Source organism: Pseudomonas sp. GW823-FHT04A03 (assembly GCF_058796615.1).
Window position 1 is genome coordinate 1 of record NZ_JBXAIV010000008.1, and the last position, 53131, is coordinate 53131.

Sequence of the window (53131 nt, forward strand, 5' to 3'; positions counted from 1 at the left end):
AAAACCATCGCGATGGAAGACGGTCTGCGTTTCGCAATCCGTGAAGGCGGCCGTACCGTTGGTGCTGGCGTCGTAGCTAAAATCATCGAGTGATCTCTTTATTGAGTCAGCTTTGATGAGTTGAAAAAGCCCCCGCTTAGCGGGGGCTTTTTTATTGGGTTGACACCTATCTGGGGCGTCTATAGAATTGCGCCTCCTTTTAACGGGCGTATTGCGCCCGGTGGGAATAGCAGCCGGAGTCTGAAATCCAATGCAAAATCAGCAAATCCGTATCAGGTTGAAGGCTTTTGACCATCGCCTGATCGACCAATCAACCCAGGAAATCGTGGAAACCGCGAAACGTACTGGTGCTCAAGTGCGTGGTCCAATTCCACTGCCTACCCGTAAAGAGCGGTTCACCGTTCTGGTTTCTCCGCACGTCAACAAAGACGCGCGTGACCAGTACGAGATCCGCACTCATAAGCGCGTTCTGGACATCGTCCAGCCAACGGATAAAACCGTTGATGCACTTATGAAGCTTGATCTTGCGGCCGGTGTGGAAGTGCAGATCAGCCTCGGCTAAGACTCGGTCTTGGTCGTGTAACGCTCTGAAATGGGCGGCCATAGCGGGTGAAAGCCCCGTACACTCATGAGGTTTACAACATGACTATTGGTGTAGTCGGTCGTAAAGCGGGTATGACCCGTATTTTCACCGAAGAAGGTGTCTCCATTCCGGTCACGGTCATTGAGATCGAGCCGAATCGCGTCACCCAGTTCAAAACTGAAGAAACCGATGGCTATCGTGCAGTGCAAGTCACTGTCGGCGAGCGTCGTGCTTCCCGTGTAACAGCTGCTCAGGCTGGCCACTTCGCCAAGGCGAACGTTGCCGCTGGTCGTACCGTAATGGAATTCCGCCTTGAAGAAGGCGAGTACCAGGCCGGCGATCTGATCAACGCTGAAATCTTCGCTGCTGGTCAACTGGTTGATGTAACCGGTCAGTCCAAAGGTAAAGGCTTCCAGGGTACGATCAAGCGTTGGAATTTCCGCGGGCAAGATAACACCCACGGTAACTCCGTATCCCACCGCGTCCCAGGCTCTATCGGCCAGTGCCAGACTCCTGGTCGTGTATTCAAGGGCAAAAAAATGTCCGGTCATATGGGCGCTGAGCGCGTGACCGTGCAGTCCCTGGAAGTAGTGCGCGTGGACGCTGAACGCAATCTGTTGCTGGTCAAGGGTGCTGTTCCTGGCGCTACTGGCGGCAACCTGGTTGTACGTCCAGCAGCCAAGGCTCGCGGTTAAGGGGAAGCTGACATGCAATTAAATGTAAATGACGCTCAAGCGATCGAAGTTTCCGAACTGACATTTGGCGGCGAATTCAACGAGACGCTGGTTCACCAAGCAGTCGTGGCCTACATGGCCGGCGGCCGTCAAGGTAGCAAGCAGCAAAAGACCCGTTCCGACGTTCGTGGTGGCGGTAAGCGCCCATGGCGTCAGAAAGGTACTGGCCGTGCTCGTGCCGGTACTATCCGTAGCCCAATCTGGCGCGGCGGCGGCACCACTTTCGCAGCTCGTCCACAGGATCACTCCCAGAAGCTGAACAAGAAGATGTATCGCGCAGCAATGCGTTCCATCCTTGCTGAGCTGGTGCGTACTGATCGTCTGGTCGTGGTTCAGGATTTCGCAGTTGAAACTCCGAAAACCAAAGACCTGCTGGGCAAACTGAGCAACATGAGCCTGACCGACGTTCTGATCGTGTCGGACGCTGTTGATCAGAACCTGTACCTGGCTGCTCGCAACCTGCCACACGTAGATGTACGTGACGTGCAAGGTTCCGATCCAGTTAGTCTGATCGCATACGACAAGGTGTTGATCACCGTGTCGGCCGTGAAGAAATTCGAGGAGCTGCTGGGATGAACCAGGAACGCGTATTTAAAGTTCTGCTTGGCCCGCACGTTTCCGAGAAGGCTACGGTTCTGGCAGACAAGAAAGGCCAGTTCGTTTTCAAGGTTGCTACTGACGCAACCAAGCTGGAAATCAAGAAGGCCGTCGAAAGCCTGTTCAGCGTGAAAGTTGAGCGTGTTACTACCCTGAACGTTCTGGGTAAGAGCAAGCGCACCGCTCGCGGTCTGGGCAAGCGTAATGACTGGAAGAAGGCAGTTATCTCCCTTCAGCCAGGCCAAGATCTCGATTTCAGCAGCAGTGCTGAGTAAGGAAGGGGTGCATCATGGCAATCGTTAAATGCAAACCGACTTCCCCTGGCCGCCGTTTTGTGGTCAAGGTGGTCAACCAGGAGCTGCATAAAGGCGCTCCTCACGCACCGCTGCTCGAGAAAAAATCGAAGTCTGGTGGTCGTAACAATAATGGCCGTATTACCACTCGTCACATCGGTGGTGGTCATAAGCAGCATTACCGTATGGTCGATTTCCGTCGCAACGACAAAGATGGCATCGTCGCCACTGTCGAGCGTATCGAATACGATCCAAACCGTACTGCTCACATCGCACTGCTCTGCTACGCAGACGGCGAACGCCGCTACATCATCGCCCCTAAAGGCGTGAGTGCTGGCGACACGCTGATCGCGGGTGCCCTGGCTCCAATCAAGCCAGGTAACGCTCTGCAACTGCGCAACATTCCAGTCGGTTCTACCGTACACGGCATCGAACTGAAGCCAGGTAAAGGCGCACAGATCGCTCGTTCCGCTGGTGCTTCGGCTCAGCTGATCGCTCGTGAAGGCGTTTACGTGACCCTGCGTCTGCGTTCCGGTGAAATGCGTAAAGTACTGGCTGAGTGCCGTGCGACCCTGGGCGAAGTCTCGAACTCCGAGCACAGCCTGCGTTCGCTGGGTAAAGCTGGTGCCAAGCGCTGGCGTGGCGTTCGCCCAACCGTTCGTGGTGTTGCCATGAACCCGGTTGACCACCCACATGGTGGTGGTGAAGGTCGTACCTCTGGTGGTCGTCATCCGGTATCGCCATGGGGCTTCCCGACTAAGGGCGCGAAGACTCGTGGTAATAAGCGTACCGACAAAATGATCGTCCGTCGTCGCAAGTAAATAGAGGGATACGACAGTGCCACGTTCTCTGAAAAAAGGTCCTTTTATTGATCTTCACCTACTGAAGAAGATCGAAGTGGCGGCGGAAAAGAACGATCGCAAACCAATTAAGACTTGGTCGCGTCGTTCGATGATCCTGCCACAAATGGTCGGTCTGACCATCGCTGTACACAACGGTCGTCAGCACGTCCCAGTTCTCGTAAACGAAGACATGGTCGGCCACAAACTGGGCGAGTTCGCCGGTACCCGCACTTATCGCGGGCACGTGGCAGACAAGAAAGCCAAGCGTTAAGGGGTAAGGAAATGGAAGTAGCCGCTAAGTTGTCGGGCGCTCGAATCTCCGCCCAGAAAGCCCGCTTGGTCGCCGACCAGATCCGCGGGAAGAAGGTGGGCGAAGCGCTCAACCTGTTGGCTTTCAGCAGTAAGAAAGCCGCCGAGATCATGAAAAAAGTGCTGGAGTCGGCCGTAGCCAACGCCGAGCATAACGAAGGCGCAGACGTTGATGACCTGAAGGTCAGCACCGTTTTCGTCAACGAAGGGCGTTCGCTGAAGCGCATCATGCCACGTGCCAAAGGCCGTGCTGATCGCATCGTCAAGCGGTCTTGCCATATCACTGTCAAGGTTGCTGACAAGTAACGGAGTCGAAGAGATGGGTCAGAAAGTACATCCCATTGGCATTCGCCTGGGAATCGTCAAGGAGCACACCTCCGTCTGGTACGCAGACGGTCGGACTTATGCGGACTACTTGTTCGCTGATCTGAAGGTGCGTGAATACCTCCAAGACAAACTAAAAAGCGCGTCCGTAAGCCGTATCGATATCCATCGTCCGGCCCAAACTGCACGCATCACCATCCACACCGCTCGTCCAGGTATCGTTATCGGGAAGAAAGGTGAAGATGTTGAGAAACTGCGTCAGGACCTGACCAAGCAAATGGGTGTGCCTGTGCACATCAATATCGAAGAGATCCGCAAGCCGGAACTCGACGGTATGCTGGTTGCGCAGAGCGTAGCTCAGCAGCTGGAGCGTCGTGTAATGTTCCGTCGCGCCATGAAGCGCGCTGTACAGAACGCCATGCGCATTGGTGCCAAAGGCATCAAAATCCAAGTGAGCGGTCGTCTCGGCGGTGCTGAAATCGCACGTACTGAATGGTATCGCGAAGGTCGTGTGCCACTGCACACCCTGCGTGCCGACATCGACTATGCCAACTACGAAGCTCACACCACTTACGGTGTGATCGGTGTAAAGGTTTGGATCTTCAAAGGCGAAGTAATTGGTGGTCGCCAAGAAGAGCTGAAGCCACAAGCACCAGCGCCTCGTAAAAAAGCTGCTAAGTAAGGGGTACGCCAAATGTTGCAACCTAAGCGTACGAAGTTCCGCAAGCAGATGACCGGCCACAACCGTGGTCTGGCACTGCGCGGTAGCAAAGTCAGCTTCGGCGAGTTCGCGCTGAAGTCTGTAGCTCGTGGTCGTCTCACCGCTCGTCAGATCGAGTCAGCGCGTCGTGCTCTGACCCGTCACGTAAAACGTGGCGGCAAGATCTGGATCCGTGTATTCCCGGACAAGCCGATCTCCAAGAAACCTCTCGAGGTTCGTATGGGTAAAGGTAAGGGTAACGTGGAGTACTGGGTTGCCCAGATTCAGCCAGGCAAAGTCCTGTATGAAATCGAGGGTGTTTCTGAAGAGCTGGCGCGTGAGGCTTTCGCCCTGGCTGCTGCAAAGCTGCCGCTCGCCACCTCCTTTGTTAAACGGACGGTGATGTGATGAAAGCGAATGAACTTCGTGAAAAATCCGCACAGCAGCTGAACGAGCAACTGCTCGGCTTGCTGCGCGACCAGTTCAATCTGCGCATGCAGAAAGCAACTGGCCAGTTGGGGCAGTCTCATCTGCTCTCGCAAGTTAAGCGTGACATCGCTCGCGTGAAGACTGTGCTCAACCAGCAGGCAGGTAAGTGATCATGGCTGAAGCCGAAAAAACTGTCCGTACGCTGACTGGCCGTGTTGTCAGCGACAAGATGGACAAAACCATCACCGTTCTGATCGAGCGTCGCGTTAAGCACCCGATCTACGGTAAATACGTTAAGCGTTCGACTAAGCTGCACGCGCACGACGAAACCAATCAGTGCCACATCGGCGACAAAGTCACTATTCGTGAAACTCGTCCGATGGCCAAGACCAAGTCTTGGGCGCTGGTTGATGTTCTCGAACGCGCTGTGGAAGTCTAAGGGCTAGGGGTCGGAGAAATTATATGATTCAGACTCAATCCATGCTCGATGTGGCCGATAACAGCGGCGCTCGCCGCGTTATGTGCATCAAGGTGCTGGGTGGCTCCCATCGTCGTTACGCTGGTATCGGTGACATCATCAAAGTTACCGTGAAGGAAGCAATTCCTCGCGGTAAGGTGAAAAAAGGCCAAGTGATGACTGCTGTTGTAGTCCGCACTCGTCACGGCGTACGTCGTGCTGATGGCTCCATTATCCGCTTTGATGGCAACGCTGCTGTTCTTCTGAACAACAAGCAAGAGCCGATCGGCACCCGTATCTTTGGGCCAGTGACCCGTGAACTTCGTACTGAGAAGTTCATGAAGATCGTCTCGCTCGCCCCAGAAGTGCTGTAAGGAGATCCGACATGCAAAAGATTCGTCGTGACGACGAGATCATCGTGATCGCCGGCAAAGACAAAGGTAAGCGCGGTAAGGTGCTGAAGGTTCTTGCTGACAACCGTCTGGTTGTTGGTGGTCTGAACCTGGTCAAGCGTCATACCAAGCCTAACCCGATGTCGGGCGTACAGGGCGGTATCGTCGAGAAAGAAGCGCCACTGCACGCTTCCAACGTCGCCATCTTCAACGGCGAAACCAACAAGGCTGACCGCGTTGGTTTCAAAGTAGAAGACGGTAAGAAAATTCGTGTCTTCAAGTCGACCCAAAAAGCGGTTGATGCTTGAACACTGCTAGGTAGAAGACCATGGCACGACTAAAAGAGATTTACCGGAAGGAAATCGCTCCGAAACTTAAGGAAGAACTTAAGCTTTCGAACGTGATGGAAGTTCCGCGCGTTACCAAAATCACCCTGAACATGGGTCTGGGCGAAGCGATCGGCGACAAAAAAGTCATCGAGCACGCTGTTGCTGACCTGGAAAAGATCACCGGCCAGAAAGTCGTTGTGACCTACGCTCGCAAATCCATCGCTGGCTTTAAAGTCCGTGAAGGTTGGCCGATCGGCGTCAAAGTGACCCTGCGCCGTGAGCGTATGTACGAGTTCCTGGATCGTCTGCTGTCGATCTCCCTGCCTCGGGTTCGCGACTTCCGCGGCCTGAATGCCAAGTCCTTCGATGGTCGTGGCAACTACAGCATGGGCGTGAAAGAGCAGATCATTTTCCCGGAAATCGACTACGACAAGATCGATGCTCTCCGCGGTCTGGACATTACCCTGACCACCACTGCCAAGAACGATGATGAAGGCCGCGCTCTGCTGCGTGCTTTCAAATTCCCGTTCCGCAACTGATTGGAGTAGGAAAATGGCCAAGAAGAGCATGAAAAACCGTGAGCTGAAGCGTCAGCTCACCGTTGCCAAGTACGCCACCAAGCGTGCAGCGCTGAAAGCTATCATCGTTGATCTGAACGCAAGTCCAGAAGCGCGTTGGGAAGCTACCGTAGCTCTGCAGAAGCAGCCACGTGACGCAAGCGCCTCGCGCATGCGTAACCGCTGCCGCCTGACTGGTCGTCCGCACGGCGTTTACCGCAAGTTCGGCCTCGGCCGTAACAAACTGCGTGAAGCGGCAATGCGTGGTGACGTTCCAGGTCTGGTTAAAGCCAGCTGGTAATTGCTGTCAAAGTCTCGATGGTCGGGTTCGCAAGAACCTGACCATCGGTGGCCTTGAACATGAATCAAGCCCCTTTTGGGGCTTGATTCATTTCTGGGGTGTGTCTAGAATGACCGGCTCGCCTGAGCCCGTGTTTTTGTACCCGGAATTTCTCGGCGACAAGTAGTAGCCGCAAGGCTAATTTTTCTGTATTAGGAGCGTCTAGCCCATGAGTATGCAGGACCCGTTAGCGGACATGCTAACTCGAATCCGTAATGCCCAGATGGCTGAAAAGTCCGTCGTAAGCATGCCGTCTTCCACGTTGAAGGTGGCTGTAGCAAAAGTCCTGAAGGACGAAGGTTACATCGCGGGTTATCAGATCAGCAGCGAAACCAAACCACTGCTGTCCATCGAGCTGAAATACTTCGAAGGCCGTCCGGTCATCGAGGAAGTGAAGCGCGTTAGCCGTCCAGGCCTGCGTCAGTACAAGTCCGTCGAAGAACTGCCAAAAGTACGTGGCGGTCTCGGTGTGTCTATCGTCTCCACCAACAAAGGTGTGATGACTGATCGTGCTGCGCGCGCTGCCGGTGTCGGCGGCGAAGTTCTTTGCACTGTGTTCTAAGGGGGGATAAGCATGTCTCGCGTCGCTAAGAACCCCGTTAAGCTGCCAGCCGGTGTCGAAGTAAAATTCGCAGGCCAACAGCTTTCGGTGAAGGGTGCCAAGGGTACTCTTGAACTGAACGTCCATTCGTCCGTTGAAGTCGTTGAAGAAGCCGGTGAGCTGCGTTTTGCTGCTCGCAATGGCGATCAACAGACTCGCGCAATGGCCGGTACCACTCGTGCGTTGGTAAACAACATGGTCCAGGGCGTAAGCCAAGGCTTCGAGCGCAAGCTCCAGCTGGTTGGTGTTGGTTACAAAGCGCAAGCAAAAGGTCAGGTGCTGAACCTGGCTCTTGGCTTCTCGCACCCAGTGGATTACGAACTGCCGGAAGGCATCACCGCTGAGACTCCTAGCCAGACCGATATCCTGATCAAGGGCATCGACAAGCAGCTGGTAGGTCAAGTGGCCGCCGAGATCCGCGACTTCCGTCCACCAGAGCCGTACAAAGGCAAAGGTGTGCGCTACGCGGACGAAGTCGTCCGTCGTAAAGAAGCCAAGAAGAAGTAGGGCATAGCAAATGACCGACAAAAAAGTTACTCGACTGCGTCGCGCTCGCAAAGCACGCCTGAAAATGCACGAACTCGAAGTCGTGCGTCTCTGCGTGTTCCGCTCTTCGCAGCACATCTACGCCCAGGTCATTTCGGCCGACGGCAACAAAGTCCTGGCAAGCGCCTCGACTTTGGATAAAGAACTGCGTGATGGCGCCACTGGCAACATCGACGCGGCCACTAAGGTTGGCCAGCTGGTCGCTACGCGTGCTAAGGCCGCTGGCGTCTCGCAGGTGGCTTTCGACCGCTCTGGCTTCAAGTACCACGGCCGCGTTAAAGCGCTGGCTGATGCTGCTCGTGAAGCTGGGCTGGAGTTCTAAGTTATGTCAAATAACGACCAAAAGCGCGACGAAGGCTACATCGAGAAGCTGGTTCAAGTTAACCGCGTAGCCAAAACCGTTAAAGGCGGCCGTATCTTCACTTTCACCGCGTTGACCGTGGTTGGTGATGGTAAAGGGCGTGTTGGCTTCGGCCGTGGCAAGTCGCGTGAAGTGCCTGCTGCGATCCAGAAGGCAATGGAAGCTGCTCGCCGCAACATGATCCAGGTTGATCTGAACGGCACCACTCTGCAGTACGCAATGAAGTCTGCCCATGGCGCTTCGAAGGTGTACATGCAGCCTGCTTCTGAAGGTACCGGTATCATCGCTGGCGGCGCTATGCGTGCTGTCCTCGAAGTTGCTGGCGTTCAGAACGTTCTGGCCAAGTGCTACGGCTCGACTAACCCAGTAAACGTGGTTCACGCCACTTTCAAGGGTCTGAAGGCTATGCAGTCTCCTGAATCCATTGCAGCCAAGCGTGGCCTGCGTGTTGAGGAGATCAAGTAATCATGGCTACCGTTAAAGTTACGCTGATCAAAAGCATGACCGGCCGCATCCCTAACCACAAACTGTGCGTTAAGGGTCTGGGTCTGCGTCGCATCGGTCACACTGTAGAAGTCCAGGATACTCCCGAGAATCGCGGGATGATCAACAAGGCTTACTACATGCTGCGTGTCGAGGGTTAATCGATGAAACTCAATGATCTGAGTCCAGCGCCGGGTTCCCGTCGCGAAAAGCATCGTCCGGGCCGTGGTATCGGTAGTGGTTTGGGTAAGACTGGTGGCCGTGGTCACAAAGGTCAGACTTCCCGCTCCGGTGGCACCATTGCTCCAGGCTTTGAAGGCGGTCAACAGCCGCTGCATCGTCGCCTGCCGAAGTTCGGTTTCGTTTCCCTGAAAGCCATGGATCGCGCAGAAGTGCGTCTGTCCGAGCTGGCTAAAGTGGAAGGCGACATCGTCACCGTGCAGTCCCTGAAAGATGCCAACGTGATCAACGTCAACGTACAGCGTGTGAAAATCATGCTGTCCGGTGAAGTGACTCGCGCTGTCACTATCGGCAAGGGAATCGGCGCCACCAAAGGTGCGCGTGCGGCTATCGAAGCAGCTGGCGGCAAGTTCGAGGAATAAATGGCTAAGCAAGGTGCTCTCTCTGCGCTCGGCAAAGGCGGTATGTCTGAACTTTGGGCTCGTCTGCGTTTTCTGTTCCTGGCGATTATCGTCTACCGAATAGGCGCACACATCCCGGTTCCAGGTATCAACCCGGACCGACTCGCAGACCTGTTTCGACAGAATGAGGGGACCATTCTTAGCTTGTTCAACATGTTTTCCGGCGGCGCGCTGGAGCGGATGAGCATCTTTGCACTGGGGATCATGCCGTACATTTCGGCATCGATCATCATGCAGTTGATGACCGCCGTCAGCCCGCAGCTGGAGCAGTTGAAGAAGGAAGGTGAAGCTGGCCGTCGCAAGATCAGCCAGTACACCCGCTACGGCACCGTCGTCCTCGCTCTCGTTCAGGCCATTGGCATGTCCATTGGTCTGGCGGGGCAGGGCGTTGCGTTCACTGGTGACTTTGGCTTCCATTTCGTCGCGGTCTCCACGTTTGTGGCTGGCGCGATGTTCATGATGTGGCTGGGTGAGCAGATTACTGAGCGTGGTGTAGGCAACGGTATCTCGATGTTGATTTTTTCGGGTATCGTCGCCGGTCTTCCGAGAGCAATCGGGCAGTCTTTCGAGTCTGCGCGTCAGGGCGATATCAACATCTTCGCTTTGGTTGCCATCGGTTTGCTGGCAGTAGCGATTATCGGTTTCGTGGTGTTCATTGAGCGTGGTCAGCGTCGTATCGCTGTTCACTACGCCAAGCGTCAGCAGGGCCGCAAGGTTTTTGCTGCGCAGACAAGCCACTTGCCGCTGAAGGTGAACATGGCCGGTGTTATTCCGGCTATTTTCGCGAGCAGCATTTTGCTGTTCCCGGCTTCGTTGGGTGCCTGGTTCGGTCAGTCTGAAGGTATGGGCTGGTTGCAGGACATCTCGCAGTCGATCGCTCCTGGTCAGCCGTTGAATATTCTGCTGTTTAGTGCAGGGATTATTTTCTTCTGCTTCTTCTATACGGCGTTGATGTTCAATCCGAAAGACGTAGCGGAAAACCTGAAGAAGTCCGGTGCCTTTATTCCGGGCATCCGTCCAGGTGAGCAGTCCGCACGCTATATTGATGGCGTTTTGACTCGCTTGACCATGTTCGGTGCTCTTTACATGACGGCCGTGTGCTTGTTGCCCCAGTTCCTGGTGGTTGCAGCAAACGTTCCGTTCTACCTTGGCGGGACCTCGTTGCTGATCGTGGTCGTGGTTGTGATGGACTTCATGTCCCAAGTACAATCGCACCTCGTTTCGCACCAGTACGAATCCCTGATGAAGAAAGCCAACCTGAAGGGTTACGGCAGCGGCATGTTGCGCTGAGTACCCATAAGGTTCGAGGAGTTGGTGATGAAAGTTCGTGCATCGGTGAAAAAGCTGTGCCGTAACTGCAAGATTATTCGCCGCGAAGGTGTTGTTCGAGTAATTTGCAGCGCGGAACCGCGTCACAAACAGCGCCAAGGCTGAGTGTGATTGTGCTTCAAGCCCGGTAGCTAGTGCGCTACCGGGTTGATTATTTGTTATTACAGCGATATTATCTCGCGCCCTATTTCTTGGCTTCCGGGGCGTAGGTAGCTGTCAATTGGAGTCCCACTGAATGGCCCGTATTGCAGGCGTTAACATTCCAGATAACAAGCATACTGTTATCTCGCTGACCTACATCTATGGTGTTGGTCGCACTACTGCACAGAAGATCTGTGCAGAGACTGGGGTAAACCCAGCCGCAAAGATCAAGGATCTGAGCGACGAGCAGATTGAACAGCTGCGTGGCGAAGTGGCGAAGTTCACCACTGAAGGTGACCTGCGTCGCGAAATCAACATGAAAATCAAGCGCTTGATGGACCTCGGTTGCTATCGCGGTCTGCGTCATCGTCGTGGTCTGCCAGTACGCGGTCAGCGTACCAAGACCAACGCGCGTACCCGTAAAGGTCCGCGTAAGCCGATCCGCAAGTAATCGCCCCAGCGAATCGACAGGAATTTAATCATGGCAAAACCTGCTGCTCGTCCTCGTAAAAAAGTTAAAAAGACAGTGGTTGATGGCATCGCCCACATCCATGCTTCTTTTAACAACACCATCGTGACCATCACCGACCGTCAAGGTAACGCTCTTTCCTGGGCTACCTCCGGTGGTTCGGGTTTCCGCGGTTCCCGCAAGTCCACCCCGTTCGCTGCTCAAGTAGCTGCTGAGCGTGCTGGTCAAGCTGCGCTGGAATACGGCCTGAAAAACCTCGACGTGAACGTCAAGGGTCCAGGTCCAGGTCGTGAATCCGCAGTCCGCGCTTTGAACGGCTGTGGCTACAAGATCGCCAGCATCACCGACGTGACGCCAATCCCGCACAACGGGTGCCGTCCGCCGAAGAAGCGCCGCGTGTAATCCAGGAGATTGTAAAGAATGGCTCGTTACATTGGTCCAAAATGCAAACTCGCTCGTCGCGAAGGCACCGATCTCTTCCTGAAGAGCGGCGTGCGCGCGATCGAATCGAAGTGCAACATTGAAGCAGCACCTGGTATCCACGGCCAACGCCGCGGTCGCCAGTCCGACTACGGCACCCAGCTGCGTGAAAAGCAGAAGGTCCGTCGTATCTACGGCGTTCTCGAGCGTCAGTTCAGCGGCTACTACAAAGAAGCTGCTGGCAAGAAAGGTGCAACCGGTGAAAACCTGCTGCAACTGCTCGAATGCCGTCTGGACAACGTTGTATACCGTATGGGCTTTGGTTCGACTCGTGCCGAATCCCGTCAGCTGGTATCGCACAAGTCGATCAGCGTTAACGGTCAGACCGTAAACGTTCCGTCCTACCAGGTTCGTGCTGGTGACGTGGTTGCTGTTCGCGAGAAAGCAAAAAACCAACTTCGCATTGTCCAAGCTCTCGATCTGTGTGCCCAACGTGGCCGCGTAGAATGGGTAGAAGTAGACACTGAGAAGAAGTCGGGCGTTTTCAAGAACGTTCCTGCTCGCAGTGATCTGTCCGCCGACATCAACGAAAGCCTGATTGTCGAGCTCTACTCCAAGTAAGGGCTAGAAAATAGGTGCATCCATGCAGATTTCGGTAAATGAGTTCCTGACACCCCGCCACATTGATGTGCAGGTTGTCAGTCCAACCCGCGCCAAGATCACTCTCGAGCCTCTCGAGCGTGGTTTTGGCCACACCCTGGGCAACGCGCTGCGCCGCATCCTGTTGTCCTCAATGCCCGGCTGCGCAGTAGTCGAGGCCGAGATTGACGGTGTGCTCCACGAGTACAGCGCCATCGAAGGTGTACAGGAAGACGTAATTGAAATCCTGTTGAACCTTAAAGGTCTGGCCATCAAGCTGCACGGTCGTGACGAAGTTACGCTGACCTTGTCGAAGAAGGGTTCGGGGGTGGTTACCGCTGCCGATATTCAGCTGGATCATGATGTCGAGATCGTTAATCCCGATCACGTAATCGCTAACCTGGCGTCTAACGGCGCCCTGAACATGAAGCTCACCGTAGCTCGTGGTCGTGGTTATGAACCAGCAGACTCGCGTCAGAGCGATGAAGACGAAAGCCGCAGCATCGGTCGCTTGCAGCTCGACTCTTCGTTCAGCCCGGTTCGCCGTATCGCATACGTGGTGGAAAACGCCCGTGTCGAGCAGCGTACCAACCTGGACAAGCTGGTTATTGATCTGGAAACCAACGGTACTCTGGATCCTGAAGAGGCTATCCGCCGCGCTGCAACCATTCTGCAACAGCAGTTGGCTGCGTTCGTCGACCTCAAGGGTGACAGTGAGCCAGTGGTTGTCGAGCAGGAAGACGAGATCGATCCGATCCTGCTTCGCCCGGTTGACGATCTGGAACTGACTGTACGTTCGGCTAACTGCCTTAAGGCGGAAAACATCTACTACATCGGCGACCTGATTCAGCGTACCGAAGTAGAGCTGTTGAAGACTCCGAACCTGGGCAAGAAATCCTTGACTGAAATCAAGGACGTTCTGGCCTCCCGCGGTCTGTCCCTCGGCATGCGCCTCGACAACTGGCCGCCTGCAAGTCTTAAGAAGGACGACAAGGCGACTGCCTGATCGTCGTAATCACCGAACGTAGTGTTTGGTAAGGAATGAACCATGCGTCATCGTAAAAGTGGGCGTCACCTGAGCCGCACCAGCTCGCACCGCAAGGCCATGTTCCAGAACATGGCGGTGTCGCTGTTCGAGCACGAGCTGATCAAAACTACTCTGCCAAAAGCCAAAGAACTGCGCCGCGTTGCCGAGCCGCTGATCACTCTGGCCAAGACAGACAGCGTTGCTAACCGTCGTCTGGCTTTCGACCGTACTCGTTCGAAAGCTATCGTTGGTAAGCTCTTCAACGACCTGGGCAAGCGTTACGCTACCCGTGAGGGTGGCTACCTGCGCATCCTCAAGTGCGGTTTCCGCGCTGGCGACAACGCGCCTATGGCGTACGTCGAACTGGTTGATCGTGCTGTCGGCGGTGAAGCTGTATCCGCTGAGTAAGACATCAGTCTGAAACAAGGAACCGGGCCTAGTGCCCGGTTTTTTGTGCCTGTAAGAAATGCGCGGTTCGTACAAGCTTCTACCCTGTTTGGTCCTGCACTATGTGCGGGGATTCGTCGTTAGTTTTTTTCTATTGATGACCATAAGTTAATGAATTTGTGGCTGTCATATTGATGATCGATACTCCCCAGCAAGCCGATTAGCCGGCAGTTCAAGACCGATAGAGGATGAAGATCGCATGAGCCAGAACAAGACGCTTACGACCGCCAGTGGCGCACCTGTCGCTGATAACCAGAACTCTCGCTCCGCCGGCCCTCGTGGTCCGTTGCTGCTCGATGATTTCCACCTGATCGAGAAGCTTGCTCACTTCAACCGGGAAAACATTCCCGAGCGTCGAGTTCACGCTAAAGGTTCCGGCGCATACGGCACTTTCACGGTCACTCGCGACATTACGCAGTACACCAGCGCCAAGCTGTTCTCTGCTGTCGGCAAGCAGACCCCGACCTTCCTGCGTTTTTCAACGGTGGGTGGCGAGCGTGGCTCGGCCGACACCGAGCGCGATCCGCGTGGCTTCGCCCTCAAGTTCTACACCGAAGAAGGCAACTGGGACATCGTCGGCAACAACACGCCGGTGTTCTTCATTCGCGATCCGCTGAAATTTCCTGACTTTATCCACACCCAGAAACGCCTGCCGCAAAGCAACCTGAAAAGCGCGCAGATGATGTGGGACTTCTGGTCGCATTCGCCTGAAGCGCTGCACCAGGTCACGATCCTGTTCTCCGATCGCGGCATTCCGGACGGCTATCGCCACATGCACGGTTTCGGCAGCCACACCTACAGCCTGATCAGCGCTCAAGGCGAGCGTCACTGGGTGAAGTGGCACTACAAGACCAAGCAAGGGATCAAGAACCTCGCGCCGGCAGACGCGGCACGTTTGGCGGGCACAGATCCCGATTACGCTCAGCGCGATCTGTTCGAAGCCATCGAGCGTGGTGACTTCCCGAAATGGAGCGTGTGTATCCAGATCATGACCGAGGCCCAGGCCGCTGCTCACTACGAGAACCCATTCGACGTGACCAAAACCTGGTCGCAGAAGGAGTTTCCACTGATTGAAGTGGGTGAGCTGGAACTGAACCGCAATCCGCTCAACTACTTTGCCGAAGTCGAGCAAGCTGCGTTCGGTCCAAGCAACATGGTGCCTGGCGTAGGTCTGTCGCCGGATCGCATGCTGCAAGGTCGAGTCTTCGCATACGCCGATGCCCACCGCTACCGCGTAGGCACCAACCACCAGCAACTGCCGGTGAACGCTCCGCGCAGCCCGGTGAATACTTACCAGCGCGACGGTTCGATGGCATTCGGCAGCAACGGTGGGGCCGCGCCGAACTACGAGCCGAACAGCTACGTAGCGTCGCCGAAACAAGCGCCGCACTATGCCGAACCTGCACTGGCGTTGAGTGGCGCGGCTGATCGCTACGATCACCGCGAAGACACCGACTACTACAGCCACGCCGGTGCGCTGTTCCGCTTGATGAGCGACGAACAGAAAGCGTTGCTGGTCAGCAATATCGCCGGCGCGATGGCGGGTGTATCGAGTGATGTTGTCGACCGTCAGTTGCAGCATTTCCACAAGGCCGACCCGGCGTACGGAGAAGCGATCGCAACGCTGCTCAACGTACAGCTTAACGAAGTCTAAACGAGAAGCAGAACCGCCCTCATTAGGGCGGTTTTTGCGTTATTTAGGCTGCTTTTCTCAGAATATCTTCGCTTTTATTGCGCGAAGTGAGTGACCTTCCAGTCAGGTTGGTTCAAACTACAGACTTTCAAGCAGGGAGATGTAGGGCGATGCAAGGCCACCCAGACGTTATCGATTACCTCAACACGTTGCTGACCGGCGAACTGGCCGCGCGTGACCAATATTTCGTTCACTCGCGGATGTATGAGGACTGGGGATTCACCAAGCTCTACGAACGAATCAACCACGAGATGGAAGAAGAGGCCGGTCACGCCGATGCGCTGATGCGCCGGATTCTGATGCTCGAAGGCACTCCGCGCATGCGCCCGGATGACCTGGATGTCGGTACCACGGTAGAGACCATGCTCGAAGCGGATCTGCGCCTTGAGTACAAGGTTCGTGCTGCACTGTGCAAAGGCATCGAGCTGTGTGAAAAGAATGGCGACTATGTCAGCCGCGATATCCTCAAGCTTCAGTTGCATGACACCGAAGAAGATCACACCTACTGGCTTGAAAAGCAGCTGGGCCTGATCAAGCTGATCGGTATCCAGAACTACCTGCAATCTCATACATCCTGATTGCAACCGCTACAAAAAAGCCCCTGTCACTGACGAAGTGACAGGGGCTTTTTCATGCCCGGCGATCAGGCCCGATCGCGGATCAACAGCGGCTTGAGGTAATGCCCGGTGTGAGATTGCTTCATCTCGGCCACTTCCTCGGGCGTACCGGTGGCGATGATCTGCCCACCTTTCGAACCACCCTCGGGGCCGAGATCCACCAGCCAGTCGGCCGTCTTGATCACGTCGAGGTTGTGCTCGATCACCACCACGGTGTTGCCGTGGTCGCGCAGGCGATGCAGTACGTCGAGCAATTGCTGGATATCCGCGAAGTGCAGACCGGTGGTCGGCTCGTCGAGGATGTACAGGGTCTTGCCGGTATCGCGTTTGGACAGCTCGCGAGACAACTTGACCCGCTGGGCTTCACCACCGGACAGCGTGGTCGCCGACTGGCCGAGCTTGATGTACGACAGGCCTACATCCATCAGTGTTTGCAGCTTGCGCGCCAGCGCCGGCACCGCGTCGAAGAACTCCCGCGCTTCCTCGATGGTCATCTCGAGGGTTTCGTGGATGCTCTTGCCCTTGTATTTGATCTCCAGGGTTTCGCGGTTGTAGCGCTTGCTCTTGCACACGTCACACGGAACGTAGATGTCCGGCAAGAAGTGCATTTCCACCTTGATCAGGCCGTCGCCCTGGCAGGCTTCGCAACGACCGCCCTTGACGTTGAACGAGAAACGCCCCGGGCCGTAACCACGGGAGCGGGACTCGGGTACGCCGGCGAACAGTTCGCGAATCGGTGTGAACAGCCCGGTATAGGTCGCCGGGTTGGAGCGTGGCGTACGGCCGATCGGGCTCTGGTCGATGTCGACGACTTTGTCCAGATGCTCCAGGCCTTTGATGCTGTCGTGGGCTGCTGCTTCCAGGGTGGTCGCGCCGTTGAGTGCCGTGGCGCTCAGCGGGAACAGCGTGTTGTTGATCAGCGTCGATTTGCCGGAACCGGAAACACCCGTCACACAAGTCAGCAGGCCGATCGGGATTTCCAGGTCGACGTTGCGCAGGTTGTTGCCCCGCGCACCCTTGAGTGACAGCACCTGCTTCTTGTTGCGTGGTGTGCGCTTGGCCGGCACTTCAATCTTGACCCGGCCCGACAGGTATTTGCCGGTCAGCGAATCCGGGTGCGCCATGACTTCGTCCGGCGTGCCTTCTGCGACGATCTGCCCGCCATGAACCCCGGCGCCCGGGCCGATATCCACTACGTAGTCAGCGAGACGGATCGCGTCTTCGTCATGCTCGACCACGATCACCGTATTGCCGATGTCGCGCAGGTGCTTGAGGGTGCCGAGCAGGCGGTCATTGTCGCGCTGGTGCAGACCAATGGACGGTTCATCAAGGATATAGAGAACACCTACAAGGCCCGCGCCGATCTGACTGGCCAGACGAATCCGCTGTGCCTCGCCGCCAGACAACGTGTCGGCACTGCGATCCAGCGACAGATAGTCGAGACCGACATTGACCAGAAACTGCAGGCGCTCGCGGATCTCCTTGAGAATCTTGTCGGCGATTTCGCCACGGCGGCCGGTCATCTTCAACGCGCCGAAGTAATCGCAGGCGTCGCCGATCGGCAGGTTGGTCACTGCCGGCAGGGTTTTCTCGCCGACCCACACGTGCCGCGCTTCGCGACGCAGGCGGGTGCCACGGCAATCCGGGCAGGACTGAGTGCTGAGGAACTTCGCCAGTTCTTCGCGCACGCTCGCCGATTCGGTTTCGCGGTAGCGACGCTCGAGGTTCGGCACGATGCCTTCGAACGGGTGCGAGCGCTTGACGATGTCGCCGCGGTCGTTGAGGTATTTGAAATCGACGTTCTGTGAGCCGCTGCCGTGCAGGATGTATTTCTGCTGGTCGGCCGGCAGCTCATTGAAAGGCTGCTCCAGGCTGAAACCGTAGTGCGCGGCCAGTGAGCCGAGCATCTGGAAGTAATAGACGTTGCGCCGGTCCCAGCCGCGTATCGCACCTTCGGCCAGCGTGAGCTCGCCGTTGACCAGACGCTTGATATCGAAGAACTGCTTCACACCCAGACCGTCGCAGGTCGGGCAGGCGCCGGCCGGGTTGTTGAAGGAAAACAGTTTGGGTTCCAGCTCGCTGATCGCGTGGCCGCAGATCGGGCAGGCGAAGCGCGCGGAGAAGATCATCTCTTCGCCTGGCTCATCGTCCATCGGTGCTACCAGGGCGATGCCGTCCGCCAGTTTGAGCGCGGTCTCGAAGGACTCGGCCAGGCGTTGCTGCAGGTCGGCGCGAACTTTGAAGCGGTCGACGATCACATCGATCGAGTGCTTCTTCTGTTTGTCCAGCTTCGGCAGTTCATCGAGTTCGCAAATGCGGCCGTTGACCCGAGCCCGGACGAAACCTTGTGCACGCAGCTCTTCGAACACCGACAAGTGCTCGCCCTTGCGCTCGCGAATCACCGGCGCCAGCAGCATCAGCTTGCTGCCTTCCGGCTGGGCCAGTACCAGGTCGACCATCTGACTGACGGTCTGCGCTTCCAGCGGAATGTCGTGATCCGGGCAGCGCGGCGTACCGACGCGTGCATAAAGCAGACGCAGGTAGTCGTAGATTTCAGTGATGGTGCCGACCGTGGAGCGCGGGTTGTGCGAGGTCGACTTCTGTTCGATGGAGATCGCCGGCGACAGGCCTTCGATGGTGTCGACGTCGGGTTTTTCCATCATCGACAGGAACTGCCGGGCATAGGCCGACAGTGATTCGACATAGCGGCGCTGACCTTCGGCGTACAGCGTGTCGAAGGCCAGGGACGACTTGCCGGATCCGGACAGGCCGGTGATGACGATCAGTTTGTCCCGTGGCAGGGTCAGGTCGATGTTCTTCAGGTTGTGGGTGCGGGCCCCACGAATCAGGATCTTGTCCAAAATGGCCTCGCTCGGCGGGCGTCGAAAACACAGGAGTATACGGCCAAATACTGGATGGATGCACACTATCAAGTGAAGGGTTTTTTGCCTTACATGAAGAGAGTTTCATCTGTACGCGTCAAAGCGTCGCGATATACCCCGTCTCTCGATGGGACTGGTAGAATCGCCGCCGGTTCACACGAGGTTTTTCCATGCACGATCCCCACAGCGAACGCATGAGTGGCAGCGAGACCCGCGCGGCGAGCGGTCTGGCCCTGGTGTTCGCCTTCCGTATGCTTGGCATGTTCATGGTGTTGCCGGTACTGGCGACCTACGGCATGGATCTGGCAGGAGCGACCCCGGCCCTGATCGGGCTGGCGATCGGCGCTTACGGCCTGACCCAGGCGATTTTCCAGATTCCATTCGGGATCATTTCCGACCGCATCGGCCGGCGTCCGGTGATTTACCTGGGGCTGATCGTCTTCGCCCTCGGCAGCGTGCTGGCGGCTCAGGCCGATTCGATCTGGGGCGTGATTGCCGGGCGGATCCTGCAGGGTGCCGGCGCGATTTCTGCGGCGGTCATGGCCTTGCTCTCCGACCTGACCCGCGAACAGCACCGCACCAAAGCCATGGCCATGATCGGCATGACCATCGGCCTGTCGTTCGCCGTGGCGATGGTGGTCGGCCCGCTGCTGACTCGTGCATTCGGCTTGTCTGGCCTGTTCCTCGCCACCGGTGGCATGGCACTGGTCGGGATCGTGATCGTGATGTTCATGGTGCCGAAATCCACCGGGCCGCTGAGCCACCGCGAGTCCGGCGTGGCGCGTCAGGCGTTGATGCCGACGCTCAAGCACCCGGATCTGCTGCGGCTGGACCTGGGCATTTTTGTGTTACATGCGATGTTGATGTCGAGCTTCGTCGCACTGCCTTTGGCGCTGGTCGAAAAGGCCGGTCTGCCCAAGGAGCAGCACTGGTGGGTCTACCTCACCGCGCTGCTGATTTCTTTCTTCGCCATGATCCCGTTCATTATCTACGGCGAGAAGAAACGCAAAATGAAACGAGTTTTGCTCGGCGCCGTGATGACGCTGATGCTCACTGAGCTATTCTTCTGGCAGTTCGGCGACAGCCTGCGGGCTCTGGTGATCGGGACGGTGGTGTTCTTCACCGCGTTCAATCTGCTGGAAGCTTCGCTGCCGTCACTGATCAGCAAGGTTTCACCGGCAGGTGGCAAAGGCACGGCCATGGGCGTGTACTCCACCAGTCAGTTCCTCGGTTCGGCACTCGGCGGGATTCTCGGCGGCTGGATGTTCCAGCATGGCGGTCTGTCGGTTGTGTTCCTCGGATGTGCCGGGCTGGCTGCACTTTGGCTGGCCTTTGCTGTTACCATGCGCGAACCTCCCTACGTGACGAGCCTGCGCCTGCCGTTGTCGCCCGAAGCGATCCGCGAAGCGGGTCTGGTCGAGCGTCTCAAGGCCCTCGTAGGGGTAACTGATGCAGTGATAGTCGCTGATGAAGCGGCGATCTACATCAAACTGGACACCGAATTAATGGATCGCACCACTCTCGAACGCCTGGTGAACAACCCGGCGCAGACTGCGTGCGAAGCCTAGGAGAACGTTATGGCCCGTGGGGTTAACAAAGTCATTCTGGTCGGTACTTGCGGCCAGGATCCCGAAGTACGCTACCTGCCCAACGGTAACGCCGTGACCAACCTGAGTCTGGCGACCAGCGAGCAGTGGACTGACAAGCAGACCGGTCAGAAGGTCGAGAAGACCGAGTGGCACCGCGTATCGATGTTCGGCAAGGTTGCCGAGATCGCCGGCGAATACCTGCGCAAGGGTTCGCAGGTTTACATCGAAGGCAAGCTGCAGACCCGTGAGTGGGAAAAAGACGGTATCAAGCGTTACACCACCGAAATCGTGGTCGACATGCAAGGCACCATGCAACTGCTCGGCGGCCGTCCACAACAGGGCGACCAACAAGGCGGTGGCAACAACTATCAGCAGCAGGCGCCACGCCAACAGGCTCCGCGTCCGCAGCAGTCGGCACCTCAGCAGCGTTCGGCCCCGGCTCCACAGCAGGCCGCACCGCAACCGGCTCCGGATTTCGACAGCTTCGATGACGATATTCCGTTCTGATTCGCTGCTGTATCCGCGTTAAACAAAAAAGGCCCGTCGCTGAATGCGACGGGCCTTTTTCATGGGCGCAGGTTTTCTCAGTCAAGAATCAGATGCGGCAGAAACCGGCTCGAATCCTTGGTGATAAGACTGTTGTCTTCCCGCACACCAATCCCCGCCGCCTGATCGCCGATCACCCAAGAGCCGATCAACGTGTAGCTGTCGTCGAACTTCGGCAACGGGGCAAATTCCTGCAGGATGAAGGGCGCGTCGGTGTAGGGCCCATCCTCTTTGACGATCAGACCTTCGGCTGTCTGCAGCTCGATGTTGGCGCCTTCCCGGGAGAAGTACGGTTTGCGTACCCAACCCTTGGGCACCGCGCTGCCCGGGTTCGGGTCGAGGTGCGCGGCCAGCAGATTCGGATGGCCCTTGTGAAACTCCCACAGCAGGGGCAGGGCGCCCTTGTTGGAGAGAATGGATTTCCACGCCGGTTCGAAAAACTGGGTGTCGCACTCGGCAATCGCCGCGCCGAACGGTTCGTGGAAGATGAATTCCCAGGCGTGCAGTTTGAACAGGTGCGGGATCCAGCGATCTTCGAGATCGACGAAACGCCCGTCAGTGCTCAGGCCGATGTCTTCGATGTCGATGTGCCGCGATTCGATGCCGACCTTCTCTGCGATCAGGCGCAGGTAATCCGTGGTGCCCTTGTCTTCGACCGAGTCTTTCATCGAGGCGAAGTAAAACGGCCGCTTCAGTTTCAGTTGGGCAAAGGCTTCGTGCAGCCGGGTGTCGATGCTGTTGAACTGGTCTGCATGGCGCGGCAGCATCCCGCGCTCGATGCATTGTTCCAGCCAGCCCCACTGAAACGCCGACGCCTCATAAAGACTGGTGGGCGTGTCGTAGTTGAGTTCAAGCAGCTTCGCCGGGCCGTTGCCGCTGTAGGAGAAATCCATGCGCCCGTACAGATGCGGATGACCTTCCAGCCAGGACGTTCGGATCATGTCGTAGTACGGCGCCGGAATGCTCAGGCGATCCAGCAGTTCTTCGCTGTGCACGACGCGGTCGACCAGATCCATGCACATTTCGTGCAGCTCGGTGGTCGGATCCTCCAGATCGTTTTCGATCTGCGCGAGCGTGAACTGGTAGTAGGCGCGCTCGTCCCAGTACGGCTCCTCGTCGATGGTGTGAAACAGAAAGCCGAGGCTTTCGGCTGTCTGTTTCCAGTCGTGGCGCTCGGCGCAGTGGATCTTCTTCATGGTCAGCTGCTCGAACGTCCCCAGCCGCCCCAACCGCTGCGTGCGCTGGATTGGCTGCCGAAACCGCCACGGGAGGTGGACGAGGCGACGTTGACCGGTTTGCGGTAATCGCTGTCGTAGTCCCGCTGACTGCGGCTCGGTGCCGACTCGATTCGACGGTTCAGCGTCGAAGTGTCGTAGGTCTGGCGGGTATTGCGCTCGCGATAAACCGGCCGCGAGTCGTTCGCGCGGTTGTTGCTCATGGCATTGCCGATCAGCCATCCGGTGAGCCAGCCGCTGCCTGCACCGCTGGACGAGTGCGAAGTGCTGGTCTGATTGCTCTGTACGGCAGACGCATCACCGGCCGGCATCTGGGCATTGGCGATCGCATCGAGGTTCTGCGCCGGCTCACCGTCCTGCGGCACCTTGAAGCCACCGAGTTTCGGCACGAAACGGCCGGCGGAATTTTTCTGACACCAGTCAGCAGCAAAGTCCGCGTCGCAGGCAGCCTTGTCGTCGTAGGCCGGGGAGATCCGCCGGTGTTCGGCCAGGGCGGCGACGTAGGCATTCGAGCAGACATCCGGCGCCAGTTCGGCGTCGACGCATTGTTCGACACTCTGGAAGTTGCGTTGCTGTTCCTGGGCGGCCACTTCACCGGAAATCGCCAGGGCCACCGAAGCGGCCAGCGACAGTTGAACGTACTTGCTTCGTTTCATCTCAGGCTTCCTGCCGATCAGTAGGACGGGGTCATGCACGCGGCGTTGAGCATGCCGACGCTGATCGCCACCGCCGCCACATAGATGCCCGCGGCGATTTCACCGTTGGCGATGCGCTGGGACGTGCCCTTGAGTACCAGCCCGGTCGCCAGAAAGGCCAGCAATTGCACCCCGGCCGCGATCACCGCCCAGAGGACAAAGTCGAGAACGTTGATCGAATGAGCGATCACGTTGCTGGCCGGAATCGCGAAACCGATGATTGCGCCGGACAGGGCAATGGCGGCGGCGACGTTGCCGGAACGGATCAGCTCGAATTCCTTGTGCGGCGTGACGCGGGTGTAGACGAACTGAAACAGCATGAACAGCAGCACGGCGCCGATCAGGTAGGCGACGAAACCGACCAGTGCGGCTTTGTTCAGGGAAATGGACAACGCTTCCAGCATGGAAAACTTCCTTTTAGATGGTGCTCAAATCAGTGGTGTACAGCGAGATGCCCAGCGAGGTGCTCAGGCTGACGGTGCCTTCTTCGTCCTGTTCGACGGAGAACAGCAAGAGCTCACGGCGATCGGTCAGGCCGGTTTCGCGGGCGTAGAGCATCGAGTGATGATTGATGGTGTAGGACTCGTCGGGGTTGATCACCTGTTCGGTGAGCGGCACCAGTTCGGTCTGGCCGCGTTCGGTGCCCCATTCACGGGTGTATTCGACACCTTCGTGGCGGTAAGTCGGCAGGCCGATCAGGCTGTTCGGGCCGGCCAGGCGCTGCAGTTCGGCGTCACTGTTGACCGTCACATAGCTGACGTAATTGAACAGCGTCACCGATTCGATCTGATCGTCGCCGGTGACATGGATCTGTACCCAGAATTCTTCATCGTTCAGGTAGTAGCGATGCAGTTTGTTCGACTGGCCGAGGTCGATCCAGCCTGCGCTCCAGATGGCCTGGGCGTCGGGAACCCGCACCGAGGTGCTGCCGTCGAGCAACAGGCCGAGGGTCGTGTCGAAGCGGATCGCCTTGCCCTGCGCCAGTCCGAGCGGGCCGCCGGCAGACTGTGACGCCGGCGCGGCCGACTGCCAGTTGCTGGTGCCGAGCAAATCTTTGAACCATCCCATGGGTACATTCCTTGAAGCGGGTGGAGATATTCGTTGGCAAAACGCCGCTAGTGTACCGGCCTCGTGGCGAACGAGCAGGCAAAAAAGAAGGGCACCCGGTGCCCTTCTTTTTTTCGCCGCCGTTACTGGGCGGACTTCTGCTTCAGACGCTCGAGGATGGCGTTGGCGCTGCCTTCGTTCGGCGTGATGCCGGCTTCGCGCAGCTTGCGATCCAGATCATTGCCGGTCGATGCATCGGCCAGCTCGTCGGCAGCGCTCAGCTCGGCAGCGCGTTGCTGTTGCTTGGCTTGCAGACGATTCAGAGTGCCGACAGCGGTTTCCAGCTTGCCGTTGGCGCCGCCGCTGGCGATCGAAGCACTGACCTGAGCCTTTTGCACGCTTTCACGGGCCTTGGCCATGTCCACTTGCTGGCGCAGGCTCTTGATCCGCGCTTCGGCCTTGTTGATGTCCTTGCGCATGTTGTCGGCGTAGGTGCCGAACTCGTCGCTCTGCTTCTTCTCGACGCCCAGGTCGTTGGTCAGGGTCGAGATCGCTTCGGCCACTTCCAGCGCCAGGTCTTCGCGGCCGGCGTTCAGGGCGGAAACGGCCTTGGCTTCCAGGTCCCTGATCTTGGCTTCGTACTCGCTCACGCGGTCGGCGGAGAGTTTGTGCTTGGCCATGATGGTGACCAGTTCGCGACGGGCGTTGGACAGCGCGCTGTCAGCGTCACGGATTTCCTGGTCGAGGATGCGCAGGGCCTGTTGGTCGGCGATCGCTTCGCCGACTTCGTTGGCGCCGCCGCGCAGCGCGGTGAACAACTTGCTCCAGATGGACTGAGTCATTGGATATTCCCTGTTGATTACTTGAAGAAGTGTTCGAAGGCTTCGCTGGCGCGCTGCACGTTGTCGACCAGGGTTTTCACCTCGGTGACCACGTTGGTCAGGCTCGAGTCGGCACTCAGTGCGCCGAACATGTTGTAGACGGTCTGGCCGTTGGGCATGGTCTCGATGCCGATCGACGACAGCGGGAACATCTCCCGGCTACGCAGCACGGCGTCGTTGAACGCGCGCACGTCGGTGATCGAATCGATGTCCACCAGCACGGTGTCGACGATGATCTGCTGACCGGCGAGGGCGATGTGAATCGGCAGACCGCCGAATTCGTTCATTTCCAGCTTGAGGCTGGGTTCGGAGCTCTGGATCAGAGACAGCGTGATCTCTTGCGAAGCCACCTCGTCCAGCGCCTTGAAAGCGTTGTAGAGGCTATCGATGTTCCAGTTGTTGCCTGCGCTCATGTAATTCTCCGACATGAATGAGCCAGCCAGAATCGGTTGGCGTAGCTGTTGCTCCATTTGCTTGAGCAAGCTTCGGTTTTCCGGAAGCACCCAAGTTTCGTGTTTCACATAACCGGCGGCAGCCAGGCCCGCGCGCATCTGCTTCATATAGAAGCTCGACGGCTTTTTCGCGGACGGTGTCGAGCGCACTCCCTTTGGGCTCTCTGACTTAGTGGCAGGGGAGCGGCTTTTCATGGCGATGACTCCGTTATGAACATCTCACGCGTGAGCAACACTACAACCAATTCAAAGTGCCATCAATGGCTCACGCGTGAGATTTTTATGACACATATAAAAACGCCCGCAACGAGGCGGGCGCAGGTTTTTCCGGGTGTGTCCGAGCAGGGCTCAGCGGCTGGCAGCGAGGAACTCGTCGGTGGACACCACGCTGGCGTAGGCAAACCCCAGCGCCGACATGAACGCCGCATGCACGTGGGCGGCCGGCACGGTCAGGCCGTTGAATTCCAGATCGCGGCTGGCGCAGGCATCGTGGATCACCGTGACGGTGTAGCCCAAATCTGCCGCTGCGCGGGTGATGCCGTCGACGCACATGTGGCTCATGCTGCCGACCACCACCAGCTCCTTGATGCCTTGTTCGTCGAGGATCGATTGCAGTTCGGTTTCGCGGAATGAGTTGACGAAATGCTTGAGCACCACCGGCTCGTCGGCGCGGTTAAGCACTTTCGGATGCAGCTTCGCGCCTTCGGAGCCCGGGGTGAAAAATGGTGCCTCGGGCGAGGTGAATTCGTGGCGGATGTGCACCACCGAATCACCGGCCTCGCGGAACGCCGCGATCAGCCGGGCGGCGTTGTCGGCGGCGGCGTCGGCACCGGCCAGCGGCCACTTGCCTTGGGGGAAGTAGTCGTTCTGGATATCGACTACGATGAGCGCTTGCTTGGCCATGGGTGTGTCCTCGAAGTGAACGTTGGGTGTGGGCTCAGTATTGGCGCCGACCACGTTTTCGAGGATTGGCCGCACCGACAATACACAGGGGAAAACTGACAATGGACGCGAAACCGGCAGTCGTCGAACTGGGTGTGCTGATCTATCCCGGCGCGCAGCTGGCGGCGGTGCATGGGTTGACCGACCTGTTCGCGGTGGCCAACCGGGTCGCTGCCGAGCACCAGAGTGCGCAGTTGCCGCGCTTGCGGGTCAGCCATTGGCAGGTCGAGGACGATCAATCGCCGGTGCGGGTCCACGACAGCGACCCTGGCGCCGAAGCCGGTCTGGTTGCGGTCGTGATTCCGCCGTCCATTGGTGGTTTTTCAGCAGCCCAGGTGCCCGCCGGGCTGATCCACTGGCTGCGTGAGCAACACGCTCGTGGCGCCACCCTCGGCGGCGTATGTGTCGGTTCGCTGTTGCTGGCCGAAAGCGGTCTGCTCGACGGTCGCAGCGCCACCACGCACTGGACGTCAGCCAAGGCGTTCGCCGAGCGATATCCACACATTAAACTCAAAGCCGACACACCGATTGTCGATGACGGCGACCTGATCACCACGGCCGGTTTGATGGCCTGGTCGGAACTGGGGCTACGGCTGGTCGATCGTCTGCTCGGGCCGAGCATCGCCAGCGCGACCGCGCGATTCCTGGTGGTGGAACACAGCGACAGCGCCAGTGCCTGCGGCAGCAATTTCGCCCCGATCCTCAATCATGGCGACGCGGCGATTCTCAAGGTTCAACACTGGCTGCAAGGCAACGGCGCGACCGATGTCTCGCTGACGGCGATGGCCGAGCGCGCAGGTCTTGAGGAACGTACCTTCCTGCGCCGTTTCCGTGCGGCGACCGGCCTGAAACCCACCGAATACTGCCAGCACCTGCGGGTCGGCAAGGCCCGGGAAATGCTCGAGTTCACCAACGGCACCATCGACCACATTGCGTGGACGGTGGGCTATCAGGATCCGGGAGCCTTTCGCGCGACGTTCAAGAAAATCACCGGACTGGCGCCGAGTGAATACCGCACGCGATTCGGCGTCAGTCCGCCGCCGACCGTGGTGAAGTAAAGCCAACCCGTCGTGCAAAATGCCGGAACCCACAGCGCAGTCGTGCAGATTGAAACAGGCGCGGTGCCAGCACGGGTTTTTCAAGTGGCTGATTTTCAGGGCGTTTCAGGCGAGCCCCGGTTGGCCTGATCTCTGCACCCTCTGACCTACATTCAACCCGCCGTTGGAAGGGGGACGCATGACCCCGACATCCCGCAGGAAAGTGGTCGTCGCCCACTCGGTTCGACCCGGCGCGCCACAACATGAAGTGCAGACCAACAAAGCCCTCGCGCGATGGCTGGCGCAGATCCTCGGCCTCAAGTTCGGCGGCAGTTACGACGCTGAAAAACATCGCGGCCGGGATATTTATCTGCTGCCGACCCAGACTCTCGTCGGCGCAACGGCCCGCGAACTGGGCGTGAGCGGCCCGGACGATTTGTGGGGTGGTTTCGTCGAGTACGATTTCATCTGCACCAAAGCCATCAGCCACGGTTTGCGCAGCCATCAGGCTCATGCGCCGCAAGGCTGGTCGCCGCTGTTTTCCGAGCGTGTGCGCACCGTGGTGCTGGACGGGCTCAGCGTCTTTGCGCTGGAGGATGCTCGGCCCGCCGCCGAACATCTGTTGTACAGCGGACCGATCCGGATCAAGCCGATCCATGCCTGTGCCGGGCGTGGGCAGGAAGTGATCAAGAGCCTCGATGCGTTCGACGAAATTCTCGCCCGACCCGAGGCCGGAGAACTGTTCAGCGATGGCGTGGTGCTGGAGCAGGATTTGAGTCAGGTGGTCACCCACAGCGTTGGTCAGTCGTTCATCGGCGATCGGGTGCTGAGTTACTGCGGTGATCAATACTTGACCAAAGATGCCCACGGCGAGGAAGTGTACGGCGGCTCGAACCTGCTGGTGGTGCAGGGCGGTTATGAGGATCTGCTGACGCTGGATCTACCCGACGACGTGCGTCTGGCGATCCAGCAGGCGCAGGTCTTCGACCGGGCGGCGGACGAAGCCTATCCGCGTTTCTATGCCTCGCGGCGCAATTACGACATCGCCCAGGGCCTGGACAGCGAAGGCCGGCCGCGCAGTGGCGTGCTCGAACAGTCCTGGCGCATGGGCGGCGCCAGCAGCGCGGAAGTGGCGGCGCTGCAAAGTTTCGTCAACGATCCCTCGATGCGCGCGATCCGCGTGTCGTCGGTGGAAACCTATACCGATCAAGCCCTGCCGGCGGATGCCATCGAGGTGTATCGCGGGCCGGCCGAGAACAGCGACTTTCTCCTCAAATACGTAACGGTCAAATCCTATGACGGCTAGAAGCGAAAGCATTCAAATCGACATTGATGATGAACAGATGAGCGGGACATTCCTCAGTCCCAAATCGAAAGTCCCCGGCGTGTTGTTCGTGCACGGCTGGGGCGGCAGTCAGGAGCGGGATCTGGAACGGGCCAAAGGCATTGCCGGCCTGGGCTGCGTGTGCCTGACGTTCGACCTGCGCGGGCACACCGGCGGTACCGGCATTCCGCTGAGCCGGGTCACCCGTGAAGACAACCTGCGTGACTTGTTGGCTGCGTACGACCGACTGCTCGCCCATCCGGCGCTGGACACCTCGGCCATCGCGGTGGTGGGCACCAGTTATGGCGGTTATCTCGCTTCGATCCTCACTTCATTGCGCCCGGTGCGCTGGCTGGCGCTGCGGGTGCCGGCGCTGTATCGGGACGAGCAATGGCACACGCCCAAGCGCGATCTGGACAAGGCCGACCTGCGCGATTATCGCGGCACGCTGGTGCGCGCCGACAGCAACCGCGCCTTGCACGCTTGTTCGCAGTTCACCGGGGACGTGCTGCTGGTGCAGTCGGAAACCGATGACTACGTGCCCCACGCGACGATCATGAGTTATCGCGCCGCGTGCCAGCAGACGCACTCGCTGACCCACCGCATCATCGACGGCGCCGACCATGCCTTGAGCGACCCGACCTCGCAGCAGGCCTACACCTCGATCCTGGTCGACTGGATCACCGAGATGGTGGTGGGCGAACGGTTGAGCATCATTCAGTCGCGCTGATCAGATTTGGGCTTCTTCTCGATTCGTAATGCCTTGGCCTTGGCTTCCACCACCAGGTACATCAGCACGGTAATCAGCAGCGGCAGCAGGAAATAGATCGCCCGGTACGCCAGCAACCCCGCCACCAGACTGCCGCGCGAAGCCTCGTGTTGCAGCAGCGCCACGAACACCGCTTCCAGCACGCCGAGCCCGGCGGGAATGTGAGTGATGACCCCGGCAATCGCGCTGATCAACAGCACCCCGAGCACCAGCGGATAGTCGAGCTTGCTCGGCAACAAGGTGAAAATCACTGCCGCCATCAGCGACCAGTTCAGTGCCCCGAGCAGCAATTGCAGGACCGCCATGCGCAGCGACGGCAGGTTGATTTCCACCCCGCGAATCGACCACTCGCGCCGTCGGGAAAACTGGCAGGCAACCAGATAACCGGCACTCACCAACAGCAGCAACACACCAATGCCCTGCAACGCATCGCTGCTGACTTTCCAGCCCGGCGGCATGCGCACCAGCCCGCTGCTGAACACCACGCCGGCGATGGTCATGTAGCCGAACCAGTTGGTCGCCAGGCTCAGGCCGAGGATCTTGGCGATGTTGCTTTTGCTCACCCCGAGCCGCGAATACAGCCGATAGCGCATGGCGATCCCGCCGACCCACGCGCTCAGATTGAGGTTGAACGCGTAGCTGATGACGCCCACCGGCAGGATCTGTTTCCACGTCAGATCCTGGCGGATGTAAGTGCGGCCGATCAGGTCGAAACTGGCGTACACCAGAAAGCTCAGCAGGGTCAGGCTGGAGGCGATGATCAGCGTGCGCACCTTGAAATCGGCAAGGGTTTGCAGCACCTCGGCCCATTCGATGCGGCTGGCGAACATCGTCAGCAAAACGATCAGCGCCAGAAAGAACAACAGGGTCAGCGGACGTTTCCAGCGGCTCCAGCGGGACTTGCCCGCCGGTGCCGGATGCACCGCCGCGTGGGCTTCGGAATGACTCATGACGGATCGCTCCCGGCGGCATGGGTGAAGGGTTTGAGCCGTGGCTTGTGCGCCGGCAGCCAGCCGGCCATCGCCGGGAAATGCCGCAGGAAGTGAAACACCAGAAAGCCCACGGTCATGTGCCAGATCCGCCCGCGCGGCGACTTCGCGGCGTCCATCGCCTTGCAGTGGTTGTGACTGAGGTCTTCGAGGCGCTCGAACAAGTGGCGATTGAAGGCGCGGTCGCGGATCAACACGTTGGCTTCCAGGTTCAGCGACAGGCTCAGCGGATCAAGATTGCTCGAGCCGACGGTGCTCCATTCCTCGTCCACCAGCGCCACTTTGCCGTGCAGCGGCCGCTCGCAATACTCATGAATCTGCACCCCGGCCTTGAGCAGGTAGTCGTAGGTCATGCGCGCGGCGAGTTTGGCCACCAGCATGTCCGGCTGCCCCTGCAGAATCAGTCGCACCTCGACCCCGCGCCGGGCTGCGTTGCGGATCTCGCGCAGCAGGCGATAGCCGGGAAAGAAGTAGGCGTTGGCGATCACCACCCGTCGTTGGGCGCGGCGCAGTACCTGCAAATAAACGTCTTCGATATCGGTGTTGTGGCGGTCGTTATCTCGAAACACCAGCCGCACCTGGCCGTCGTGATCATCGAACGCCATCTCGGCACGACGCTGCCTGCGCCGTTGCCACCAGAACCTTGCGCGTCCCGGTCGGCCGCTTTGCAGCAGGGCGAAATGATGGATGTCGGCCACGGCCGGGCCCTGAACCTCCACCGAATAATCCTGCTTCGCTTCGGGGCCGAAATCGGCCAGGTGATCGCCGGAAAAATTGATCCCGCCGATGAACGCAATCAGCCCGTCGACCACCACGATCTTGCGGTGCAAGCGTCGGAACCAGTTGGTGCGAATGCCCAGGCGTTTCGGGGCAGGATCGAAGATCTGCAGATGTACGCCGGCATCGCTCAGCGCGGTGAGGTAACCGGTGCTCAGTTCGCCGCAACCGAAGCCGTCGAGGCTGACGGTGGTGCGCACGCCACGCCGGGCGGCATCGATCAGAATCTCCTGCAGTTCCTTGCCGACCTTGTCTTCGAAGACGATGAAGGTCTCCAGCAGGATTTCGCTTTTCGCCGCGCGCATCGCTTCGAACACCCGGGGAAAATATTCCTCGCCGTTTTCCAGCAGCTCGAGCCGGTTGTTGCCCTGCCAGCGGTATTCGACATCGACGGTGCCCGGCTCGCGCACGGGCGGGGTGATGCTGACTGGCTCCACGGCGGATTTTTCCAACGGTGCACTGCTCATAGTTCTATCTCCACCGACAGCGGCGCGTGGTCGGAAAGGTGTGACCAGGGACGGTTCGCCAGCACTTTGGGCTGACTGGCCTTGAGGTTGCGCACGTAGATCCGGTCCAGGCGCAGCAGCGGCATGCGCGCCGGGAAGCTGCGCGCCGGTTTGCCGTGATGCGCCGCAAACACTTCGCGCAGGCCACAGGGTTCAAGCAAGGCATCGGCGCGCTGGCGCCAGTCATTGAAATCGCCGGCGACGATCACCGGCGCGTCACCGGGCAGCTCGGAAAGGCGTTCACGCAGCAGGCGCAGTTGATCGTTGCGATGGCTTTCGCGCAGGCCCAGATGGACGCAGATCGCATGCACTTCACGGTCGTCTCCCGGCAGGCGCAGCACGCAGTGCAACAGGCCGCGGTTTTCGTGGCCGCTGATCGAAACGTCGAGGTTGTCATGGCGCACGATCTGGAATTTCGACAACACGGCATTACCGTGATCGCCGTCCGGGTACACCGCGTTGCGTCCGTAGGCGAACTGCGGCCAGAGGCTGTCGGCGAGAAACTCGTACTGCGGCATCGTCGGCCAGTTTTCGTAGTGTTTGGGATGATGCTCGTGGGTGCCGTGGACTTCCTGCAGAAACACCACATCGGCGGACACGCTACGCACCGCTTCGCGCAATTCCGGCAGGATGAAACGTCGGTTCAGTGCGGTGAAGCCCTTGTGGGTGTTGACCGTCAGCACGGTGAAACGGCGCTCCGTGGTGATGACCGTGGTCTGTTCGTCGGTGAAACCGAGCGGCTCGGGAATGCTCATGCGAGTACCCCTTCGGCGGCCGGTTCACCGGGCATGGTTTCGAGGTTTTTATCCAGGTCGAAACGCTGCAACAGGCTGCGGGCATCGAAAGGCGCGCGGACCTTGATGTCATTGTCGAAGTAGCAGAAAACCTCGCGGGATTTGCGCGCACGAGGCTTCAGGCGCGGCGCGATCAAATGGGCGTCGCCCGGTTGCCTGCCGTGGTGCCAGGCATCGATCCGTTCGGCCCAGCGTTGTAGCGCGGCACCGGTGTAGCCGCTGGCGTAAAGTTCTTCGGCACCGTGCAGGCGCAGGTAGACGAAATCGCTGGTCAGGTCTTCGCGGTACGGCCATTTCCCGGCGGTGTCGGCGATCACCAGCGCGGTGTTGTAGCGTTTGAGCAAGCGCACGAAGTCGGGGTCGATGAAACTGTCGTTGCGGATTTCCACGGCATGGCGCAGCGGTTTTTTACCGTAGGCCTTCATGCTCGCGTGGCCGTGCAGGTGTGAGTCGTGCTGGCGGGCGAGGTCGGCGGCGGCCTGGGTGTCGTGGGGCAACTGATCGAGAAAGGCTTCGAAACGCTCGGGGTCGAACGTGAAGTTGGGCGGGAATTGCCAGAGGACCGGACCGAATTTTTCCTTCAGCTCCAGCACCCCGGAGGCGAAGAAATTGGCCAGGGGTTTTTCGATATCGCGCAGGCGGCGGATGTGGGTGATGAAGCGGGGCGCCTTGATGCTGAACACGAAGTCATCCGGCGTTTCGGCATACCACTGGGCATAGCGTTCGGGCCGTTGCAGGGCGTAGAACGATCCGTTGATTTCGATGCTGTTGACCGCCCGTGAGGCGAACTGCAATTCGCGTTTCTGCGCCAGCCCCCTCGGGTAAAAGTCCCCGCGCCACGGGGCGTAACGCCAGCCTGAAATACCGATATGAATCGTTGCCATGCCGCCCTCCCGTCGAAAGTCCCCGTACGGCCTCTGTCTGTGGATGACTGCGGGCGGTTCGGGAAAGTTTCGACGGGATTACGGACGGTCGGGCTGCGCCGGATCAGTGCCCGGTGACGATTCGGGCGGAGCCTTCGGCGGGTTCGGCGTACACCGGGCCCAGGCGATCGAGGCGACCGCTCCATGCCGTCAGGGCCAGCGCCACCAGCACCACCAGTCCGCCGATCCATGCAGTGTGAATCAGGCCGATGTGTTCGACGATCAAGCCGCCACCCCATGCGCCACCGGCAATCCCGAGGTTGAACGCGGCGATGTTCAGGCCCGATGCGACGTCCACGGCGTGCGGTGTGTGATGTTCAGCCTGACGCACCACATACACCTGCAAGCCCGGCACGTTGCCGAAGGCGACTGCGCCCCAGACCAGCACGGTGGCCAGCGCCAGCCATGGGTTGCCAGCGGTGAAGGTGAGCACGAACAGCACGGCGGCGAGCAGGGCGAAGATGATTTTCAGCGCGCTGATCGGCCCGCGTTTGTCCGCCAGTTTGCCGCCCCAGATGTTGCCGACGGCCACCGACACGCCGTACACCAGCAACACCAGGCTGACGGTGCCGGCGCTGAAGCCGGAGATGTCCTGAAGGATCGGTGCCAGGAACGTGAAGGCAATGAACGAGCCGCCGTAACCGATGGCCGTCATGGCGTACACCAGCAGCAGACGCGGTTGCTTGAGCACCTGCAATTGCTGCAACAGCGAAGCCGGTTTGCTGTGGGCAATGTTGTTCGGCACGTAAAGCAGGCTGCCGATGAACGCGATCACGCCGAGTGCCGACACCGCGAGGAAGGTTTCACGCCAGCCGAAATGCTGACCGATGAACGTGCCCAGCGGCACGCCAGTGACAAGTGCCACGGTCAGGCCGGTGAACATGATCGCAATGGCACTGGCGGCTTTTTCCTTGGGCACCAGGCTGGTGGCGATGGTCGAGCCGATGGAGAAGAACACACCGTGGGCCAGGCCGGTGACGATCCTCGCCAGCACCAGTGATTCATAACTCGGCGCCAGCCAGGCCAGCAGGTTGCCGAGGGTGAAAAGCACCATCAGCGACAGCAGCAACAGTTTGCGCGGGACTTTGCCGGTGAGGGCGGTCAGCACCGGCGCACCGATGGCTACGCCCAGGGCATACAGACTGACCAGCAGACCGGCGGACGGCAGGCTGACACCGAGATCGGCGCCGATGGTGGGAAGCAGGCCAACGATGACGAACTCGGTCGTCCCGATGGCGAAAGCGCTGAGGGTCAGCGCGAGCAGGGCAATGGGCATGACGGCACTCCGGTGGGGGATTGAATGGAGCGCAGTGTCGGGGTTTGGTGGGGGTGGAAAAATACAGGGATGGGCATTTGATATTTGATCTGGGCGCAAAGATCAAAAAGCGGCTCTCTAGGCGTTCTTGAACTTTGCCAAGCCAAAACCGATCAGTTCCTTACAGGTTCAACCAAGGGAGCTCTGCGTTTTGACCAGGTTCAGGATCGCGATTCTATTGGGGGCATTGCTGGTGTTCGGCGGCAATGCAGTGCAAGCCGCCAGCCTGCCGGGCGTTCCGGCGGCCAGTGAAGAGCCGGCCAAACCGGAACCGATCGTGCAGGGCGGACTGCTCGGCGCCATCAGTTCCAGCATCGACGACGTGCAGGACAAACTCGATCTCAACGAGCATCTGGTCGACGCCTGGCGCCTGCGCGCCGACCGGGCGGCGGATGAAGTCGACAGGCTGGTCAACCAACCCTCGAACCGCTCCGGCTGGAGCGTGGCGGGGGATTTCCTGATGCTCTCCGGCGTGTGGCTGGGCACCTTTGCCGTGTTGACCGTGCTCGGCAGCGTGCTGGGCAAACGTCTGCGGGAAGGGCGCTGGCTGCGCACCCGCCAGCGCAGTCAGGACCTGCTCGGTTACCTGTTGCCTTACACGCTGCCCGCACTGATCTGTCTGCCGCTGACCCTGTACGTCAGCCATTTTCTGTCGGCCTCGGTCGGTCGCGCGCTGGCGCTGTGTTTTGCCTACGCCACCAGCAGCGGGATATTTTCCACGTCGATGCTGTTGTGCGTGGTGGTGATGTTCAACGTTGGCCACAAGCGCCGTGCGGTGCAGATCATTCGCGACTACTGCCCGAAACCGCTGTTCCTCATCGGCTTTCTCGCCGCGTTGAGTGACGCCCTGACCAGCCCGCAGATCGCCCGGCAACTGGGCGGCAACATCACCAGCAGCATCGCGGTGTTCACCGGTCTGCTGGCGTCGATCATCTTCGGTCTGCTGGTGATTCGCCTGCGTCGGCCGGTGGCGCACCTGATCCGCAATCGCTCGCTGGCCCAGCGTCTGAAACAGCCGTCGCTGCAGGAGTCGCTGCGGATTTTTTCCGGACTCTGGTACTGGCCGATCGTGCTGATGGTGCTGGTCTCGGCAGTCAATCTGATCGGCATCGGCGAGGACAATCAAAAGGCCCTGCGTTGTGCGCTGTTCACCACGGTGCTGCTGATCGGCACGGTGTTTCTCAGCACCGTGCTGCAACACCTGTTCAAGTCACGCAAGGCTGAGGCAATCCAGCGCAGCAGCGCCTACAAGGAACGTTTCCTCAGCCTGTTGCATGCGCTGCTGCGGATCGTCATCGCGATTGCGTTCATCGATATTCTGGGGCGGATCTGGGGCGTGTCGCTGCTCGATTTCGCGCAAAGCAGCACGGTCGGCCGGGCGATCAGCAATGCTCTGAGCAGCATCGGCCTGATCTTCCTCGTGACGTGGCTGCTGTGGGTGGTGCTCGACACGGCGATTCAGGAAGCGTTGAAGCCACCGGTCAGCAAACGCTCGGCGCGCCAGCCCAGCACCCGAGTGAAAACCATCCTGCCGCTGTTGCGCAACGCGATCAAAATCATCCTGGTGGTGATCTGCGCGATCACCACCATGGCCAACCTCGGGATCAACGTCGCGCCGCTGCTGGCCGGTGCCGGGGTGGTCGGCCTGGCCATCGGTTTCGGCTCGCAGCAACTGGTGCAGGACGTGATCACCGGGCTGTTCATCATCATCGAAGACACCCTGTCGATCGGCGACTGGGTGGTGCTCGATTCCGGGCACGCCGGCACGGTCGAAGGCCTGACCATTCGCACCTTGCGCCTGCGCGACGGCAAGGGCTTCGTGCACTCGGTCCCATTCGGCCAGATCAAGGCAGTGACCAACCAATCGCGACAGTTTGCGTTTGCGTTCTTCTCGGTGCAGTTCACCTACGACACTGATGTCGACAAGGCCATCGAACTGATCCGCGAGGCGGGTGATTCGATCCGCGAAGACCCGTTCCTCAAGTACAACCTGCAAGGGCCGCTGGATGTGTTTGGCGTCGATAAAATGGATCTGAACGGCGTGGTGCTGACCGCGCAATTTCGCACAGTGTCCGGCGGGCAATATGCGGTGAGCCGCGCATTCAACCAGCGTCTGAAAAAGCTTGTGGATAACAGTCCGTGGGTGCATTTCGCGCAGACTTATCCACAGCAGGTTTTGCTGCCCAAGCGCCTGGAAGAAGACGTGGCGCCGGCGCATTCGTCGGTGGTGTTGCCGGAGCAGGCGCGCACTCAGTGACGGGTCAGCCTGTTGCGGATTTCGCTCATGGCGGCGGAGTCCAGTTCCACCCAGAATTGCGGCTTGCCCGCGACCTCGGCAGCGACCGGCAAGCCGTCGCGATACACCAGCCGATTGCTCGCCAGCGCCGGCACTTTCGCGCCCGGTAACAAGGTGCCGGCGAGGTTCAGTGGGTCGACGCCGCACACCGCGATCAGGCTGCCGTCATGGGGACGGCGGCGGACTTCGCGCAAAAGCGGAATTGCCTCGGGCAGGGCGAATTGCTCGCCCGCCAGACCGCTGACAAACCGTCCGCCACGAATCTCGCCCCGTGCTTCCAGCCGATGGAACGTACGCAACAGTTCGCGCCAGCTCGGCAGCCAATCGGCTTCGCGTTCCAGCAGGCGCCAGAACACCACGCCATAGCGGCGTAACAAGGTCATGGCGACATGTTCGAGAGTTTCAGGTGACGCCGTTTGACGGTTTTCCACAACCGGCCCGCGACGCAATAACGCCCAACGCCCGGCATCGTCCATGCCCCCGACAAACGCCCCGCGCCCGCGTCGACTGCTGCGTTGCTGGCGCTTGCTCGCCGGAGTGATCAACGCCCGCAATCCGGCAAAGCTGTCGGCATTCACCAGCCCGGCGCCGACCAGCTCCTGCAAGGCGATCTCCAGCTCGGTGCGCAGCAGGTGCGCTTCATGAATCAGCTCATCGAAAAACAACGCGCCGTGCTGGCCCAGCGCGTCGAAAACCTTGCGGGTCTTGGGCGACAGTTCACTGACTGGCGTCTGTTCGGCCAGTGCACTCCACAAGCCGACCTGACTGCGCGGCAGCAACACGATCGGTGTGCTGCGCAACGCCGTGCCGCTGATGTTTTGCCGGGCGCTGAGGCGCGTCCATACCAGCTTGCCGCTGCGGCACAGATCGTCCAGCCAGCTTGGTGAATAGTCCTTGAGCCGCGCGGGAAGGAGGTCGCTGTCCCAGGCCGAAGCGGCAGCCGGGTAGCCTTCGAACTGGCCGACAATCGCTGGCAACACCACGCTGCCCTGACCACGGGTTGACGGGGACAAGTGCTGCCAGTCGAACAGAAACCGCATGAAATCCTGCAACGCCACCGGCTCGATTTCCCGGCGCAGACGCTTGACCGTGTAGCGGTGAATGCGCGCCAGCAGATGGCGTTCGCACCATTCTTCAACGGTCGATCCCGGCGTGAACTGGCCGCGCAGTACATAACCTTCGCGCTCCAGATGAGCGAGGGCTTGATGCACAGAGGCCGGCATCAAGGCCAGCGGTTCGGCAATCGCCGCCAGCGGTAGCGGGCCGAATGCACCGAGCCGCGCGCGGATCACTTCGATCAGTGCGTCATCGGCGGTCCATGCTTCGTCGAAACCGGGTAACGCGGGCAGTGCCGACTGCGCCTGTGGATAAAGCGCTTGCAGACAGGTCAGGCGTTCTCTCGCCAGCCACAGTGAGTGCTCGGGATCGATCTGCAACTGGCAGGCTCGCCCGGTCTCGGCCAGGGCATTCAGCCAGTCGCGCCACTGCGGATTGGCCTCGACTTCACGGTCGCTGATGCAGGCCAGGCTCATCAGCGCTTCGTGCATTTCATCGGCACTGTTCGGCGTCGGCCACGCTTCTTCGCGCACGGCGTCGATCGCATCGGCGTCCAGCGCGCCGAGGTCATCGGTGGATTGCGGATCGCTCCAGCGGCGGTTGAGCACGGCCTGGGTGCGCCGCTCTTCCAGCGGCGCATCGTCGAGAAAGGTGTAGGGGCGGGCGCTGAGGATTTCCGCCGCCAGCGGCGAGGGCGCCGGCAGGTCACGGGCGATCAGGCGCACGTCGCCGCGTTCCATGCGCCGCAGGAGTTCGAGCCAGCCTTCACTGTCCATCGCCTCGTGCAGGCAATCGTCGAGGGTCTGCTCCACCAGCGGATGCTCGGGGATTTCCCGTTCACCGGCGAGGTTTTCCAGGCAGGCAATCTGATCGGGAAATACGCTGGCGATCAGGTCTTCGCTTTTCATCCGCTGCAATTGCGGCGCGACCTTGCGCCCGCCCGTGTAGCGCGGCAGGGCCAGCGCCACACCGGCATTCCAGCGCCAGCGCACACCGAACAGCGGCGCATCGAGCACCGCTTGAATGAGGATGTGCTCGGCGCTGTTGCTGTGCAGGTAACGCCAGACCTCGTCGAGTTCGAAACTGTGGCTGGTGGACAGTGACAGCACGATCGCGTCTTCGCTGGCGGCGGCCTGCAATTCGAAGTTGAAGGTACGGCAGAAACGCTTGCGCAGGGCCAGGCCCCAGGCGCGGTTGATGCGGCTGCCGAACGGCGAATGAATGATCAGTTGGGTGCCGCCGGACTCGTCGAAAAACCGCTCCATCAGCAGCGTGTCCCGGGACGGCAACGCACCGAGGGCGAGGCGGGCGCGGGCCAGGTAATCCACCAGTTGTTCGGCGCTGGCCGGGTTCAGGCCGAGGGTGTCGGTCAGCCAGTCGAGGGCCGGTTGCAGATTGCCGGGGCTGGCGCTGAGCAGCTGATCGAGCTGCGCGTGCAGGCGCGCCACGGCCGCCGACAATTCGTCGCTGCGCCCCGGTGCCTCGCCGAGCCAGAACGGAATGGTCGGCGGCTGACCTTGGGCATCTTCGACCCGCACCTTGCCGGTTTCCACCCGCAGGATGCGATAGGAGGCGTTGCCGAGCTGGAACACGTCGCCGGCAATGCTTTCCACGGCGAAGTCTTCGTTGACGCTGCCGATGTTCAGGCTCTGGGGTTCGAGCAATACGCTGTAGTCGGCGTTGTCGGGGATGGTGCCGCCGCTGGTGACGGCGGTCAGCCGGGCGCCGCGTCGTCCGCGCAAAGTTCGGCTCACGGCGTCGCGGTGCAGGTAGGCGCTGCGGATGCCCTGACGGCCGTTGTAACCTTCGGCGAGCATGCCCAGCAGCGCCTGATAATGTTTTTCGTCGAGGCGGGCGTAGGGCTCGGCCCGGCGGAACAGCGCGAGCAAATGGTCCTCGGGCCATTCCTGGCAACTGACCTCGGCGATGATCTGCTGCGCCAGCACATCCAGCGGCGCTTCGGGGATGTGCAGCGTATCGAGTTCACCCCGGCGCACGCAGTCGAGCAGCGCGGCGCATTCGATCAGGTCGTCGCGGGTGGTGGCGAACAGGCGCCCCTTGGGCGTGCCGCCGACCTGGTGCCCGGAACGGCCGACCCGTTGCAGAAAACCGGCGATCGAACGTGGCGAGGCGATCTGGCAGACGAGGTCGACTTCGCCGATGTCGATCCCCAGTTCCAGTGACGCAGTGGCGATCAGCACTTGCAGTTCGCCACGCTTGAGCCGCTGCTCGGCGTCGAGGCGAAATTCCTTGGCCAGACTGCCGTGGTGCGCGGCCACGGCTTCTTTTCCGAGGCGTTCGCTCAGGTGTCGACTCAGGCGTTCGGCCAGACGTCGAGTGTTGACGAAAATCAGCGTGGTTCGGTGTTCCCGGGCCAGGGTGGCGAGGCGGTCATAAACCAGTTCCCAGACGTCATTGGCCATCACGGCCGACAACGGCACCGGTGGCACTTCGATGCCCAGATCCCGCGGGCGCGCGTGGCCGATGTCGATGATTTCGCAGGGGCGTTCATGGCCGACCAGAAAACGCGCCACCGCATCGATCGGTTTCTGCGTGGCCGACAAGCCGATGCGGGTCAACGGTTCAGAGCACAGCGCCTGTAGTCGCTCGAGGCTCAAGGCCAGGTGACTGCCGCGTTTGCCGGCGGCGATGGCGTGGATCTCGTCGACGATCACCGTGCGGGTGGTGCCGAGCATTTTTCGGCCGGACTCGGAGCCGAGCAGCACGTAGAGCGATTCCGGGGTGGTCACCAGAATGTGCGGCGCGCTCTTGCGCATGGCGGCGCGGTCTTTTTGCGGGGTGTCACCAGTGCGCACGGCGGTGGTGATTTCCAGCGCCGGCAGATCCATTTGGCGCAATTGGTCGGTAATCCCGGCCAGCGGATTCTGCAGGTTGATGCGGATGTCGTTGGACAGCGCCTTGAGCGGCGAAACGTAGACCACCAGGGTTTCGTCCGGCAGACCGTCCGGGGTTTCCAGGCCACGGTGGACCAGATCGTCGAGCACCGCGAGGAATGCGGTGAGGGTTTTCCCGGAGCCGGTGGGCGCGGCGATCAGCGTCGAACGGCGCTGGCGGATCAACGGCCATGCGCGGGCCTGGGCGGCGGTCACCGTCGGGAATGTGCTGCTGAACCAGGCGCTGACGGCGGGGTGGAAGCCTGCCAGGGCCGCGTCCTTGGGGAGGGGCAGATTCATGGCTTCAGTTATGCGGGTGGGCGGGCGAAGTTGCAAGTACCGCTTGGGATCTACACTTTACGGGTGACGGTTGCGCACTAAACCCGCAAAATGCAACGATTCCGGCAATTATCGACGACGCTGCCACGAGCATCGTCGCCAAAGCCATCGTTCCAATCAGACTGGGCCTGCTGACTCTATGCGAATGCGCCTTATGTTACTGGGCGGCGGAAATGCCCTTGGGCAGGCGCTGATTCGCCTCGGTGCAGAGGAAGACATCGGTTTCCTCGCCCCCCGCCCGCCCGAAGACGGCTGGGATGCCGCGAGCCTGACCCAATTGCTCGACGACACCCGTCCCGATGCATTGATCAACCTTGCCTACTATTTCGACTGGTTCCAGGCCGAGGCCGTCAGCGAAAGCCGTCTGGCCGGGCAGGAACGCGCCATCGAGCGTCTGGCCGAACTGTGCCAGCACCACAACATCGTGCTGGTGCAGCCGTCCAGTTATCGGGTGTTCGACGGTTCCCGCGCCACCGCTTACAGCGAAAAGGACGAGCCAGTGCCGTTGGGCCTGCGCGGTCAGGCCCTGTGGCGGATCGAACAGAGCGTACGTGCCACTTGCCCGCAACACGTGCTGCTGCGCTTCGGCTGGCTGCTCGACGACAGCCCGGAAGGCACCCTCGGGCGCTTCCTGGCCCGTGCCGAACAGCCGGAAGAATTGCTGCTGGCTGATGACCGCCGTGGCAATCCGACGCCGGTCGACGATGCGGCGCGGGTGATCATCTCGGTGCTCAAACAACTCGATTGCGCCGCGCCGCTGTGGGGCACTTACCACTACGCCGGCCACGAGGCGACCACGCCGCTGGCGCTGGGCCAGGCGATTCTCACCGAAGCGCGCGGCCTGCACCCGCTGGCCATCGAAGCGCCGACCGCCCAGGCCCATGCCGCACGGCCGGATGCCGCCGAAGAACCGCAACACGCGGTGCTCGCCTGCAAGAAAATTCTGCACACCTTCGGGATCAAGCCGCGCGCCTGGCGTGCCGCGCTCCCGGGCTTACTGGATAGGTTTTATCGCCATGGCTGACGGCCCTGTTTTAATCACCGGCGGCGCCGGTTTCATCGGCTCGCACCTGACTGACGCGCTGCTTGCCAAGGGCCATTCGGTGCGGATCCTCGATGATCTGTCGACCGGCAAGCGCAGCAATCTGCCGCTGGATAATCCCAAGGTCGAGTTGATCGTTGGCGATGTGGCCGATGCCGCTCTGGTCGCGCAAGCAATGCAGGGTTGCAGCGCTGTCGCCCATCTGGCCGCCGTGGCTTCGGTGCAGGCGTCGGTGGACGATCCGGTGAAAACCCACCAGAGCAATTTCATCGGCACGTTGAACGTCTGCGAAGCCATGCGCGAGGCTGGCGTCAAACGTGTGCTGTATGCCTCCAGCGCAGCCGTCTACGGCAACAATGGCGAAGGCGAGTCGATTGACGAAGACACGCCCAAGTCGCCGCTGACGCCTTACGCGTCGGACAAACTGGCCGGCGAGCAGTACTTCGATTTCTACCGCCGCCAGCACGGTCTGGAACCGGCGATCTTCCGTTTCTTTAATATCTTCGGCCCGCGTCAGGATCCGTCCTCGCCGTATTCCGGGGTAATCAGCATCTTCAGCGAACGCGCGCAGAAAGGCCTGCCGATCACCGTGTTCGGCGATGGCGAGCAGACCCGGGATTTCATGTACGTCGAAGATCTGGTCGACGTGCTGGTGCAGGCGATCGAAAAGCCGCAAGTGGACGTCGGTGCGGTGAACGTCGGCTGGAATCAGGCGACCAATCTCAAGCAGATGCTGGCCGCGCTCGAAGCGGTGGTCGGCGAGTTGCCGCCCGTCAGCTACGGCCCGGCGCGCTCCGGTGACATCCGCCATTCGCGGGCGAACAACCGCCGGTTGCTTGAGCGATTCAAGTGCCCGACGCCAACGCCGATGAACGTCGGCCTGGCGCGTCTGCTCGGACGCTGAGCTTCTCGCAGACATGAAAAAGGCGCCTTTTGACAGGCGCCTTTTTCACGGCCGGAATTCGGCTTTCACACCGGTTTCCTGTAGCGAGGGAGCTTGCTCCCCGGTCGATGGCGTAACATCGCCGTCAGTTCTGAGCCTGCCCGCCACCAAGCCTCATTCACCACCACGTGAACGTTCTTTGATTGCTGCTTAGAACTTGTAGCCCAGACCGACCATGTACACAAATGGATCGACGTCGACATTCACTTTCGCGCGAGTGCCCGGAGCCACGGCGTTGTTCTCGACGGTGGCGCGGGTATCGATGTCGATGTAGCGCACCTGGGCGTTGAGCATGATGTTGTCGGTCAGCATGTAGTCGGCGCCCACCTGCCAGGCCAGGCCCCAGGAGTTTTTCGCCTTGAAGTTGCTGAAGCCGTTGGACTGGGCTTCGCTGCCGACGTGCTCGTCGTAGATCCAGGTGTAGTTGATGCCGCCGCCGATGTACGGCTGGAAGGCCGATTTGGCGTCCAGCGGGTAGTAGACGACGCTCAGGGTCGGCGGCAGGTGTTTCAGGGTGCCGAGTTTGCCGTTGGCGGCTGGCAGGGCTGTGCCCTTGAGCTTCACGTCATGTTCGAACGGGGACGCGGCCAACAGCTCGATACCGATGTTGTTGGTCAGCATGTAGGCGAAGTTCAGACCCAGTTGGGTGTCGCTGCTCATGGTCGCCTTGCCGCCCAGGTTGGTGCCGCTCAGCGGACCCTGATCGACCTTGACGCTGGAGCTGTCGGCCTTCGGGTTGACGGTGATCGCACCGGCACGAACGATGATGTCGCCGGCTTCGTGGGCGTGGGCGAGCGGGGCTGCGAGCGCGAGGGCAAACAGCGAGGCGCTGAGCAAGGACTTGTTCATGGAAGCTCCCAAAGGACGTTAAAAATGTTTGATGTCCTATGGTACGAATCCGTCTGATACGGTCTTTTGACTCAGCTCAATGAAACAGTGATGGCGGGTTTATTTGTGGAACCTTTGCTCGCAAAGCCGATGGGGAGGGCTATAACTGACTGCCGGACTTACTCCGGCAGCTCGTACACATAAATCTTGTCCGCTTCCATCTGATACCCGGCGTCGGCCAGTTCGCTGGTGGACTGCTTGACCTGCAACGGCCCTTCCACCCAGTACGGCTGATACAGCTCGTCGAGCTTCACGCCGAGTTCGCTTTTCACGTGCACGATCTGGTTCGACGGCGGTGGCGGCACGTGGATGCAGGCGCCGAAGTACGGCACCAGCAGGAAGTCTGTGGTGCGGCCTTCTTCGCTGACTTCCAGCGGCACGATATAGCCCGGCAGGCGAATGTTTTGCCCGTCGAGGCTTTGCACCACTGGAGCGTTGGGCATGTCCTGTTTCGCCGCTGGTGCCGATTCGGCGGACAGCGCATCGCTCATCTTCGACAGGTCATGCAGCGGTGTCATGTTCGGCACTTCGGGCGCGGCGTCCGGCGGGATCATCTCCGACCAGGTCAGGTCTTTCGGCGCCGCTGCCCACACGGGCAGGGCGACCAGCATCAGCAGCGCAAGGACAGCGCGGGGCATGGTGAACATCCTCATAAACGGATCGACAGGCCATCGGCCAGGGATTGGCGATACGCGCGCCAGGCCGGCACGCTGCCCATCAGCAGCGCGGCAGCCAGAATGCCACCGAGCAGCGTCCATTCATACTCGCTTGGCCACGCCAGTGGCAGATACAGCCCGTAATTGGCCTGCACATAACCCTGAGCAGCGGCGATGCCGATATACAACAACGCCAGCCCGGCGATCACCCCGGTCAGCGCCAGAGCAAAGGCTTCGAGCACCAGCAGACTTGCGATATGCCACGGCCGAGCGCCCACCGAACGCAGGATCGCCATCTCGCGGCGACGTTCGTTGAGGCTGGTGAGAATCGCCGTGAGCATCCCGATCAATCCGGTCAGCACCACGAACAGCGAGACCACGAACAACGCTTTTTCAGCGGTGCTCATCAGGCTCCACAACTCCTGCAAGGCCACACCCGGCAGTATCGCCAGCATCGGCTCGCCACGGAACTCGTTGATCTCCCGTTGCAGGGCGAAGGTCGAAATCTTGCTGTTGAGGCCGAGCATGAACGCGGTGATCGCTTGCGGCGTCAGGTCCATGTTGCGCGCCTGATCGGCACTGATCCGGCCGTTGCCACGGGCCGGCACACCGTTGTGCCAGTCAATGTGGATCGCCTCCATGCCGCCGAGGCTGATGTGCAGCGTGCGGTCCACCGGGGTGCCGGTGCGCTTGAGAATCCCGACCACGGTGAACGGTTTGTCATCGTGTTTGACCAGGCTGATCGCCGCCACGCCGTGGGCCAGCACCAGTTTGTCGCCGAGCTTGTAGTGCAGCGCCTCGGCCACTTCGGCGCCGAGTACCACCTCGAACGGATCGGTGGCGAAAGCACGGCCGTCAGCCAGTTCCAGATGCTGCTGGCGACCGTACTGGTAATGCTCGAAATACGCTTCGGTGGTGCCCATCACCCGGTAGCCGCGATGGGAATCGCCGAGGGACATCGGGATCGCCCACTTCACTTTCGGGTTGCTGGCGAAATGTTCGAAGCTGTCCCAGCGGATGTTGTTGGTGGCGTTGCCTATGCGAAACACCGAGTACAGCAGCAGGTTTACCGAACCGGAACGGGCACCGACGATCAGGTCGGTGCCGCTGATGGTGCTGGCGAAACTGGCCTTGGCTTCGGTGCGCACCCGCTCAACCGCCAGCAGCAGGCAGACGGAAAGTGCGATGGCGAAAGCGGTGAGCAGAGCAGTGAAACGCCGGTTGGCGAGGCTGGCCATGGCCAGACGGAACAGATACATCTCAGACCTCGGCAGACGTGGCGGCGCGATTGAGTTCGGCCAGGGACAGGTGACGGTCGAACAGCGGCGCCAAGCTCTGGTCGTGGCTGACGAACAACAGGCTCGAGCCGGCTTCACGGCACTCGGCGAACAGCAGGCGAATGAAGTTTTCCCGGGCGTCGTAATCCAGTGCCGAGGTCGGTTCGTCGGCGATCACCAGTTCCGGCTGACCGATCAACGCACGGGCCGCGGCGACCCGCTGTTGCTGACCGATCGACAGCGAATCGGCGCGGCGACTCAGGATGCTTTCGTCCTTCAGACCCAGGTGGGCGAGCAGGGTGGCGGCGGCCTGATCGACGCTGCCGTGACGTTGCTTCGCGCGTTCGGCACGCAGCTTCGAAAAGTGGCAGGGCAGCTCGACGTTCTCGCGCACCGAGAGAAACGGCAGCAGGTTGAACTGCTGGAAAATGTAGCCGGTGTGATCGACGCGAAAGCGATCTCGGGCGCCGGCACCCAGTTCGGTCAGTTCCTGGCCGAGCAGGCGAATGCTGCCGCGACCGGGTTTCTGCACCCCGCCGAGCAGGCCGAGCAGGGTGGTCTTGCCGCTGCCGCTGGGGCCCTTGAGGAACAGGGTTTCGCCGGCATCCAGGCGAAACGCCGGGATGTCCAGCAGCGGCGGGTGACCGGGCCAGTTGAAGCCCAGGTCGGACAGTTCGATGAGTGCTTGGGTCATGGCGCCGTTTCGTGTCAGAACTTCAGGGCGGCGGCCTTGGCCGTCACTTCCGTGCCTTGCTGGCCGCTCGGGCTGATCAGTTGTACCTGAATTTTCTGGGTGGCCGGGAAGGTATTGAACAGGTTCGCCAGATCCAGGGTTTTCAACGCACCCGGCGCCGCGCAGCTGAACTGGTAGTGGGCGTGGATTTCGCTGTGGTCGTGATGATGCTCGTGACCGTCCTTGCCGGCTTCCTCTTCGTCGTGGTCGTCGGCATCCGGTTTGTCGCCGAACAGCGGGCTTTCCAGTTCCTGGCTGGTGACCTTGCAACCGGCGGCGGCTGGCAGGCTGAACAGCGCCAGCGGTTTTTCCAGCAGAGCACGAGCGGCAGCGACCTTGGCCTTGTCGGCATCGCTGGTGGCAACGTGTTCGAAACCGACGAGGTTCATCGCCGGGCTTTCCAGCTCCAGTTCCAGGGTCTGGCCGTCGAGTGCAGCGTTCAGGCGACCGACGCCGTGTTCGTGAGCACCGAGGCTGCCGTGCTCATGGTCGTGATCATGCTCATCGGCAGCGTGGGCGATGGCCAGCGGCAACAGGGCAAACGGCAAAGCGAGCAGCAGACGACGCATGGCGGTCTCCGGGAAGTAACGTGAAGAGTTTGTTATGTAATCTTATAACGAAAGTGCGCAGAGTTTGCCCGCCCGCTTGGCGTTACACAAGTCCCATGGGAGCATGCAGGTCAGAAATGTGCGGGAGCGAAGCTTATGTTGCGGATACGCGGAACCGTCGGCGAATTGCCGGTGGATTTGACCCTGGAACTGGATGAAAGCGACTGGGCGCGGCTCGGTGCGCAGTTTGGCGTGCAGGTGCAGACGGCCCAGCCGCAGGCAGCAGCGGCGGCGCCGGTGGCGAAACCGGTGAATCAGGATGACGCGTTGTGGCAGGTTGCCAGGGATTTGCTGCGCAAGGCCGGACAGCTCAGCGGGCCGGAATTGCTGGATCAGCTCGAAGGGCTGACCGGCAGCGCGGCGGCGGGCAAGCGCCTGCTGGTGCGCCTGCGTCATTCATCCGATGTGAAAGTGCTGAGCGGCGGGGATACGCCGCTCTACAGTTGGATCGAGTAGGCGCTTAGTACAGCGCGGCAAACACCTTGCGCCGGTAAGCGGTCACCAGCGGGTGATCGTTGCCCAGCAGTTCGAATACTTGCAGCAAGGTCTTGTGCGGCAGGCCTTCGCCGTAGCTGCGGTTGCGGATGAACAGCTTGAGCAGTGCGTCCAGCGCCGCTTCGTATTGCTGACGGGCCAGTTGCTGGATCGCCAGTTGATACACCGCTTCGTCGTCCTGCGGATTTTGCGCCAGACGGCTTTTCAGGTCGGCGGCATCCGGCAGGTCACGGGCCAGGCCGAGGAACTTGATCTGCGCCTTGGCGCCGGCCAGTGCAGCCTTGTGCTCGTCACTCTTGACCGCGTCGAGCACGGTTTGCGCTTCGCCCAGCTCACCGCGTTCGGTCAGGCAGCGAGCGTAGAGGATCAGCGCCTTGGCGTTGGTGTTGTCTTCGCCCAGCAGCGTAACCAGTGTCGCTTCCGCGTCGGCGTAACGGCCTTCATCGAACAGTGCCTGAGCCTGTTCGAACGGATCGGCGGCGGACGGCGCCGGCATCTGCACATGAGGTTCAAGCAGGGCACGCACGGCGGATTCCGGTTGCGCACCGGCAAAGCCGTCCACCGGTTGACCGTCCTTGAACAGCACCACGGTCGGCAGGCTGCGGATACCGAAACGGGCGACGATGTCCTGCTCGATATCGCAATTGACCTTGGCCAGCAGCAACTCGCCCTGATAGCTCTCGGCGATGCCTTGCAGCATCGGCATCAGCGCCTTGCACGGCGCACACCATTCGGCCCAGAAATCCACCAGCACCGGTTTTTGAAAGGAAGCCTCGATCACCGACTGGTCGAAGTCGGCCGTCGTGGCGTCGAAGATGTACGGCGTTTGCTGACTCATGGGGTATCTCGTAAAAGCGTGAATGGGGCAACTATACGGTCAGGCGCGGGCCGCATGGTAGAGGCTGACATGGCGAAACTCTTCGGGCTCGGCCAGATCCGGCAAGGTCATGGCTTCGAGCATTTCGATGCGCCGGTACAACGGATGACGAAAGTCCCGAACCCGCGAATCCGCCACCAGCGCTTCGCGGCCACGGCTCAGGAAGGCGTCGAGCAGCGGCAGGTTTTCCCGATCGTAAAGAACGTCGGCCACCAGGATCAGATCGAAGCGATCCGCCTCGGCGAAGAAATCCGTGGAATAGCTCATCTGCACATCATTGAGTTCGGCATTCGCCCGACAGGCGGCAATCGCCAGCGGATCGAGATCGCAGGCCACCACTTCCAGCGCGCCGGCCTTCACCGCCGCGATGCCGGCGATTCCGGAACCGGCGCCGAAATCCAGCACCCGTTTGCCTCGCACCCACTCGGGAAACTCCGCCAGGTACCGTGCCACCGCCAGACCGCTGGCCCAGCAGAAACTCCAGTACGGCGGTTCATGCAGGATTCGTTGGGTTTCTTCCTGGCTGAACTCGCGCGCCATGTTGTCGCCATCGATCAGCCACAGCTGCAAATCGGTGTCCGGCAACGCACAGGCTTTCAGTCGGGCGTCGCCGAGCAATTCGCCCAGCGACTGTTGCAGGTCTAGCGGAGCATTCATGGTGCTTTGACAAATTGCAGCTGGCCCAATGCCTGGGTGGTCGGCTGAGTGATGGTCTGCGATGGCAGGTGCAGGATCAACTGGCCGGACTGGCTGGCGCGGCCCCGCAATTCAACTCGCGCGCCCGCCGGGAAAGCGTCGGGGTTGAAGCGCAGGTGGAACGGCAGAATCTGGTTGTTGCCGATCAGGCTGGAGCTGGCGAGCAATTGTTGCGGGCGATCCTTCGCGTCGATCACCAGCAGCGCCAGTTCGACTTCGGCGCCGGCCGGCACGCCTTGCAGGGTGCCGCTCAGTTCCCGTTGATACGCGGGCAGCGGGCCGAGGTCGGCGGCTTCCCGGGCTTTTTTCTGCGCCTGTTGCGGCGCCGGGCCCGGCGTAGGCGGCTGAGGCTTGGGCGCATCGCTGCCACAGGCCACCAGTAGGCTGAAAACACTGAGCAAAACGAGCGGTCGTAGGGACATTGGCGGCTCCAGCAAAATGAAATCCATGGATCAAACGATCATGGCAGTCTGTATACCGCAAAGCCTATGGCTTGTCTTGCCACCGGGATGCGCTACCATGGCCCTCCCTTTTTTTGTTGCCAGCCACCATGCACTGTCCCTTCTGCGGTGCCAACGACACCAAGGTCATCGACTCGCGTCTGGTCGCCGAGGGCGAACAGGTGCGCCGCCGGCGTGAATGCCTGGCCTGCGGCGAACGTTTCACGACGTTCGAGACGGCCGAACTGGTGTTGCCGCGCCTGATCAAAACCGACGGCAGCCGCCAACCGTTCGACGAAGAAAAACTCCGCGCCGGCATGCAACGCGCCCTGGAGAAACGTCCGGTGAGCGTCGAGCGCCTCGAATCCTCGCTGGTCCATATCAAACACAAGCTGCGCGCCACCGGCGAGCGCGAGGTCAAGTCCCTCGTGGTCGGCGAACTGGTGATGGCCGAGCTGCAAAAGCTCGATGAAGTCGCCTACATCCGTTTCGCTTCCGTGTACCGCCGCTTTCAGGACCTCAACGAATTCCGCGAAGAGATCGACCGCCTCGCCCGCGAACCGGTGAAAGAATGACCGCCGCCGCCGAGCAGGCCATCCTCGACGCCCACTTCATGGCCCGGGCCTTGGAGCTGGCGCGCAAGGGGCATTACACGACGCATCCCAATCCACGGGTCGGCTGCGTGATCGTGCGCGACGGGCAGATTGTCGGCGAAGGCTGGCATGAACGTGCCGGCGAACCCCACGCCGAAGTCCACGCCCTGCGCGCCGCCGGTGAACTGGCCCGGGGCGCCACGGCTTACGTGACCCTCGAACCTTGCAGCCACCATGGCCGCACACCGCCGTGTGCCGATGCGCTGGTGAATGCCGGTGTTGGCCGGGTGGTCGCGGCGATGCGTGATCCGAATCCACAAGTCGCCGGACGCGGTCTGCAGCGTCTGGCAGATGCCGGCATCGCCACCGAAAGCGGCGTACTGGAAGCCGAAGCCCGCAAGCTCAATCAAGGTTTTCTGAAGCGCATGGAACACGGCTTGCCGTTCGTGCGGGTCAAGCTGGCCATGAGCCTCGACGGCCGCACGGCGATGGAAAGCGGCGAGAGCCAATGGATCACCGGCCCTGCCGCGCGTTCGGCAGTGCAGCGTTTGCGCGCCCAGGCCAGCGTGGTGCTGACCGGCGCCGATACAGTGCTGGCCGATGGCGCACGCCTGACCGTTCGCGGTGACGAGTTGGGACTGGATGCCGAACAAACCGCGCTGGCCCTCAGCCGTCCGCCACTGCGGGTGTTGATCGACGGGCGTCTGCGGGTGCCGCTGGATGCGCCGTTCTTCAAGGCCGGCCCGGCGCTGGTCGCCACCTGCGTGGCCATCGAAGAACAGTACGCCCACGGTCCGGAATGCCTGATCGTGCCGGGCGATGACGGTCAGGTCGATTTGCACCAGTTGCTGATCGAACTGGCCAACCGTGGCGTCAACGAAGTGCTGGTCGAGGCCGGGCCGCGACTGGCCGGCGCATTTGCCCGGCTCGGTCTGGTCGACGAGTTCGTGATCTTCATTGCCGGCAAGTTCCTCGGCTCCACGGCGCGTCCGCTGCTGGACTGGCCGCTAGCCTATATGAAGGATGCGCCGGAGCTGAAAATCACTGAAATTCGCGCGGTTGGCGATGACTGGCGAGTCACTGCAATCCCTGTCCCATCGGCGAGCGTATAATTCCCGGCCATCGCGTTAGCGCTGGCTTCGTTCTCAAGGAGAACCCCATGTTTACCGGCATCATCGAATCCATCGGCAGTATCCGCGCACTGACCCCAAAGGGCGGTGATGTGCGGGTGCATGTCGAAACCGGCAAGCTCGACCTGAGCGACGTCAAACTCGGCGACAGTATCGCAGTCAACGGCGTGTGCCTGACCGCGGTTGAACTGCCGGGCAACGGCTTCGCCGCCGACGTCAGTCGCGAAACCCTCGACTGCACCGCCATGAATGACCTGAAAAGTGGCAGCCCGGTCAACCTGGAAAAAGCCCTGACCCCGACCACCCGTCTCGGCGGGCATCTGGTCAGCGGTCACGTCGACGGTGTCGGCGAAGTGGTCTCGCGCAGCGACAATGCCCGCGCCGTGGAATTTCGCATCCGCGCGCCGAAGGAGCTGGCCAAGTACATCGCCCACAAAGGCTCGATCACCGTCGATGGCACCAGCCTGACCGTGAACGCGGTCGATGGCGCCGAATTCCTGCTGACGATCATCCCGCACACCCTGAGCGAAACCATCATGGCGTCCTACAAGCCGGGTCGCCGGGTGAACCTGGAAGTCGACTTGCTGGCGCGTTATCTGGAGCGTCTGCTTTTGGGCGACAGGGCCGCTGAGCCTGACTCTTCACAAAAGCCTGGCGGTACCATCACTGAAAGCTTTCTGGCCGCCAACGGCTACCTCAAATCCTGACTGAAGGGGGTGCCTTGTGGCGCTCAATAGCATCGAAGAACTGGTTGAAGACATCCGCCAAGGCAAGATGGTCATCCTCATGGATGACGAAGACCGCGAGAACGAAGGCGACCTGATCATGGCCGCCGAATGCTGCAAGGCCGAGCACATCAACTTCATGGCCAAGCACGCCCGTGGCCTGATCTGCATGCCGATGAGCCGTGAGCGCTGCGAAACCCTGAAGCTGCCGCTGATGGCGCCGCGCAACGGTTCCGGTTTCGGCACCAAGTTCACCGTATCGATCGAAGCGGCCGAAGGCGTGACCACCGGCATCTCCGCTGCTGACCGCGCACGCACCGTGCAAGCGGCCGCTGCGAAAGATGCGAAAGCCGAAGACATCGTCAGCCCGGGCCACATCTTCCCGCTGATGGCCCAGGCCGGTGGCACCTTGGCCCGCGCCGGTCATACCGAAGCGGCTT

66 protein-coding genes (1 of these 66 cut by a window edge) are annotated in these 53131 nt (G+C 60.3%); 44 read left to right on the forward strand and 22 right to left on the reverse strand.

The genetic code is table 11. The features are described 5' to 3' along the window. From AC1Q9F_RS19630 to bfr, 31 genes are all read left to right on the forward strand, one after another. Positions 1–93 (forward strand): EF-Tu C-terminal domain-related protein (locus AC1Q9F_RS19630; RefSeq protein ID WP_449118062.1); only part of this gene is annotated, 93 nt, incomplete at its 5' end. Positions 94–250: 157 nt separating this feature from the next. Beyond that, a complete protein-coding gene (gene rpsJ, locus AC1Q9F_RS19635) occupies positions 251–562 on the forward strand; it encodes a 30S ribosomal protein S10 (RefSeq protein ID WP_003186070.1) in 312 nt (103 codons plus the stop codon). Positions 563–642: 80 nt separating this feature from the next. After that, the gene (rplC, locus tag AC1Q9F_RS19640; RefSeq protein ID WP_007955641.1) at positions 643–1278 is read left to right on the forward strand and encodes a 50S ribosomal protein L3; all 636 of its coding nucleotides are present in this window, start codon (positions 643–645) and stop codon (positions 1276–1278) included. Positions 1279–1290: 12 nt separating this feature from the next. Further along, the gene (rplD, locus tag AC1Q9F_RS19645) at positions 1291–1893 is read left to right on the forward strand and encodes a 50S ribosomal protein L4 (RefSeq protein WP_433737373.1); all 603 of its coding nucleotides are present in this window, start codon (positions 1291–1293) and stop codon (positions 1891–1893) included. Continuing rightward, positions 1890–2189, forward strand: coding sequence for a 50S ribosomal protein L23 (gene rplW, locus AC1Q9F_RS19650; protein WP_002555488.1), 300 nt, complete (start codon positions 1890–1892; stop codon positions 2187–2189). The genes rplD and rplW overlap by 4 nt, the downstream gene beginning before the upstream one ends. Positions 2190–2203: 14 nt before the next feature. Further along, complete coding sequence (rplB, locus tag AC1Q9F_RS19655; protein WP_007955640.1) at positions 2204–3028, forward strand: 50S ribosomal protein L2; 825 nt, start codon at positions 2204–2206, stop codon at positions 3026–3028. A 16-nt stretch (positions 3029–3044) separates the two neighbouring features. Beyond that, on the forward strand, positions 3045–3320 hold the full coding sequence (gene rpsS / locus AC1Q9F_RS19660) for a 30S ribosomal protein S19 (RefSeq protein ID WP_003228731.1): 276 nt from the start codon (positions 3045–3047) through the stop codon (positions 3318–3320). An 11-nt stretch (positions 3321–3331) separates the two neighbouring features. Continuing rightward, the gene (gene rplV, locus AC1Q9F_RS19665) at positions 3332–3664 is read left to right on the forward strand and encodes a 50S ribosomal protein L22 (RefSeq protein WP_003103908.1); all 333 of its coding nucleotides are present in this window, start codon (positions 3332–3334) and stop codon (positions 3662–3664) included. Positions 3665–3677: 13 nt separating this feature from the next. Further along, positions 3678–4364 (forward strand): 30S ribosomal protein S3, encoded by a 687-nt coding sequence (rpsC, locus tag AC1Q9F_RS19670; RefSeq protein WP_003176422.1) that lies wholly within the window; start codon positions 3678–3680, stop codon positions 4362–4364. Between the two features lie 12 nt (positions 4365–4376). After that, positions 4377–4790 carry a 50S ribosomal protein L16 gene (gene rplP / locus AC1Q9F_RS19675; RefSeq protein ID WP_003228729.1) on the forward strand — a complete coding sequence of 138 codons (414 nt, stop codon included), beginning with the start codon at positions 4377–4379 and terminating at the stop codon, positions 4788–4790. Then, positions 4790–4981, forward strand: coding sequence for a 50S ribosomal protein L29 (gene rpmC, locus AC1Q9F_RS19680; RefSeq protein ID WP_002555481.1), 192 nt, complete (start codon positions 4790–4792; stop codon positions 4979–4981). Before rplP ends, rpmC begins: the two co-directional genes overlap by 1 nt. Positions 4982–4983: 2 nt before the next feature. After that, positions 4984–5250: a 30S ribosomal protein S17 gene (rpsQ, locus tag AC1Q9F_RS19685; RefSeq protein WP_003194644.1), complete on the forward strand. Its 267-nt coding sequence runs from the start codon at positions 4984–4986 to the stop codon at positions 5248–5250. 23 nt (positions 5251–5273) lie between these two features. After that, positions 5274–5642: a 50S ribosomal protein L14 gene (gene rplN, locus AC1Q9F_RS19690; RefSeq protein WP_002555479.1), complete on the forward strand. Its 369-nt coding sequence runs from the start codon at positions 5274–5276 to the stop codon at positions 5640–5642. A gap of 11 nt (positions 5643–5653) precedes the next feature. Then, positions 5654–5968, forward strand: a complete 315-nt coding sequence (gene rplX, locus AC1Q9F_RS19695) for a 50S ribosomal protein L24 (protein ID WP_003186046.1) — start codon at positions 5654–5656, stop codon at positions 5966–5968. Positions 5969–5988: 20 nt separating this feature from the next. Then, the gene (rplE, locus tag AC1Q9F_RS19700; RefSeq protein WP_003210069.1) at positions 5989–6528 is read left to right on the forward strand and encodes a 50S ribosomal protein L5; all 540 of its coding nucleotides are present in this window, start codon (positions 5989–5991) and stop codon (positions 6526–6528) included. 13 nt (positions 6529–6541) lie between these two features. After that, positions 6542–6847, forward strand: coding sequence for a 30S ribosomal protein S14 (gene rpsN / locus AC1Q9F_RS19705; RefSeq protein ID WP_003228726.1), 306 nt, complete (start codon positions 6542–6544; stop codon positions 6845–6847). A 208-nt stretch (positions 6848–7055) separates the two neighbouring features. Then, entirely contained in the window at positions 7056–7448 is a 393-nt protein-coding gene (gene rpsH, locus AC1Q9F_RS19710) for a 30S ribosomal protein S8 (protein WP_011336171.1), read from the forward strand. A gap of 12 nt (positions 7449–7460) precedes the next feature. After that, positions 7461–7994, forward strand: a complete 534-nt coding sequence (gene rplF, locus AC1Q9F_RS19715; protein WP_011336170.1) for a 50S ribosomal protein L6 — start codon at positions 7461–7463, stop codon at positions 7992–7994. A 10-nt stretch (positions 7995–8004) separates the two neighbouring features. Next, positions 8005–8355, forward strand: a complete 351-nt coding sequence (rplR, locus tag AC1Q9F_RS19720; RefSeq protein WP_003186037.1) for a 50S ribosomal protein L18 — start codon at positions 8005–8007, stop codon at positions 8353–8355. Between the two features lie 3 nt (positions 8356–8358). After that, positions 8359–8859 carry a 30S ribosomal protein S5 gene (rpsE, locus tag AC1Q9F_RS19725; RefSeq protein WP_007955637.1) on the forward strand — a complete coding sequence of 167 codons (501 nt, stop codon included), beginning with the start codon at positions 8359–8361 and terminating at the stop codon, positions 8857–8859. Between the two features lie 2 nt (positions 8860–8861). Beyond that, positions 8862–9038, forward strand: a complete 177-nt coding sequence (gene rpmD / locus AC1Q9F_RS19730) for a 50S ribosomal protein L30 (protein ID WP_003176408.1) — start codon at positions 8862–8864, stop codon at positions 9036–9038. A gap of 3 nt (positions 9039–9041) precedes the next feature. Further along, positions 9042–9479 carry a 50S ribosomal protein L15 gene (rplO, locus tag AC1Q9F_RS19735; protein WP_003228720.1) on the forward strand — a complete coding sequence of 146 codons (438 nt, stop codon included), beginning with the start codon at positions 9042–9044 and terminating at the stop codon, positions 9477–9479. Next, positions 9480–10808 carry a preprotein translocase subunit SecY gene (gene secY / locus AC1Q9F_RS19740; protein ID WP_003228718.1) on the forward strand — a complete coding sequence of 443 codons (1329 nt, stop codon included), beginning with the start codon at positions 9480–9482 and terminating at the stop codon, positions 10806–10808. Positions 10809–10835: 27 nt separating this feature from the next. Further along, positions 10836–10952, forward strand: a complete 117-nt coding sequence (rpmJ, locus tag AC1Q9F_RS19745; RefSeq protein ID WP_002555468.1) for a 50S ribosomal protein L36 — start codon at positions 10836–10838, stop codon at positions 10950–10952. Between the two features lie 130 nt (positions 10953–11082). Continuing rightward, complete coding sequence (rpsM, locus tag AC1Q9F_RS19750; protein WP_009045849.1) at positions 11083–11439, forward strand: 30S ribosomal protein S13; 357 nt, start codon at positions 11083–11085, stop codon at positions 11437–11439. Between the two features lie 30 nt (positions 11440–11469). After that, on the forward strand, positions 11470–11859 hold the full coding sequence (rpsK, locus tag AC1Q9F_RS19755) for a 30S ribosomal protein S11 (RefSeq protein ID WP_002555466.1): 390 nt from the start codon (positions 11470–11472) through the stop codon (positions 11857–11859). An 18-nt stretch (positions 11860–11877) separates the two neighbouring features. After that, positions 11878–12498 (forward strand): 30S ribosomal protein S4, encoded by a 621-nt coding sequence (gene rpsD / locus AC1Q9F_RS19760; protein ID WP_003176404.1) that lies wholly within the window; start codon positions 11878–11880, stop codon positions 12496–12498. 22 nt (positions 12499–12520) lie between these two features. Further along, positions 12521–13522 carry a DNA-directed RNA polymerase subunit alpha gene (locus AC1Q9F_RS19765; protein ID WP_003186012.1) on the forward strand — a complete coding sequence of 334 codons (1002 nt, stop codon included), beginning with the start codon at positions 12521–12523 and terminating at the stop codon, positions 13520–13522. 42 nt (positions 13523–13564) lie between these two features. Beyond that, positions 13565–13951: a 50S ribosomal protein L17 gene (gene rplQ, locus AC1Q9F_RS19770; protein WP_007955635.1), complete on the forward strand. Its 387-nt coding sequence runs from the start codon at positions 13565–13567 to the stop codon at positions 13949–13951. Positions 13952–14189: 238 nt separating this feature from the next. Then, a complete protein-coding gene (locus tag AC1Q9F_RS19775; RefSeq protein WP_492620802.1) occupies positions 14190–15644 on the forward strand; it encodes a catalase in 1455 nt (484 codons plus the stop codon). Between the two features lie 149 nt (positions 15645–15793). Further along, positions 15794–16261 carry a bacterioferritin gene (gene bfr, locus AC1Q9F_RS19780; protein ID WP_085733015.1) on the forward strand — a complete coding sequence of 156 codons (468 nt, stop codon included), beginning with the start codon at positions 15794–15796 and terminating at the stop codon, positions 16259–16261. A gap of 65 nt (positions 16262–16326) precedes the next feature. Here the strand turns inward: bfr and uvrA are convergent, their stop codons facing one another. Further along, on the reverse strand, positions 16327–19161 hold the full coding sequence (gene uvrA / locus AC1Q9F_RS19785) for an excinuclease ABC subunit UvrA (RefSeq protein WP_492620801.1): 2835 nt from the start codon (positions 19159–19161) through the stop codon (positions 16327–16329). A gap of 191 nt (positions 19162–19352) precedes the next feature. Between uvrA and AC1Q9F_RS19790 the strand changes: the two genes are divergently transcribed. Then, positions 19353–20750, forward strand: a complete 1398-nt coding sequence (locus tag AC1Q9F_RS19790) for an MFS transporter (protein WP_007955631.1) — start codon at positions 19353–19355, stop codon at positions 20748–20750. A 9-nt stretch (positions 20751–20759) separates the two neighbouring features. Further along, entirely contained in the window at positions 20760–21278 is a 519-nt protein-coding gene (locus tag AC1Q9F_RS19795; protein WP_003228709.1) for a single-stranded DNA-binding protein, read from the forward strand. Between the two features lie 77 nt (positions 21279–21355). Here the strand turns inward: AC1Q9F_RS19795 and AC1Q9F_RS19800 are convergent, their stop codons facing one another. The 7 genes from AC1Q9F_RS19800 to AC1Q9F_RS19830 all read right to left on the reverse strand — a co-directional run bounded on the left by AC1Q9F_RS19800 (position 21356) and on the right by AC1Q9F_RS19830 (position 26530). Then, positions 21356–22513 carry a glutathionylspermidine synthase family protein gene (locus AC1Q9F_RS19800; protein ID WP_492620800.1) on the reverse strand — a complete coding sequence of 386 codons (1158 nt, stop codon included), beginning with the start codon at positions 22511–22513 and terminating at the stop codon, positions 21356–21358. A gap of 2 nt (positions 22514–22515) precedes the next feature. Further along, positions 22516–23208, reverse strand: a complete 693-nt coding sequence (locus AC1Q9F_RS19805; RefSeq protein WP_207984102.1) for a DUF1190 domain-containing protein — start codon at positions 23206–23208, stop codon at positions 22516–22518. A 17-nt stretch (positions 23209–23225) separates the two neighbouring features. Continuing rightward, on the reverse strand, positions 23226–23651 hold the full coding sequence (locus AC1Q9F_RS19810) for a DUF350 domain-containing protein (RefSeq protein WP_207984101.1): 426 nt from the start codon (positions 23649–23651) through the stop codon (positions 23226–23228). Between the two features lie 13 nt (positions 23652–23664). Then, on the reverse strand, positions 23665–24315 hold the full coding sequence (locus AC1Q9F_RS19815; protein WP_207984100.1) for a DUF2491 family protein: 651 nt from the start codon (positions 24313–24315) through the stop codon (positions 23665–23667). A 122-nt stretch (positions 24316–24437) separates the two neighbouring features. After that, positions 24438–25136: a PspA/IM30 family protein gene (locus tag AC1Q9F_RS19820; protein ID WP_103385518.1), complete on the reverse strand. Its 699-nt coding sequence runs from the start codon at positions 25134–25136 to the stop codon at positions 24438–24440. Positions 25137–25153: 17 nt separating this feature from the next. Then, entirely contained in the window at positions 25154–25822 is a 669-nt protein-coding gene (locus AC1Q9F_RS19825) for a YjfI family protein (protein WP_007955624.1), read from the reverse strand. 153 nt (positions 25823–25975) lie between these two features. Beyond that, the gene (locus AC1Q9F_RS19830) at positions 25976–26530 is read right to left on the reverse strand and encodes a cysteine hydrolase family protein (RefSeq protein ID WP_007955623.1); all 555 of its coding nucleotides are present in this window, start codon (positions 26528–26530) and stop codon (positions 25976–25978) included. A gap of 101 nt (positions 26531–26631) precedes the next feature. Between AC1Q9F_RS19830 and AC1Q9F_RS19835 the strand changes: the two genes are divergently transcribed. The 3 genes from AC1Q9F_RS19835 (at position 26632) to AC1Q9F_RS19845 (ending at position 29660) form a co-directional block, all read left to right on the forward strand. Beyond that, positions 26632–27627, forward strand: coding sequence for a GlxA family transcriptional regulator (locus AC1Q9F_RS19835; protein WP_492620799.1), 996 nt, complete (start codon positions 26632–26634; stop codon positions 27625–27627). Positions 27628–27805: 178 nt separating this feature from the next. Continuing rightward, positions 27806–28912 (forward strand): DUF3182 family protein, encoded by a 1107-nt coding sequence (locus AC1Q9F_RS19840; RefSeq protein ID WP_492620798.1) that lies wholly within the window; start codon positions 27806–27808, stop codon positions 28910–28912. Continuing rightward, positions 28902–29660 carry an alpha/beta hydrolase family protein gene (locus AC1Q9F_RS19845; protein WP_007955615.1) on the forward strand — a complete coding sequence of 253 codons (759 nt, stop codon included), beginning with the start codon at positions 28902–28904 and terminating at the stop codon, positions 29658–29660. Before AC1Q9F_RS19840 ends, AC1Q9F_RS19845 begins: the two co-directional genes overlap by 11 nt. Here the strand turns inward: AC1Q9F_RS19845 and AC1Q9F_RS19850 are convergent. From AC1Q9F_RS19850 to AC1Q9F_RS19870, 5 genes are all read right to left on the reverse strand, one after another. Beyond that, complete coding sequence (locus tag AC1Q9F_RS19850; RefSeq protein WP_007955613.1) at positions 29648–30649, reverse strand: lysylphosphatidylglycerol synthase domain-containing protein; 1002 nt, start codon at positions 30647–30649, stop codon at positions 29648–29650. The two genes, AC1Q9F_RS19845 and AC1Q9F_RS19850, sit on opposite strands and share 13 nt — an antisense overlap. Continuing rightward, positions 30646–31932 carry a cardiolipin synthase ClsB gene (gene clsB / locus AC1Q9F_RS19855; protein ID WP_007955611.1) on the reverse strand — a complete coding sequence of 429 codons (1287 nt, stop codon included), beginning with the start codon at positions 31930–31932 and terminating at the stop codon, positions 30646–30648. The genes AC1Q9F_RS19850 and clsB overlap by 4 nt, the downstream gene beginning before the upstream one ends. Next, positions 31929–32726 (reverse strand): endonuclease/exonuclease/phosphatase family protein, encoded by a 798-nt coding sequence (locus AC1Q9F_RS19860; protein WP_492620797.1) that lies wholly within the window; start codon positions 32724–32726, stop codon positions 31929–31931. The genes clsB and AC1Q9F_RS19860 overlap by 4 nt, the downstream gene beginning before the upstream one ends. Further along, positions 32723–33649, reverse strand: a complete 927-nt coding sequence (locus AC1Q9F_RS19865; protein ID WP_492620796.1) for a DUF72 domain-containing protein — start codon at positions 33647–33649, stop codon at positions 32723–32725. Before AC1Q9F_RS19865 ends, AC1Q9F_RS19860 begins: the two co-directional genes overlap by 4 nt. A gap of 103 nt (positions 33650–33752) precedes the next feature. Further along, positions 33753–34964 carry an MFS transporter gene (locus AC1Q9F_RS19870; RefSeq protein WP_207984095.1) on the reverse strand — a complete coding sequence of 404 codons (1212 nt, stop codon included), beginning with the start codon at positions 34962–34964 and terminating at the stop codon, positions 33753–33755. Between the two features lie 190 nt (positions 34965–35154). Between AC1Q9F_RS19870 and AC1Q9F_RS19875 the strand changes: the two genes are divergently transcribed. Next, complete coding sequence (locus AC1Q9F_RS19875; protein WP_492620795.1) at positions 35155–37260, forward strand: mechanosensitive ion channel family protein; 2106 nt, start codon at positions 35155–35157, stop codon at positions 37258–37260. On the opposite strand, the gene AC1Q9F_RS19880 is transcribed toward AC1Q9F_RS19875, so the two are convergent. Continuing rightward, positions 37254–41549 (reverse strand): DEAD/DEAH box helicase, encoded by a 4296-nt coding sequence (locus tag AC1Q9F_RS19880; RefSeq protein WP_492620794.1) that lies wholly within the window; start codon positions 41547–41549, stop codon positions 37254–37256. The genes AC1Q9F_RS19875 and AC1Q9F_RS19880 overlap by 7 nt on opposite strands. 178 nt (positions 41550–41727) lie before the next feature. Between AC1Q9F_RS19880 and AC1Q9F_RS19885 the strand changes: the two genes are divergently transcribed. Both AC1Q9F_RS19885 and AC1Q9F_RS19890 read left to right on the forward strand, forming a co-directional pair. Then, the gene (locus AC1Q9F_RS19885) at positions 41728–42612 is read left to right on the forward strand and encodes a sugar nucleotide-binding protein (RefSeq protein WP_045121788.1); all 885 of its coding nucleotides are present in this window, start codon (positions 41728–41730) and stop codon (positions 42610–42612) included. Further along, a complete protein-coding gene (locus AC1Q9F_RS19890; RefSeq protein WP_492620793.1) occupies positions 42605–43534 on the forward strand; it encodes an NAD-dependent epimerase/dehydratase family protein in 930 nt (309 codons plus the stop codon). The genes AC1Q9F_RS19885 and AC1Q9F_RS19890 overlap by 8 nt, the downstream gene beginning before the upstream one ends. 189 nt (positions 43535–43723) lie before the next feature. Here the strand turns inward: AC1Q9F_RS19890 and AC1Q9F_RS19895 are convergent, their stop codons facing one another. The 5 genes from AC1Q9F_RS19895 to AC1Q9F_RS19915 all read right to left on the reverse strand — a co-directional run bounded on the left by AC1Q9F_RS19895 (position 43724) and on the right by AC1Q9F_RS19915 (position 47696). Further along, a complete protein-coding gene (locus AC1Q9F_RS19895; protein WP_007955593.1) occupies positions 43724–44422 on the reverse strand; it encodes an OmpW/AlkL family protein in 699 nt (232 codons plus the stop codon). Between the two features lie 158 nt (positions 44423–44580). Further along, positions 44581–45099 (reverse strand): DUF3299 domain-containing protein, encoded by a 519-nt coding sequence (locus AC1Q9F_RS19900; protein ID WP_207984091.1) that lies wholly within the window; start codon positions 45097–45099, stop codon positions 44581–44583. A gap of 11 nt (positions 45100–45110) precedes the next feature. Beyond that, entirely contained in the window at positions 45111–46376 is a 1266-nt protein-coding gene (locus AC1Q9F_RS19905) for an ABC transporter permease (protein ID WP_064599744.1), read from the reverse strand. Between the two features lies 1 nt (position 46377). After that, positions 46378–47088, reverse strand: coding sequence for an ABC transporter ATP-binding protein (locus AC1Q9F_RS19910; protein ID WP_492620792.1), 711 nt, complete (start codon positions 47086–47088; stop codon positions 46378–46380). 14 nt (positions 47089–47102) lie between these two features. Further along, a complete protein-coding gene (locus AC1Q9F_RS19915; protein WP_492620791.1) occupies positions 47103–47696 on the reverse strand; it encodes a DUF2796 domain-containing protein in 594 nt (197 codons plus the stop codon). A 135-nt stretch (positions 47697–47831) separates the two neighbouring features. Here AC1Q9F_RS19915 and AC1Q9F_RS19920 point away from each other — a divergent pair, with 135 nt between their 5' ends. Beyond that, complete coding sequence (locus AC1Q9F_RS19920; RefSeq protein ID WP_492620790.1) at positions 47832–48191, forward strand: hypothetical protein; 360 nt, start codon at positions 47832–47834, stop codon at positions 48189–48191. 4 nt (positions 48192–48195) lie between these two features. On the opposite strand, the gene trxA is transcribed toward AC1Q9F_RS19920, so the two are convergent. Genes trxA through AC1Q9F_RS19935 form a run of 3 tightly spaced genes read right to left on the reverse strand, consistent with a single transcriptional unit; the run spans position 48196 to position 50225 of the window. Continuing rightward, positions 48196–49068 carry a thioredoxin gene (trxA, locus tag AC1Q9F_RS19925; protein ID WP_007955581.1) on the reverse strand — a complete coding sequence of 291 codons (873 nt, stop codon included), beginning with the start codon at positions 49066–49068 and terminating at the stop codon, positions 48196–48198. Positions 49069–49107: 39 nt separating this feature from the next. Next, positions 49108–49764 carry a class I SAM-dependent methyltransferase gene (locus AC1Q9F_RS19930; protein ID WP_085747612.1) on the reverse strand — a complete coding sequence of 219 codons (657 nt, stop codon included), beginning with the start codon at positions 49762–49764 and terminating at the stop codon, positions 49108–49110. Next, entirely contained in the window at positions 49761–50225 is a 465-nt protein-coding gene (locus AC1Q9F_RS19935; RefSeq protein WP_492620789.1) for a YbaY family lipoprotein, read from the reverse strand. Before AC1Q9F_RS19935 ends, AC1Q9F_RS19930 begins: the two co-directional genes overlap by 4 nt. Before the next feature lie 128 nt (positions 50226–50353). Here AC1Q9F_RS19935 and nrdR point away from each other — a divergent pair, with 128 nt between their 5' ends. The 4 genes in view from nrdR to ribBA are tightly spaced (at most 47 nt apart) and all read left to right on the forward strand, a layout consistent with a single transcriptional unit that may run on beyond the window. Beyond that, complete coding sequence (gene nrdR / locus AC1Q9F_RS19940) at positions 50354–50818, forward strand: transcriptional regulator NrdR (protein WP_003228656.1); 465 nt, start codon at positions 50354–50356, stop codon at positions 50816–50818. Next, on the forward strand, positions 50815–51948 hold the full coding sequence (gene ribD / locus AC1Q9F_RS19945) for a bifunctional diaminohydroxyphosphoribosylaminopyrimidine deaminase/5-amino-6-(5-phosphoribosylamino)uracil reductase RibD (protein ID WP_492620788.1): 1134 nt from the start codon (positions 50815–50817) through the stop codon (positions 51946–51948). Before nrdR ends, ribD begins: the two co-directional genes overlap by 4 nt. Positions 51949–51995: 47 nt before the next feature. Further along, complete coding sequence (locus tag AC1Q9F_RS19950) at positions 51996–52673, forward strand: riboflavin synthase (protein WP_207984088.1); 678 nt, start codon at positions 51996–51998, stop codon at positions 52671–52673. 16 nt (positions 52674–52689) lie between these two features. Continuing rightward, positions 52690–53131, forward strand: the 5' portion of a protein-coding gene (gene ribBA, locus AC1Q9F_RS19955) for a bifunctional 3,4-dihydroxy-2-butanone-4-phosphate synthase/GTP cyclohydrolase II (RefSeq protein WP_065259547.1). It continues 650 nt past the right edge of the window; only the first 442 of its 1092 coding nucleotides appear in the window; it begins with the start codon at positions 52690–52692; its stop codon lies off the right edge, out of view.

Coding starts and splice junctions, on each gene's coding strand:
- AC1Q9F_RS19850 (WP_007955613.1), bottom strand. CDS start 30,649: ATGAGTCATTCCGAAGCCCACGCGGCGGTGCATCCGGCACCGGCGGGC.
- AC1Q9F_RS19915 (WP_492620791.1), bottom strand. CDS start 47,696: ATGCGTCGTCTGCTGCTCGCTTTGCCGTTTGCCCTGTTGCCGCTGGCC.
- AC1Q9F_RS19820 (WP_103385518.1), bottom strand. CDS start 25,136: ATGACTCAGTCCATCTGGAGCAAGTTGTTCACCGCGCTGCGCGGCGGC.
- AC1Q9F_RS19930 (WP_085747612.1), bottom strand. CDS start 49,764: ATGAATGCTCCGCTAGACCTGCAACAGTCGCTGGGCGAATTGCTCGGC.
- AC1Q9F_RS19860 (WP_492620797.1), bottom strand. CDS start 32,726: ATGAGCATTCCCGAGCCGCTCGGTTTCACCGACGAACAGACCACGGTC.
- nrdR (WP_003228656.1), top strand. CDS start 50,354: ATGCACTGTCCCTTCTGCGGTGCCAACGACACCAAGGTCATCGACTCG.
- rpsN (WP_003228726.1), top strand. CDS start 6,542: ATGGCCAAGAAGAGCATGAAAAACCGTGAGCTGAAGCGTCAGCTCACC.
- AC1Q9F_RS19810 (WP_207984101.1), bottom strand. CDS start 23,651: ATGCTGGAAGCGTTGTCCATTTCCCTGAACAAAGCCGCACTGGTCGGT.
- AC1Q9F_RS19775 (WP_492620802.1), top strand. CDS start 14,190: ATGAGCCAGAACAAGACGCTTACGACCGCCAGTGGCGCACCTGTCGCT.
- AC1Q9F_RS19890 (WP_492620793.1), top strand. CDS start 42,605: ATGGCTGACGGCCCTGTTTTAATCACCGGCGGCGCCGGTTTCATCGGC.
- rpsK (WP_002555466.1), top strand. CDS start 11,470: ATGGCAAAACCTGCTGCTCGTCCTCGTAAAAAAGTTAAAAAGACAGTG.
- AC1Q9F_RS19800 (WP_492620800.1), bottom strand. CDS start 22,513: ATGAAGAAGATCCACTGCGCCGAGCGCCACGACTGGAAACAGACAGCC.
- rplO (WP_003228720.1), top strand. CDS start 9,042: ATGAAACTCAATGATCTGAGTCCAGCGCCGGGTTCCCGTCGCGAAAAG.
- rpmD (WP_003176408.1), top strand. CDS start 8,862: ATGGCTACCGTTAAAGTTACGCTGATCAAAAGCATGACCGGCCGCATC.
- AC1Q9F_RS19830 (WP_007955623.1), bottom strand. CDS start 26,530: ATGGCCAAGCAAGCGCTCATCGTAGTCGATATCCAGAACGACTACTTC.
- ribD (WP_492620788.1), top strand. CDS start 50,815: ATGACCGCCGCCGCCGAGCAGGCCATCCTCGACGCCCACTTCATGGCC.
- AC1Q9F_RS19880 (WP_492620794.1), bottom strand. CDS start 41,549: ATGAATCTGCCCCTCCCCAAGGACGCGGCCCTGGCAGGCTTCCACCCC.
- AC1Q9F_RS19870 (WP_207984095.1), bottom strand. CDS start 34,964: ATGCCCATTGCCCTGCTCGCGCTGACCCTCAGCGCTTTCGCCATCGGG.
- rplD (WP_433737373.1), top strand. CDS start 1,291: ATGCAATTAAATGTAAATGACGCTCAAGCGATCGAAGTTTCCGAACTG.
- rpsC (WP_003176422.1), top strand. CDS start 3,678: ATGGGTCAGAAAGTACATCCCATTGGCATTCGCCTGGGAATCGTCAAG.
- rplE (WP_003210069.1), top strand. CDS start 5,989: ATGGCACGACTAAAAGAGATTTACCGGAAGGAAATCGCTCCGAAACTT.
- rplW (WP_002555488.1), top strand. CDS start 1,890: ATGAACCAGGAACGCGTATTTAAAGTTCTGCTTGGCCCGCACGTTTCC.
- AC1Q9F_RS19910 (WP_492620792.1), bottom strand. CDS start 47,088: ATGACCCAAGCACTCATCGAACTGTCCGACCTGGGCTTCAACTGGCCC.
- AC1Q9F_RS19765 (WP_003186012.1), top strand. CDS start 12,521: ATGCAGATTTCGGTAAATGAGTTCCTGACACCCCGCCACATTGATGTG.
- AC1Q9F_RS19885 (WP_045121788.1), top strand. CDS start 41,728: ATGCGAATGCGCCTTATGTTACTGGGCGGCGGAAATGCCCTTGGGCAG.
- AC1Q9F_RS19920 (WP_492620790.1), top strand. CDS start 47,832: ATGTTGCGGATACGCGGAACCGTCGGCGAATTGCCGGTGGATTTGACC.
- AC1Q9F_RS19895 (WP_007955593.1), bottom strand. CDS start 44,422: ATGAACAAGTCCTTGCTCAGCGCCTCGCTGTTTGCCCTCGCGCTCGCA.
- clsB (WP_007955611.1), bottom strand. CDS start 31,932: ATGAGCAGTGCACCGTTGGAAAAATCCGCCGTGGAGCCAGTCAGCATC.
- rplN (WP_002555479.1), top strand. CDS start 5,274: ATGATTCAGACTCAATCCATGCTCGATGTGGCCGATAACAGCGGCGCT.
- trxA (WP_007955581.1), bottom strand. CDS start 49,068: ATGAGTCAGCAAACGCCGTACATCTTCGACGCCACGACGGCCGACTTC.
- rpsQ (WP_003194644.1), top strand. CDS start 4,984: ATGGCTGAAGCCGAAAAAACTGTCCGTACGCTGACTGGCCGTGTTGTC.
- rplF (WP_011336170.1), top strand. CDS start 7,461: ATGTCTCGCGTCGCTAAGAACCCCGTTAAGCTGCCAGCCGGTGTCGAA.
- AC1Q9F_RS19845 (WP_007955615.1), top strand. CDS start 28,902: ATGACGGCTAGAAGCGAAAGCATTCAAATCGACATTGATGATGAACAG.
- AC1Q9F_RS19905 (WP_064599744.1), bottom strand. CDS start 46,376: ATGTATCTGTTCCGTCTGGCCATGGCCAGCCTCGCCAACCGGCGTTTC.
- rpmC (WP_002555481.1), top strand. CDS start 4,790: ATGAAAGCGAATGAACTTCGTGAAAAATCCGCACAGCAGCTGAACGAG.
- AC1Q9F_RS19865 (WP_492620796.1), bottom strand. CDS start 33,649: ATGGCAACGATTCATATCGGTATTTCAGGCTGGCGTTACGCCCCGTGG.
- rpsE (WP_007955637.1), top strand. CDS start 8,359: ATGTCAAATAACGACCAAAAGCGCGACGAAGGCTACATCGAGAAGCTG.
- AC1Q9F_RS19935 (WP_492620789.1), bottom strand. CDS start 50,225: ATGTCCCTACGACCGCTCGTTTTGCTCAGTGTTTTCAGCCTACTGGTG.
- AC1Q9F_RS19795 (WP_003228709.1), top strand. CDS start 20,760: ATGGCCCGTGGGGTTAACAAAGTCATTCTGGTCGGTACTTGCGGCCAG.
- AC1Q9F_RS19835 (WP_492620799.1), top strand. CDS start 26,632: ATGGACGCGAAACCGGCAGTCGTCGAACTGGGTGTGCTGATCTATCCC.
- rplX (WP_003186046.1), top strand. CDS start 5,654: ATGCAAAAGATTCGTCGTGACGACGAGATCATCGTGATCGCCGGCAAA.
- bfr (WP_085733015.1), top strand. CDS start 15,794: ATGCAAGGCCACCCAGACGTTATCGATTACCTCAACACGTTGCTGACC.
- rplQ (WP_007955635.1), top strand. CDS start 13,565: ATGCGTCATCGTAAAAGTGGGCGTCACCTGAGCCGCACCAGCTCGCAC.
- rpsH (WP_011336171.1), top strand. CDS start 7,056: ATGAGTATGCAGGACCCGTTAGCGGACATGCTAACTCGAATCCGTAAT.
- rpsD (WP_003176404.1), top strand. CDS start 11,878: ATGGCTCGTTACATTGGTCCAAAATGCAAACTCGCTCGTCGCGAAGGC.
- rpsM (WP_009045849.1), top strand. CDS start 11,083: ATGGCCCGTATTGCAGGCGTTAACATTCCAGATAACAAGCATACTGTT.
- AC1Q9F_RS19825 (WP_007955624.1), bottom strand. CDS start 25,822: ATGAAAAGCCGCTCCCCTGCCACTAAGTCAGAGAGCCCAAAGGGAGTG.
- AC1Q9F_RS19900 (WP_207984091.1), bottom strand. CDS start 45,099: ATGCCCCGCGCTGTCCTTGCGCTGCTGATGCTGGTCGCCCTGCCCGTG.
- AC1Q9F_RS19805 (WP_207984102.1), bottom strand. CDS start 23,208: ATGAAACGAAGCAAGTACGTTCAACTGTCGCTGGCCGCTTCGGTGGCC.
- rplP (WP_003228729.1), top strand. CDS start 4,377: ATGTTGCAACCTAAGCGTACGAAGTTCCGCAAGCAGATGACCGGCCAC.
- AC1Q9F_RS19815 (WP_207984100.1), bottom strand. CDS start 24,315: ATGGGATGGTTCAAAGATTTGCTCGGCACCAGCAACTGGCAGTCGGCC.
- AC1Q9F_RS19950 (WP_207984088.1), top strand. CDS start 51,996: ATGTTTACCGGCATCATCGAATCCATCGGCAGTATCCGCGCACTGACC.
- secY (WP_003228718.1), top strand. CDS start 9,480: ATGGCTAAGCAAGGTGCTCTCTCTGCGCTCGGCAAAGGCGGTATGTCT.
- rplB (WP_007955640.1), top strand. CDS start 2,204: ATGGCAATCGTTAAATGCAAACCGACTTCCCCTGGCCGCCGTTTTGTG.
- AC1Q9F_RS19840 (WP_492620798.1), top strand. CDS start 27,806: ATGACCCCGACATCCCGCAGGAAAGTGGTCGTCGCCCACTCGGTTCGA.
- rplC (WP_007955641.1), top strand. CDS start 643: ATGACTATTGGTGTAGTCGGTCGTAAAGCGGGTATGACCCGTATTTTC.
- rplV (WP_003103908.1), top strand. CDS start 3,332: ATGGAAGTAGCCGCTAAGTTGTCGGGCGCTCGAATCTCCGCCCAGAAA.
- rpmJ (WP_002555468.1), top strand. CDS start 10,836: ATGAAAGTTCGTGCATCGGTGAAAAAGCTGTGCCGTAACTGCAAGATT.
- AC1Q9F_RS19790 (WP_007955631.1), top strand. CDS start 19,353: ATGCACGATCCCCACAGCGAACGCATGAGTGGCAGCGAGACCCGCGCG.
- rpsJ (WP_003186070.1), top strand. CDS start 251: ATGCAAAATCAGCAAATCCGTATCAGGTTGAAGGCTTTTGACCATCGC.
- rplR (WP_003186037.1), top strand. CDS start 8,005: ATGACCGACAAAAAAGTTACTCGACTGCGTCGCGCTCGCAAAGCACGC.